A 56,837-nucleotide genomic window follows, 5' to 3' on the forward strand; every position below is an offset into this window, starting at 1 on the left:
AACCTGGCCGTAACGCTCCTTCACGCCCACTCTTCGCATCGGCACAGGGCAGGTTTCCACCAGCACTTCCGCCACCGCTGACCCCAATCCGTTGTGAATACTGTGGTTTTCACAGGTGACGATGCGCCCGGTTTTCTCGGCGTAGTTCTTCACCAGCATGCGGTCGACAGGCTTGAGGGTGAACATGTCGATCACCGCCGCGCTGACGCCCTCCAGCTCAAGCTGCTGAGCTGCTTTTAGCGCTTCTGCAACCATAATCCCGTTGGCTATCAGCGTAATGTCCGTGCCTTCGCGCAGCACGTTGCCTTTGCCGATGGTGAAGGTCGAGCCTTCCTCATAAACGGTAGCCGCCTGCTTACGAATAGTGCGCACCCAGTAGAAACCTTCCAGCGCGATCAGCTGGCGCAGAATGTCCTTAAACATCACCGCGTCGGTCACCTCCAGCACGATGGAGTGCGCCAGCCCACGCACAATGCCCATATCTTCGAACGACATATGGGTACCGCCGTTATGGCAGGCCGTTACCCCGGCGTCAGAAGCGATAACCTTGACGTTATTGCGCTGGTAATCCAGCGACATAAACAGCTGGTCAAAGCAGCGGCGGCTGGCGAAGGCGGTAAAAGTATGAACAAACGGCTTACGTCCGGTCAGCGACAGGCCTGCCGCCACGCCAATCACGTTGGCTTCCATGATGCCGCAGTTAATCACGTGCTGCGGGTTATCTCGCTGTACGCCGTCCATCGCCATCGAACTCATCAGGTCAGCTTCCAGCGCGATAATACCGCTGTCTTCGCTAATCTGCTGCTGAACAAACCCGGCATAGATTTTCCGCATCTCAACGGCGTCCTGGCCGCCGGTCTGGCTTACCTTAATCATGTTCCGCCTCCAGTTGCGCGATGGCCTGCTCCAGCGCCTGTTTTGACTGCTCCGTCAGGCGGAGATGGTGAGAGTTACCCAGCTGTTCAAGATACGGCACGCCTTGCCCCTTCACGCTGTCGAGGATCACCAGCAGAGGGCGCTGCTCGCCGCTGCGCACGGGCTTCACCGCTGCCAGCAAACCGGCGATGTCATCCCCTTTCACCTTCACCACGTCAAAACCGAAGGCGCTAAACTTCTCTGCCAGATCGAATGCGCAGATGATTTCGTCCAGCTCGCCGTCCAGCTGTTGCTTGTTCCAGTCGACAAAAACCGTCAGGTTATTGAGGCGGTGATGAGCAATAAACTGGAAAGCCTCCCAGCACTGCCCCTCGTTCAGCTCGCCGTCGCCGACGATGCTGAATACCCGGTTACGGCGCTGCGCCAGCTTGTGGGACAACGCAATACCGGCGGCGATAGAAATCCCCTGCCCCAGCGAACCGGTGGTGGCGTCCACGCCGCGAGTTTTCAGGCGGTCAGGGTGGCTCGGCAGGCTGGTCCCATTCTCATTCAGAGTAGCCAACTGCTCGACCGGGAAATATCCCTTCAGCGCCAGCGTGCTGTACAGCGCCGGGCCAGCATGCCCCTTCGACAGCACAAAGTAGTCGCGCTCTGCCCAGTCAGGGTCACCCGGATCGATATTCATCACCTCGCCATACAGCACCGCCAGCGTTTCCACCACCGACATGCTGCCGCCGTAGTGACCGAACCCCAGCTGCGTGAGCGCCTTCAGCGTCTCCACCCGGATATCGCGCGCAAACCGCGAGACGTCTGCCAGTTCATTCATTATTTAGCCCCCGTATTATCTTCAGTGTGTACGGCAGGAGTGCCTTTTCCTTTGCCCAGATAGTTGAACCCGACCAGTACCGCAAAGACGGCAACGACCACTGCGGTAATCGCCGCTGGTGACAGGAAGCGCGCCAGGTTGCCGAGGATAATGCCTACCACACCGAAGTCAGCGTCGGAGAACGTGGTGTTGGCGAAGCCAAGCGCCCCCAGCACAGGCAGCAGCAGAACCGGCAGGAAGGTGATCAGCAGGCCGTTGGCGAAAGAGCCCACCATTGCGCCGCGCCGGCCGCCGGTAGCGTTACCAAACACGCCAGCGGTAGCCCCGGTAAAGAAGTGAGGCACCACGCCCGGCAAAATCAGTACCAGCTTCATCTGCCCCAGCAGGAACAGCCCGACAAGACCGCCAAGGAAGCTGAACAGGAAGCCAATCAGCACGGCGTTTGGCGCGTATGGGTAAACCACCGGGCAGTCCAGCGCCGGGCGAGCATTTGGCACCAGCTTCTCGGAGAAACCGGTAAACGCCGGGACGATTTCCGCCAGAATCAAGCGCACGCCCTGCAGGATGATGAACACCCCGGCCGCAAAGGTAATCGCCTGAATAATGGAGTAAACCAGGAAGTTCTGGCCGCCGCTCAGCTTCTCTTCTACATACGTCTGGCCCGCGCAAATCGCGAGGATCATGTAGATGATTATCATGGTCAGGGAGATGGAGATTGAGCTGTCACGCAGGAAGCTCAGGTTCTTCGGCAGGTTCATCTCTTCCGTTGAACGTGAGCCTTTGCCGCACTTGCTGCCGATCCAGCCGGACAAGACGTAGCCCAGCGTGCCGAAGTGGCCAAAACCGATGTCATCTGTGCCGGTGATACGGCGCATATAGCGCTGCGCAATGGCCGGGAAGAACGCCATGATCAGGCCAAGGATCAGCGAGCCGGTAAACACTAGCGGTACGCCTTCAAAGCCCGCCACCGTCAGGATGACGCTGATCATACACGCCATATAGAACGTATGATGGCCGGTCAGGAAGATGTACTTCAGGCGGGTAAAGCGAGCCACAATAATGTTCGCCACCATCCCGAAGGCCATGATCAACGCCGTGGATGCCCCGTATTTTTCCAGCGCGATGGAAACAATCGCTTCATTATTAGGAATAATGCCCTGGATATTAAATGCATGTTCAAACATGCCGCCCAGTGGATTCAAAGACCCCACTAATACGGTGGCACCGCCGCCCAGAACAATAAAGCCCAGAACGGTTTTAATTGAGCCCTTCACCACATCAGAAAATGACTTCTTTTGTGCCACCAGGCCAATTAATGCTATTAGCCCGACGAGAATGGCCGGAACCTTTAGAATATCAACAATAAAATTCAGCGTGCCAAGGATAAACATATCCGCCTCCGCCAATTATGATTAACGACCGGCAAAATAAGCGCTCAGCTTATTTTCCAGCTCATTGATATCGATGATGTTGTTGATAACCACCAGCTGACTGTCCGGCAGGCTTGCGCTGGCGGCAATGTCTTCCGCCATCACAAATACATCAGCCGCTCCCGGCGTGGCGGAGGATAAATCAGAGTGCTCAACTTCCGCTTCAATATTGAGTTTTTTAAGCACCTTTTTAATATTCATTTCGACCATAAAGCTACTGCCCAGGCCGGAACCGCAGATTGCCATTATCTTCATCGTGTTTACCTTATATTTTTTGTAGAGTACGAGCGCATCGCATTTTTCAATGCAACGTAAAAAACCATGGTGTTAAATTAAAAAACTAGAATCGATTAATTATTTTTTGTATTTCCTCCAGGTTATTGGCCTGATGCAGTAATACCATATCTTCGTCGCTGGAAAATAGCTCGGCGAGCGCGGAAATCATTTCAATGTGGCTGTGGCTGTCGGGCGCAGCCAGCATAATAATAACGTCTACCGGGTCGTTGCCTTCGGAATGAAAGCTGACGCCCTGCTTCAGCTTTAACAGAGACAGCCCAAGCCCGGTGGCGCCTTCTTCCGGCCGCGCATGCGGCATCGCCAGGCCCGGCGCCAGCACATAATAAGGCCCCAGCTTTTGATGCTGTTGCATGATGGCCGTCAGGTAATGTGGGGCAATAATTCCCGCATCCAGCAGCGGCTGGGCGCTAATTTCCAGCGCCTGCTGCCAGCTAGCGGCGTTGTCGTGAAGCTGGATAGTCCCCTGATGCAGCCATTGGTTAAGCACGATACCCTCTCGAAATCGACGTTGATGATGGGCAAACTTTATTCAACGGTCTCGGGTTTAACTGTGACTAGCATCACAAAGATAGCGCTACCAATAACTATCACTCGGTTTTGTGATAGCGCTATCAAAATGCAATCATTGTGTTAAATCGCATTAAGACACACGATTTCAGGCGTATACTTGAGCGATATTTCCCCTTCATTTTCAGGGGCCAACGTCAGCCTGGCGTTTTTCAGGTACGAGAATCAGGAATCACAATGTCCATAACCCGAAAGCGGCGTAGTACCGGTAAGGTGACGCTTGCAGATGTGGCTCAGCTCGCGGGAGTCGGTACCATGACCGTCTCGCGAGCGTTAAGAACGCCGGAGCAGGTTTCCGATAAATTACGCGAAAAAATCGAAGCGGCCGTTTCCGAACTGGGTTACATGCCAAACCTTGCGGCAAGCGCGTTGGCGTCAGCCTCTTCGTACACCATTGCGATGGTCGTACCAAGCCTGGCCGAATCAGGCTGCAACGAAATGTTTGCCGGCCTCCAGCAGGTGCTGCAGCCGGCGGGATATCAGATAGTGCTTGCGGAGTCTCAGCATCGGCTGGAGCAGGAGGAAAAGCTGCTGGAAACGCTGCTCGCCTCCAATATCGCGGCGGCGATTTTACTCAGCGTTGAGCACAGTGACACGGTGCGCGGCTGGCTCAGACATGCCAGTATTCCTGTTCTGGAGATAGGTGCCACGCGCGCCGACCCGCTGGACATGAACATCGGCATTGATAACGTCGCGGCAATGTTTGAACTGACGGAAATGCTTATCCACCGTGGCTATCAGAACATCGGCCTGCTGTGCGCCAACCAGGAGCAGTGGATTTTCCAGCAGCACCTTCAGGGTTGGTACAAAGCGATGCTGCGCCACCATATGTCGCCTAACCGGGTGATCAACGCCGCTGCGCCACCGAGCTTTTCCACCGGGGCCGCACAGCTACCCGAGTTTTTGCTGGCCTGGCCGGAGCTGGATGCGCTGGTGTGCGTGTCAGATGAGCTGGCCTGCGGCGCGCTGTACGAATGCCAGCGTCGACGCATCAAAGTCCCTGACGACTTAGCCATCGTCGGGTTTGGTGACAGCGACGTAAGCCGCGTGTGTCAGCCTGCGCTAACAACCATCGCGGTACCGCATCGTAAAATTGGGATTGAGGCAGGACGGGCGCTGCTGGCGAGGATAAACGAAGAAGAGTGGGATCGCAGTCCGACTATCGCGTCTTCGCTATGTATGCGGGACAGCTGCTGATTTCCCCTCACCCTGGTCCCCTCCTTACTTGAAGAGGATCGGGGTGAGGGTAAACAATTACTCGCTCTGTTCGCTTTGAGACTCATTTTTGGCGTTGCGGGTCATCCACAGCGCCAGCGCCTTCAGCGAATCAGGGGTAAATTCGTCGCAGCGCGCGGTGATTTCTTCCGGCGACATCCAGCTGACTTCGCTGACTTCTTCTTCCTGCAGTGCGAAAGGCCCGTGAGAAACGCAGCTAAAGAGCCCGCCCCACACGCGGCAGCTGTTGTCTTCGAAGTAGAACTGACCGTGTTCGGCAAAAGGTACGCCTGCAATACCGAGTTCCTCTTCCGCCTCACGGCGAGCAGACTCCAGCATTTGTTCATCCGCCTGCACGACTCCGCCCGCGGTGGCATCCAGCATGCCCGGCATGAAGTCTTTTATTTCGGTACGACGCTGTACCAGAATTTTGCCCATACCGTCGTGAACCACAATATAGGTCGCGCGATGACGCAGCCGCTGCGCGCGCATTTGCTCGCGGCTAGCCTGTGCGATGACCTCATTGTCTTCATTAACAATATCTACCCATTCCGTGCCGACAAAATGACTCTGTTCCACCATCGGGGAAACCTTATTCAGGGGCGCTCTTACGGCGCGTTATTGGATTAACCTGTCAACGTTACGGGGTAATGCTCACCTGTGCAATAACCCCATTACTCTCCAGCGTGCGAACGGTCAGAACGCCATCATCAAGCATCCCGTAACTGGCCTCAAAACCGCCCTTCGGTATGCTGACAGAGCCTGGATTAAACAAATAGATCTGTTCGTGCTTTTCTGCAACCGGAAGATGCGTATGGCCGAAAATCAGAACATCGCCAGCGGCCAAAGGCGGCAGGTTATCCGGATGATAGAGATGCCCGTGGGTGAGAAATAGCCTCTGCCGGGCCAGCAAAACCTGCTGCCAGGGCGCGGTGATGGGAAACTGAAGCAGCATCTGATCAACTTCGCTGTCGCAATTTCCACGTACCGCAATAATTTTATCGGCGACGCCGTTAAGGCATTGCGCTACCGCCGGGGGATTGTAGCCTTCAGGCAGCGCGTTACGCGGGCCGTGGTTCAGTATATCGCCCAATATCACCAGCCATTTCGCTTCGCTTTGCGCAAAGCGTTCCAGCACTTTTTCCGTGGCGGGTAACGAACCGTGAAGGTCCGAGGCAAACATTAGCTTCATTTATCCCTGGCTCCTGTAATGATAATCAGCCAATGATATCGAATTATCAGCCCGCCATCAGCCTGCGTTTTTCACCGACAGCGCCAGCCAAAGCTGTACCGAAGCGCGCTGCCACTGGAAGCTGGCATACTCTTTCAGCCGTTCCGGCACGTCATCCCCATTCAAAATCAGGCGGTTGAGCATCAATGCCAAATCGGTATCGGCAATCGACCACTCGCCGAATAAATTCTGCTGCCCCTCTGGAAGCAAGCGCTCTGCGGTCGCGATCAGTTTCTCCGCTGCCTGCTGACCGGCTGAACTCAGCGCGGGTTTCTTCTTACCGGCGAAAACCACGTCCGTAGAACGTTCTTCCCGGATCGGCATCAGGTCGCTGCGCAGCCACGCCTGAACCTGGCGCGCGCGGGCACGTTTTTCGATGTCATGAGGATAAATACGCTCCCACGTCGGCGGGGAAAAACGTTCCTCCAGATACTCATCAATAGCGGAGGATTCGCTGAGCACAAAATCCCCAACGGCCAGCACGGGCACGCGACGAGTGAGATCGAAACCCTTCCAGCCCGGTTTCAAATTCTGACCGCTGGCGAGATCAACAGTTTGCAGCGAAAAGGCGAGCCCCTTCTCCTTCAGCGCAACAAAAACTGAAAGCGCATACGGGCTAAAATAGTGGCTATCGGTCCACAACGTCATGGCAGGCTGGCTCATCATATCCTCATTTATTCGCGCGTCAGGTTATTGAACATAGAGCGAAAAAACCGTTTTGTCATCCGCTTAAAACGCACCATTCCGGTGCGGCATGAGCAAAAATGCCTATACTCAAAACGTTTGTTAAAAATGTGCTAACCCCTGGAGTGACCATGATCGATCTTTATTATGCGCCTACCCCAAACGGCCATAAAATCACCCTTTTTCTCGAAGAAGCTGGCCTGGATTACAAAATCCACCGTATCGATATCGGCAAAGGCGACCAGTTCCGCCCGGCTTTCCTGGCTATCTCACCGAATAACAAAATTCCTGCCATCGTCGATAATAAGCCTGCCGACGGCGGCGAGCCTCTGAGCCTCTTTGAGTCCGGCGAAATCCTGCTTTACCTGGCCGATAAAACCGGGCTGCTCCTCAGCAAAGAACTGCGCGTCCGCCACGCCACGCTGCAGTGGCTGTTTTGGCAAGTTGGCGGCTTTGGGCCTATGCTGGGCCAAAACCACCATTTCAACCATTTTGCCCCTCAGCCCGTGCCGTATGCCATAGAGCGCTATCAGGTCGAAACCCAGCGCCTTTATGGCGTACTCAACAAACAACTTGAGAAAGCCCCGTGGCTTGGTGGCCACGATTACAGCATAGCGGACATCGCGACCTGGCCGTGGGTGGTGTCTCATGAACGCCAGCGCGTTGACCTGGCCAATTTCCCGGCGGTCAGAAACTGGTTTGAACGGATACGAACCCGACCTGCCACCGTGAAGGCTTATCAGCAGGCAGAGAAGGCGTAATCCCCGGTTCAGGTTTTTTCCCGCGCTGGTGTATCCTGTGGCGGGAAAAGACTTATAAGGAACCTGCAATGTCATCCATGCAACCAGACGCCATTATTCGCATTAAAAATCTGCGCCTGCGTACCTTTATTGGCATCAAAGAAGAAGAGATTGCCAACCGACAGGACATCGTGATTAACGTCGCGCTCCACTATCCTGCCGGCAAAGCAAGGGCCAGCGAGAACATCAACGATGCGCTGAACTACCGCACCGTGACCAAAGAGATAATTCAGCTGGTCGAGAATAACCGCTTCTCGCTGCTGGAAAAATTAACTCAGGATGTGCTGAATATCGCATGTGCTCATCCCTGGGTGACATATGCTGAAGTGGAGATCGATAAACTTCACGCGCTCCGCTACGCCGACTCGGTATCCATGACCCTGAGCTGGCGGCGATAAGCGCTTTCTGGTGGGAGGTACGTATGGAGATCCTGATTACCGGCGGCAGCGGATTAATTGGCCGCCACCTGATATCTCGCCTGCTTGAGCTTAACCATCAGGTGTCGGTCGTCACCCGCTCGCCGGAAAAGGCCAGCAAGCGGCTGGACAAGCGCGTGGCGCTGCTCAAAGGGCTCGACGGCTTACAAAATCTCGACGCCTTTGACGCGGTCATAAACCTGGCCGGTGAACCGATCGCCGATAAACGCTGGAGCGAGGAACAAAAACAGCTTCTGTGCCAGAGCCGCTGGCAAATTACCGAGCGGCTGGTCGAACTGTTTAAGGCCAGCCAGCAGCCTCCCAAAGCGTTTATTTCCGGCTCCGCCACCGGCTACTATGGCGACCTCGGCGAAGTGGTCGTCACCGAAGATGAACCGCCCCACAACGAATTCACCCACAAGCTTTGCGCCCGCTGGGAGCAAATTGCCTGCGGCGCGCAAAGTGAAAAGACGCGAGTTTGCCTGTTACGCACCGGCGTTGTATTAGCCCCTAAAGGCGGCATTCTGGCCAAAATGCTGCCGCTGTTCCGGCTCGGGCTGGGCGGCCCCATCGGTAATGGCCGCCAGTATCTGGCGTGGATCCACATCGACGATATGGTGAACGGCATTCTCTGGCTGCTGGATAACGACCTGCGCGGGCCGTTTAATATGGTCTCCCCTTACCCCGTTCGCAACGAACAGTTTTCTCACGCCCTGGGCCACGCGCTCAAACGCCCGGCCATTCTTCGCGCCCCGGCCACGGCGATTCGTCTGCTGATGGGGGAATCCTCTGTTTTAGTGCTCGGCGGGCAGCGGGCGCTACCTAAACGTCTGGAAGAGTCAGGCTTTGGCTTCCGCTGGTTCGACTTAGACGAAGCGCTGGGTGATGTGATTCGCTGACAAAAAAAGCCGGGTTTATCCCCGGCTTTTCATTTTACTGCTCCACGGGGCTCATTTCCCCCGCGCCAGCTTTACCCTTCACCCGCTTCGGCTGCGGGACTTTGATAATAAACGTCAGTACGCCCGCAAACAGATACAGCCCGGTATACGCCCAGACCACGCCCACAATGTCGAAGAACGGCAGGATCAGCGAGGCAATAGCCGGTGCCACAAAGTTGCTCATCCCCGCGGACAGGTTATAGATGGAGATGGCCGCTCCGCGATGGTGTGGCTCCAGCGTTGGAAATACCGCCGTCATCGGCACAAACGCCGCGACAAAGGTGCCAAGCATCACAGCCGGGATCAGCGCGACCCAGAAATTATGCCCCACCCACACCGGCAGGTAATAAAACGTCAGGCTGGAAATCGCCATGCCTAAACAGCCGAACCAGCGCACCTGGCGAATCCAACCGATGTACTCCCCCATAATTCCCCAAAAGATATTGGTGAAAATGGTGACAAAGAAGAACACCGCCCAAATCTGTAGCCACTCAGAAATCGTGAAGCCGAGACGATCAACAAACAGCAGCGGCATCACTATCGCGAAGCCAAACAGAGACAGCGTGTTGATAATGCGGATCAGGCAGGCATAAAACACGTCACGGTTGCTGAACAGGATGGTCACCGCCCGCGACATCTCCGTCATTTTCTCGCGCAGCGGCAGATTAATCCGCGAGCGGTCAACCGGCACATTACGCAGGCTGAAGAAGGCGATAAGCCCGCCGCCCGTTACCCAGGCAATGGCCATCCACAGCGTGCCCGTTTCGCCAAATGCCGGGATAGTCAGGCTTGGCAGATAACTCCCCACCACGCCGATACCGATAGAGTACATAGCCCAGAACCAGCCGGTCGCCGCCGCCAGCCTCTCACGCGGTACCACCTGCACCAGCATCAACATGAAGGAGTAGATAAACAGCGGATAGGCCAGGCCGCGAATGCCGTAGAACAGCAGCATCAGCGGGTAGTTACGCATCCCGAGGCCGAGCGTCATAAACAATGCGTGCATCACTACCCAGGTAACAAAACCAATCAGCATCGCTTTTTGCGGGGTGATAAGCTCAGCCACTACGCCGGAAGCCCAGGCCGCCAGGCCTGCCGCAAGACCATACAGGGTAAACACCATCGCCGATTGCGCGGGCGTAAAGCCCATGTCGGTAATATGCTTAGACAAAAACGCCATCTCGAAACCATCGCCGCTCATAAAAATAGCGATGGCGATAAATCCCCACAGCAGATGTTTAGGTAAACCAAACCAGTAGTGTTTAGATTGCATAACACTCTTCCTCGTTCTCGGGTACAGGGTTCCCGGCAGCGGAAAGGCCGCCGGGAGGGCAGTCAGGGCAGCAGCTTACGAGCGGCTTTTTGTTGTTGGTAAAGCAGGTGGAACACGGACAAACGCTGCTGCAGCACGTTCTGCAAGGCTTTGCGCGGCGTGAAGCGCTGCTGAACGGGAGGCTTGCGGCAAACCACCTCTTCCACCCCACCATCGGCCAGCCAGCCAAGACGAGCTGCGCCGAGCGCGCCGGAAGAGCTGGCCGGATGCGTCACAATCGGCACATCCAGCACGTCGGCAATCAGCTGCGCCCAGATAGCGCTGCGCGCCCCTCCGCCGGTCAGGCTGCATTGGGTAATCTGGCTGCGGGACGTCTCCAGCACCGCCATGCCGTCCGCCAGGCCAAAGGTCACGCCCTCAATCACCGAATACCCCAGCAAGGCACGGCTGGTTTCATGGTTTAGCGCAAAGAAACTCCCCATGGCGTGAGCATCGTTGTGCGGCGTGCGCTCCCCTGACAGATAGGGCAGGAAAACAGGCGCATGCTTTTTCTGCTCGTCGCTCAGCCCGGCCATCTCCTCCATGAGCTGGCTTTCAGTGACCGACAGCAAATTGCACACCCAGCGCAGACAGCTGGCGGCGCTGAGCATCACGCTCATCTGGTGCCAGCGCTGAGGTAAAGCGTGGCAAAAGGCATGCACGCCGGACTCAGGACGGGTTTGCAGCTCGTCGTTAACCACGAAGATAACGCCGGACGTGCCGAGCGAAATAAACGCGTCGCCGTTATTCACCGCGCCAACGCCTACTGCCGAGGTAGCGTTATCGCCCCCGCCGCCGGCGATTTTGACGCCGGAGCTAAGCCCCCACTCGGTCGCCAGAGCTGAACGTAAAACAGCGCTGACTTCGCTGCCCTCCACCAGCCTCGGCATCTGGCTGCGGGTTAGCCCGGTAGCCGCCAGCAGTTTGTCTGACCAGTCGCGCTTTGCCACGTCCAGCCACAGCGTTCCGGCGGCGTCTGACGGGTCAGAGACAAACTCACCGCTCAGCCGCCAGCGCAGGTAATCTTTCGGCAGCAGCACCTTATCCACGCGGGAAAAGATTTCCGGTTCATGCTCCGCCACCCAGCGAAGCTTCGGGGCGGTAAAGCCGGGCATCACCAGGTTGCCGCTGATGGTCAGAAATTGCGGATGTTCTTCGGTGAGTCGAGCGCATTCTTCTGCGCTACGCGTGTCGTTCCACAGAATGCAGGGGCGCAGCACTTCTCCCTGGCCGTCCAGCAGCACCGCGCCGTGCATCTGCCCGGACAGGCCAATAGCGCGGATCTGCGCCCAGGCATCTGGTATTTGCTGGCGCAGAGTAGAAACCACCTGCTGCGTCGCCTGCCACCAGGCTTCAGGATCCTGTTCAGCCCAGTGCGGATGCGGGCGCTGAACGGTTAGCGCCGCGTGAGCAGAGCCCAGGATTTCGCCCTGCCCGTCGATGAGCAAAGCCTTTAGTTCAGACGTGCCGATATCGATTCCGAGATACATAGCGCCTCCTTAAGCTGTCGCCAGCGGCTGCTGCACAGAGGCGATCCACGCTTCCAGCCGGGCGACCGTTCGCGCCATCAGCTCATGGAAAGCTGAGGAATGGGCGAGTTCGGCAAACAAGGTTTCATCGCTGACAAAGGCCTTGAGCGGCTCAGGAGAAGTGAATAAGGCGCGAATAGCGTCGTCCTGCATGACGCCGTCCTGGTACTGGTAAGGCAGCTGGCCCTGGGCCCAACGCTGCAGGAACAGGAAGAACAGCGCGGGCAGAACCGCCGTTGCCGCAGGTTCCTCACCTCGCTGGTAGCACTCAATCAACGTTGGCGTGATAAAACCGGGGATCTTGGACAGGCCGTCGGCCGCCACGCGCTGGTTGGTATCTTTGATATACGGATTGCTAAAGCGGGCCAGCACAACGTCACGATACCCGGCCAGATCCAGCGGGCTGGGCGACAGCGAAGGAATGACATCCTCCGTGACGTAGTCCCACGCCATCTGTTTAATCGGCTGCTGCACGGTGCTTTCATCGATGTAGCTAAGGCCGGTAAGCGTGCCGGCCCAGGCAATGCAGCTGTGGCTGGCGTTCAGAATGCGGATTTTTGCCTCTTCATACGGCAGCACGGATTTCACCATTTCGACACCAACGTTCTCTAACGCCGGACGGCCGTTAATAAAATCATCCTCAATAACCCACTGGATAAAGGACTCTCCCATCACCGGCACTTTGTCGTCGAACCCGGTAGCCGCTTTCACCCGCGGGGCAATATCCGCCGTAGGACGCGGCGTAATGCGGTCAACCATGGTGTTAGGCGAAACGGTATGGGTGGTCACCCAGTCGAACAGAGCGCGATCGCCCTTCATCTTCAGGAACGACAGGAAACCGTGGCGGAAGCGTTCGCCGTTGTGGCGCAGGTTATCGCAGTTAAGCAGCGTTACCGGCTCGCCGCCGTTGCTCATGCGATGATGCAAAATGCGGCTCAGCGCGCCGTACAGCGTAGTAATGCCTCCGGCGAGATCGGCTTTGACGTCCGCCTGATTAACGTCCAGCTCATGCTGCGGGGTGAGGTAGTACCCGGCTTCGGTCACGGTGAAGGCAATCACGCGGGTCGACGCTTTGGCGCCATCTTCAACCAGGGCAGTAATCTCTTTATCCCACGGCAGTACTTTGCGGATAGAAGAGATCTTTTCGTAGGCACGCTCGCCTTCCGGGGTAACGGTTTCCAGCACATATTCGCCGTGCTGCGCCGCCAGCTGGCTCAGTAGGTCGCCGGCATCATTCCGGATGTTGCCCAGCGAAATACTCCAGCCGTCATCGCCCTGCTTGATCAGCTGATTGAGATACCACGCCTGATGGGCACGGTGGAAAGAACCTGCGCCAATATGCATCCATACCGATTTCGTCGTCATGATTCACCTCAAATTAAGCATTTGTCATTTTTAAGGGCATTTGCCCGTTTGTTATAGTCTAGTTGCGGCCAGCCCCGACTTTCTGAGATCAAACTCACATCGATAACATTTGCCCATAAAAATGACTTTTGCCCAATTACCAACAAAGCACGCGCGGGGTAGAATGCGCTGCAATAGAGCCATAAGGTGCCGCCATGAGCAGAGAAGAGAAAAAACAAGAACAAGCCGCGCGCGTCGCCTGGATGTATTACGTGGCGGGCATGACGCAGCAGGATATCGCCCGTGAGCTGGGGATTTCTCGCCAGGTCGCCCAGCGGCTGGTTTCTTCCGCACGCGAGCAGGGTATGGTGACGGTGAAAATCGCCCATCCGGTTGCCCGCTGCCTGAAGCTGGCGCAGCGGGTCCGGGAACGTTTCGGTCTGGAAATCTGCCGCGTGGTGCCCTCGGAAGGGCTGGACGATGAGGCCATCCAGCAGATGCTGGCGGTGGAAGGTGCCGAAGTGATGTCGCAGTTTATCGCCGACGAGCAGCCGCAGGTCTTCGGCATTGGCTCCGGCAAAACGCTGCGCTCAATCATCGACGTCCTGCCGTGGGTCGAACGCCCGCAGCACCACTGCGTGTCGATGATTGGGGCGATTGCGCGTGATGACTCGGGGACGCGCTATGACATGCCGCTCAAAATGGCGGAGAAAATGCAGGGTAAATACTTTTTCATCCCCGCCCCGCTGTATGCCGATAGCGAAGAAGACCGCGACATGTGGTGTCGCCACAAAGTATACCAGCGCGTGACCGACCGGGCGCTGGCGGCCAACGTCGCGTTTCTCGGCGTTGGCGAGGTGGACATCGGCTGCCCGCTGAATGCCGAAGGATTTATTACCGATGAGCAGGTCAACATGCTGCACGGCCAGGGCGTTGCCGGTGAAATGCTGGGGCATTTCTTTAACCACGACGGCCAGCGCGTCTACAGCGAGCTGGATGCCCTGCTGACCAGCGTGCCGCTGCAAAGCGACAACCCGCGTAAGATCATCGCTTTTTCCGGCGGAGAGCGTAAGTTTGCTGCCATCAAGGCGGCATTGACCGGCCGCTGGATGTCAGGCCTGGTGACGGATGAGAGTACGGCGGTGAGGTTGTTGGGCGAGGAGTGATGCATTCTTCACCCTCACCCCGACCCTCTCCCGGAGGGAGAGGGGGGAAATTATAAATGCCCTCTCCCTTTGGGAAGGGGGTAACCATTAAATCCCCTCTCCCTTTGGGAAGGGGGTAACCATTAAATGCCCTCTCCCTTTGGGAAGGGGGTAACCATTAAATCCCCTCTCCCTCTGGGAAGGGGGAAACCATTAAATCCCCTCTCCCTCTGGGAGAGGGTTAGGGTGAGGGATTACTTCAGCGATCCGGAAAGGAACTGCTGCAGGCGGGCACTTTTCGGGCTGCCGAACAGCTCGGCCGGCGGGCCTTCTTCTTCAATACGGCCCTGATGCAGGAAGATAACGTGGCTGGACACGTGACGGGCAAAGTCCATCTCGTGCGTCACAACGACCATCGTTTTCCCCTCTTCTGCCAGCTTTTGCATAATGCGCAGCACTTCCCCGACCAGCTCAGGATCTAGCGCCGAGGTAGGCTCATCAAACAGCAGCACTTCTGGCTCCATCGCCAGCGCACGGGCGATAGAAACACGCTGCTGCTGGCCACCGGACAGATGCACCGGGTATTTAACGTACTGGCGTTCGTCGATGCCGACTTTTGCCAGGTACTTAATCGCCCGCTCTTTCGATTCCTGCTTGCTCAGCCCCAGCACCTGAATAGGCGCTTCCATCACGTTTTCCAGCACCGTCATGTGGCTCCACAGGTTAAAGTGCTGGAACACCATCGTCAGCCGGGTGCGCAGCAGTCGCAGCTGGTTTTTATCGGCCACTTTGAGCTGGCCGTCTTTATCCCGCACCAGATTGATGTTCTGGTTGCTGACGACAATCGTGCCTTCGCTCGGTTTTTCGAGAAAGTTAATGCAGCGCAAAAAGGTACTTTTGCCCGAGCCAGACGAACCGATGATGCTGATGACATCTCCGGCGTTAGCCTTCAGTGACACCCCTTTGAGCACTTCATGTTCGCCGTAGCGTTTGTGCAGATCCGTTACGTTTAATTTATTTTCAGCCATCAGAAGTCACTCAGTGCGAAGCGGGTTTAACGTGCTGCAGCCAGCGTTTTTCCGCTTTACGGAACAGGCTTATCAACACATAAGAGATAATCAAATACAGCACGGCCGCGATGCCAAACGCGGTAAACGGCTGGTAGGTTGCGGAGTTAATATCGCGGGCAATCTTGAGCAGATCCGGCACCGTGGCGGTAAACGCCAGCGCCGTGGAGTGCAGCATCAGGATCACTTCGTTGCTGTACGCCGGCAGCGCGATGCGCAGCGCCGAAGGCAGAATAATACAGCGATACATTTTCACTTTTGAAAAGCCGTAGGCGCGCGCCGCTTCAATGTCGCCATGAGGCACCGAGCGAATGGCTCCGGCAAAAATCTCCGTGGTATAAGCACAGGTGTTCAGCGTCAACGCCAGCACGGTACAGTTGAGGCCGCTACGGAAGAAGGCATTCAGCAGTTCAGTGCCTTTGACTATCTCCAGCGTGTACATCCCCGAGTAGAACACCAGCAGCTGCACGTAGAGCGGCGTACCGCGAAAAATGTAGGTAAAGAGCCAGATGGGGAACGAGATAAATTTGTTGCTGGAGACGCGTCCGATGGCAAGGAACAGCGCCAGAATCCCGCCCATCACCACCGACAAAATAAGCAGCCATAGCGTGATCGCCACGCCCGTATAGCGATAACCGTCGGTCCACAGCAGGGACTGCCAGTAATCGTGAATAATATCAATCATAGCTCCGCCCTCTTCACGCCAACGGAATAGCGACGTTCAAGCCAGAGCAGCACCCCGTTTGAAACCGTAGTAAAGACCAGATAGATAATCCCGGCGACAATGGCGAAGTAGAACGGCTGCCAGGTGCTTTTCCCGGCGAGCTGCGTGGCCTTCACCACATCTTCGAGGCCGAGCAGGGAAACCAGCGCGGTTGCCTTGAGAATAACCTGCCAGTTGTTACCGATCCCCGGCAGCGCGTAGCGCATCATGGCCGGGAACAGAATACGGCGGAAGGTTTGGGAGCCGGTAAAGCCAAACGCGGTTGCAGCTTCAATGTGGCCTTTTGGCACTGCCAGAAATGCGCCACGGAAGGTTTCGGTAAAATAAGCGCCGTAGATAAAGCCGAGGGTGATAATACCCGCCACCATCGGGTCGATATCAAACTGCGCCATGCCCAGCGCATCGGTAATGCTGTTGAGCAGCATCTGCAGCCCGTAGAAAATTAACAGCATCAGCACCAGGTCCGGCACCCCGCGAATCAGCGTGGTGTAGCCCTCAAACAGTAATGCGAGCGGACGATTTTTGGACAGTTTTGCGCCAGCACCGGCAAGCCCAATCAGCACGGAAAGGACAACCGAGGCGAGCGCCAGCTCAAGCGTAACCAGAGCCCCTTTAAAAATTACTTCAGAAAAGCCATACAACATGGTGCGTATCCTGTCGTCAGTGTTTGCTGCTGCTTAATGGGCCCCGTCTGACGCGGGGCCTTTATCACCGGTAAGGGTTATTCACCATACACATTAAAATCAAAGTACGGCTTCGCTAACTTCTCATACGTGCCGTCTTTACGCATCTCCGCAAAGGCCTTGTTCAGCGCCTCACGCAGCTCGTTATCTTCTTTACGCAGGCCCATGCCGGTGCCGACGCCAAACAGCTTGTCGTCTTTAATAGACGGGCCGCCGAACTGGTAATCTTTGCCGACAGGCTGTTTCAGGAAGCCTTCGCTGGCGGCCACTTCATCCTGGAATGCGGCGTCGATACGCCCGGCGGCCAGGTCAGCGTAAATCGAGTCCTGCCCCTGATAGGAAACAATCTCGATACCTTTTGGCGCCCAGTGTTCATTGCCGTAAGTTTCTTGCGTGGTGCCCTGCAGCACGCCCACGCGCTTGCCTTTCAGCGACTCAAGAGTTGGCTGAATAGGAGAACCTTTGGCTACCACCAGGCGAGAGTCAGCCGCGTACAGCTTGTCGGTGAACGCGATTTCCTGCTGGCGCTTCTCGGTGATAGACAGGGAAGACATGATGGCGTCGATCTTCTTCGCCTTCAGCGACGGGATCAGCGCATCTAATGGGTTTTCAACGAAGGTGCATTTGGTGTTAATGCGCTTACAGAGTTCTTTCGCCAGATCGATATCAAAACCGACCAGCTCGCCCTGAGCATTTTTAGATTCGAATGGTGCATAGGTTGGGTCAGTGCCGATCCGCAGGTTTTTCGGAATAGCGGCGAAGGCTGTGGTCACGCTGGAAAATGCCAGCACCAGAGAAAGAGACAAAACCAACTTTTTCATAATTATCCTCAATAGACTGTCCGTTACTTAAGGCTCACACCCACTACAAACAGGGAAAACTTACGCAACACGTTGCGAATACAACGTTTTCGCACCATAAAGGTGCAGCCGGAACGTGACTGCACCACTGCATAGTTATCCTGCCCGGTTAAGAATATATTCATAACCGGGCTACAGACTAAGGGATAAACTTATTCGCCGTAAACATTAAAGTCGAAGTACTTTTTCGCTAATTTGTCGTAAGTGCCGTCTTTGCGTATTTCGCCCAGCGCTTTGTCGAATGCGGCCTTCAGCTCGGTGTCATCTTTACGCAGGCCGATGCCTGTCCCGTCACCAAAGTACTTCTTGTCCTTCACGGAAGAGCCCGCAAAGGCATAGTCTTTCCCGGCAGGCTGCTTCAGGAAACCTTCGCTCCCGGCCACTTCGTCCTGGAATGCAGCATCCAGGCGCCCTGCAGCCAGGTCAGAGTAGATCAAATCCTGGTTGGCATAAGCCACCACATCAACCCCTTTCGGGCGCCATTCGGCGTTGCCGTAGGTCTCCTGGATAGAGCCCTGCAGCACCCCAACGTGCTTGCCTTTCAGCGATTCGAGCGTCGGCTGAATCGGAGAGCCTTTGGCCGCGATCAGGCGAGAGTCCGCCGCATACAGCTTGTCGGAGAAGAGGATTTCCTGCTGGCGTTTTTCGGTTATCGACAGCGATGAGATAATGGCGTCGATTTTCTTCGCTTTCAGCGACGGGATCAGGGAGTCAAAGTCGCTGCCAACCCACGTACACTTGGTCTGAATGCGTTTGCAAAGTTCGTTCCCCAAATCGATATCAAACCCAACAAAATCCCCCTTAGCATCTTTCGAGGAGAATGGCGCGTAGGTCGCGTCGGTACCAATACGGACGGTTTGCGGAATTGCTGCAAACACGCTGGCTGCGCTGGACAGGCCGAGCAGTAAAGACAGTGCAAGAACCGACTTCTTCATACGATACCCTCAAGTTTGGCTTTCTTATTTGTGATGTCTTGTTGTGTGGTAATGCCTTGGCAAACGAAGAGTTGCAGTTCTCATGCCACTTTTTCCTGCGTGGGAAAAAGCCGCTGATTTATGTTAATAAAACGTTGCAACTTCGCGCTAGTTTGAAAGATAGCAGTTCTGGGAAGCGGGACTAGAGGGGGAAGGGATTTTCGCGGATTAAATCTTCTAAAAGCGATCGGCGTTGCAGAATTGCCCCATTATGAGGCAATCATTTTGTGACGCACCGCATCAGTGCATTACTTGTGCTCGCCCCAGCGAACGAACAGGTCTTCAGGCAGCTCAAGATCAAACTGATCCAGCACCCGGTTCACCGTCTGGTCAACGATATCCTGCAGCGTTTGCGGCCGATGATAAAACGCGGGCACCGGCGGCATAATCACCGCGCCCAGCTCGGAGGCCTGAGTCATCAGCCTCAGGTGGCCAAGGTGCAGCGGCGTTTCACGAATGCAAAGCACCAGCGGGCGGCGCTCTTTCAACACCACGTCCGCTGCGCGGGTCAACAACCCGTCCGTATAGCTGTGTACGATGCCGGACAGCGTTTTAATCGAGCACGGCAGCACCGCCATGCCCATGGTCTTAAACGAGCCGGAGGAAATGCTGGCGGCAATATCACGAGCGTCATGCACGACGTCCGCCAGCGCCTGAACGTCGCGCAGCGAGTAATCGGTTTCCAGCGCCAGCGTCTGGCGAGCTGCGTTGCTCATTACCAGGTGGCTTTCTACCTCCGGCAACTGCTGCAGGATTTGCAGTAAACGCACCCCATAAATAGCGCCGCTGGCTCCGGAAATACCGACGATCAGTCGTTTCATTGAATTTGCCCATAGAGAATATCTGGGCTGACTTTGCCGCAAGATGAGGTGGGATGCAAGGCTGGCGGAACCGGGAGGGGAAGAACGAGCCTCTCCCCTTTGCAGGAGAGAGGCCAAGGCCGATTAGCCTTCGTTGTGCATCTCTAAGTTTTCCACTTCGTTCTGACGCGCCAGTGCCTGGGAGTCGTCGTTACGCAGGGATTCGAGATACTGCAGGTATTTGTGGTCAACGTCTTTTGTCACGTAGATGCCGTTGAACACCGAACATTCAAACTGGGTGATGTCCGGGTTTTCCACGCGCACCGCTTCGATAAGGTCGTCCAGGTCCTGGAAAATCAGGCCGTCAGCGCCGATTATCTGGCGAATTTCGTCCACTTCACGGCCGTGAGCAATCAGCTCGTTGGCGCTTGGCATGTCGATGCCATAGACGTTAGGGAAGCGAATTTCCGGTGCGGCTGAAGCCAGGTAAACCTTTTTGGCTCCGGCTTCACGCGCCATCTCGATAATCTGCTCGGACGTAGTCCCGCGCACGATGGAGTCATCCACCAGCAGCACGTTTTTATCACGGAACTCGGCGCGGTTGGCGTTCAGCTTACGGCGCACGGACTTACGGCGCAGCTGCTGGCCCGGCATGATAAACGTGCGGCCCACGTAGCGGTTTTTCACAAACCCCTGGCGGTACGGTTTATCCAGAATACGGGCAATTTCCAGCGCGATGTCACAGGAAGTTTCGGGAATAGGAATGACCACGTCGATATCCAGGTCTTCCCATTCGCGGGCAATCTTCTCGCCAAGCTTTTTCCCCATCTCAACGCGCGCGCTGTAAACGGAGATCTTGTCGATAAACGAGTCCGGACGAGCAAAATAGACGTACTCGAACAGGCACGGATTGCTGACCGGGTTATCGGCGCATTGACGAGTAAACAGCTGGCCTTTCTCGGTGATGTAGACCGCTTCGCCCGGCGCGATATCACGCAGGAACTCAAAGCCCAGGGTGTCCAGCGCCACGCTCTCGGAGGCCACCATGTATTCGGTGCGGCCGTCGCCCAGGTCACGCTTGCCGATAACCAGCGGGCGAATGCCGTTCGGATCGCGGAAGGCAACCATGCCGTGACCGATAATCATCGCTACGCAGGCATAAGCGCCGCGAATCTGGCGGTTAGTGGCGGCGATGGCGGCAAAAATGTTGTCGGCCTCCAGCGGATAATGGCGGAAGTTATCCAGCTCGCTGGCAAAGACATTCAGCAGGATTTCAGAATCAGAGGTGGTGTTAATGTGGCGGCGTTTTTCTTCAAACAGCTTTTTACGCAGCTCGTGGGCATTGGTCAGGTTACCGTTATGCGCCAGGGTTATCCCGTAAGGAGAGTTAACGTAGAAAGGCTGGGCTTCTGAAGCGCTGGAACTGCCTGCGGTTGGGTAACGCACGTGGCCGATGCCCATATTCCCCTGCAGACGCTGCATGTGGCGGGCTTCAAACACATCGCTCACCAGGCCATTCGCTTTACGCAGACGGAAGCAATTTAAAGCGTCGATGGTGACGATGCCTGCGGCATCCTGGCCACGGTGCTGAAGCACCGTTAACGCATCATAAATCGACTGGTTTACCGGCATGAAACCGGCGATACCGACAATACCGCACATGTTGTCTTTTCCTCATTAAGCCACACCCCCCGCTACGATTAGCGGGGCAAGAAACTTGACGAGCTTTGCAGATAGTCAAAGAACCATCTGATGATGAAACTGAATTGCGGGATAAGCTGCGACTTTTGCCAGTCATCGCTTTTTGAAAAACCGGTAAAGGTATCCAGGAAGAACAGAATGGCGGAGACGATCAGTACGCCACGCAAGGCGCCAAAGCAGATCCCCAACACCCTGTCTGTACCCGACAGGCCGGTTTTTTGCACCAGCGCGCTAATCACATAATTGACTATCGCACCGACAATCAGCGTCGCGATAAACAGCACCGCGATAGCTATCCCATTACGTACCAGTTCGTCTTCAAAGCCAGTGAACCAGACTGACAGATAAGTGTAGTAATGACTGGCGACAAAGAAAGCACATCCCCAGGTCACAAGCGATAACGCTTCCTTCACAAACCCACGTATTACGCTTACCAGACAAGAAAAACCGATAACCGCAATGATGGCGTAATCTATCCAGATCATGAAAAAATCTCGTGACAAATTGCCCTGACGTCCAGTTCGGGGCGAATTCTAACAGAAAAAGAAAACGTTTGCGTAGGGATTTCCTTCCCGCGCGTAAATAAATAATGGCGTTGAAAAAAGCATCAACGCCATTAAAAAAGTGCCTGTTTTCCCCTCACCTTTTAGAGGCGAAGTGACGGTATGGCGTCGTTTTTCCCCTCACCCTAACCCTCTCCCCAGAGGGGCGAGGGAACCGTTCGGTGTAATGGCCTTCCCACTCTCCCTTCCAGGGAGAGGGCCGGGGTGAGGGTCACAAACCGCTACCGTGGCGAGTAGTTCATCACCACGCCGTTCAGGCCAGAAAGAGAATTCAGCTCGCCCAGCGAGGACTTCAGCTTATCTTTCGACGCGTCAGGCCCAACCAGAATACGGGTGATTTTCCCCTGCACAGGCGTTGTCGGTGAGGTATAAACCTTGAATCCGGCACCGCGCAGTTTACCAACAATTTCATTCACTTTGTCCGCATTTTTCAATGCGCCAAGCTGCACCACATACGCCTGTCCGGTCGGTGCTTTGTCGGCTGGTTTTTCCGTCTTCGCTGGCTGCTCGGTCTGGTTATCAACCACAGGTTTAGGCTGCGGTTTCTCCACCGGCTTCGGTTTTGGTTTTTCCTGCACCGGCTGTGGCTTAGGCTGCTCACGTGCCGCAGGCACTTCGTCAGCGCCCGCAGAACCTTCGTTTGGAATAGCGCCGTTATTCAGCCCCGGCGGCACGGCGGCCCCGGCTCTCACCTCTTCTGCGGCCCCTTCCGGTGGCTGCGAAGGCAGCGCCTGGGTGGCCGAAGGCAGCATATCAGGCTCGTCGCTGTCCCCTGGTTTTGGCACCAAAGGAATGGCTGCGAACTCGTCCTGATAATGTTTTTTCTGCCCGTCCAGCAGACCCGGCAGCACAATAACGCCCAGCGCGACCAGAATAATGGTTCCGACTAATCTGTTTTGAAACTTACTCGCCACCTGCTCTCCCCGCGTCCAGTACTTCCATTACATGGGCCACCGTGTGGAACGAGCCACACACCAGCACGGTATCATCAGCCGTCGCTTCTGCCATCGCCGCGTGCCAGGCGTCCGCTACGCTTGCAAACGTCCTGCCGTGACCAAGATGGGCGATCAGCTGCTCAGCGCTTGCGCCTCGTGGCCCCTCCAGCGGAGCACAATACCAGCTATCGACCTGAGGCGACAAACAGGCAAGCGTTCCGGCAATGTCTTTATCATGAAGCATACCCATCACCGCCAGCACGCGTCCCTGTTTTGGTAACGCCGCCAGGCGACCGGCAAGGTAAGCCGCCGCATGTGGATTATGGGCAACATCAAGAATAACGCGAGGCGCCTGAGAAACTATCTGGAAACGCCCAGGCAGCGTGGCATGCTCAATGCCATAACGTATCGCGTTTTCACTCACGTTAAGTTTACTTGCGCGCAAAGCGGCGAGTGCCGTAGCGGCATTTGGCTGTGGAACCAGCGGCAGCGGCAGATCGCATAGCTCGCCCTGAGCATCACGGAACGTCCAGCCCGTGGCGTTCACCTCGTAATCCCAGTCAACGCCGCGACGCAGCAGCAGCGCGCCCTTCTCCTGAGCAACATCGGCAATCGTATGCGGCATAGCCGGCTCGCCCACAACCGCCGGGTTATCTCTGCGGAAGACACCGGCTTTTTCACGGCCAATACTCTCGCGATCCGGGCCAAGCCAGTCGGTGTGATCGAGCGCGATGCTGGTGACCACGGCCACATCAGAGTCCACGACGTTGGTAGCATCAAGACGGCCGCCAAGGCCCACTTCAAGAATAACCACGTCCACAGCCTGCTGCTTAAACAATAGCAACGCGGACAGCGTTCCGTATTCAAAATAGGTTAAGGAAATATCTCCGCGCGCGGCCTCTATTTCAGCAAAGGAGGCGGTATGCAGGGCTTCGGGTAATTCTTCACCCTGAATACGCACTCGCTCGGTGTAACGCACCAGGTGCGGCGAGCTGTAAACTCCTACGCGATAGCCGTCCGCCATCAGCACGGTTTCAAGCGTGCGGCAGGTGGTGCCCTTCCCGTTAGTGCCGGCCACGGTAAACACCGTTGGCGCAGGTTTCAGCACGTCCAGCTTAAGCGCAACTTTGCTGACGCGCTCAAGGCCCATATCTATGGTGGAGGAGTGAAGGTTTTCAAGATAGCAAAGCCACGTGGCCAGGGGCGACGTGGCTTGAGGGATAAGATCTTTTTCCATGATGCCCACTTAACATGCACATAAAGAAAAAGGGCAGAACCTGCTGGCCTGCCCTTAGTTACGAATCAGGCCTCTTGACCCTGTTCCGGCGCCGGCGGAACCACAATCGGCTCACGCGGGGCTTCCGGGTTTGGTGCCGGCAGATTCATAAACTTCGCCAGGACGCTCGCCAGCTTCAGGCGCATTTCCGGGCGACGGACGATCATGTCGATCGCCCCTTTTTCAATCAGGAACTCACTGCGCTGGAAGCCCGGCGGCAGTTTTTCACGAACGGTTTGCTCGATAACGCGCGGGCCGGCAAAACCGATCAGCGCCTTCGGCTCGGCGATGTTCAGGTCACCCAGCATTGCAAAGCTTGCAGAAACGCCGCCCATGGTTGGGTCAGTCAGCACGGAGATGTACGGCAGACCGCGCTCCTGCATTTTTGCCAGCGCTGCGCTGGTTTTCGCCATCTGCATCAGCGACATCAGCGCTTCTTGCATACGCGCCCCGCCGGAAGCGGAGAAACACACCATCGGGCAATTGTCTTCCAGCGCCTGTTCAACGGCACGGACAAAACGCGCGCCGACCACAGACCCCATCGAACCGCCCATAAAAGCGAACTCAAAGGCCGCAGCAACGACAGGCATACCGTGCAGGGTGCCTTTCATGACAACCAGGGCGTCTTTTTCGCCGGTCTCTTTCTGCGCGCTAACCAGACGATCTTTGTATTTCTTGGAGTCACGGAACTTCAGCAAATCTTTTGGCTCAAGCTCGCTCCCCAATTCCACCATTGTGCCTTCATCTAACAGGCTATGCAGGCGATCGCGGGCCGACATACGCATGTGGTGATCGCACTTAGGGCAGACGCCAAGATTGCGTTCCAGCTCGGCGCGGTACAGGACCTGGCCGCAGCTGTCGCACTTGGTCCACACCCCTTCAGGGATGCTCGCCTTACGGGTGGGAGTAATATTGCTCTTATTGAGAATTCGTTCAATCCAGCTCATTGATGACCTTTCTGCTTGAACCTGGTCGATACCAGCTTTTCTGTGGCAGTTTTCCCTGCCCCAGACCATAAATGGTGCTCATTAAAACACAACGGCCCGCGACTTTGGATAAAAAAGTGGTCGAACCGCTGCCCACGTATTATTTTGACTGCCGCGACGCCGCGCGTTTGTGGCGAATAACTTCCACCACGCCAGGCAGTATCGATACCACGATAATTGCCACAATCAGCAGCTTCAGGTTTTCCTGTACCACCGGCAGGTTACCGAACAGGTAGCCCGCGTAGGTGAACAGCAAGACCCACAGCAGTGCGCCGACAACGTTATAAATCGCAAAATGGCGATAGGACATATGCCCCATCCCGGCAACAAACGGTGCGAAGGTTCGCACAATCGGCACGAAGCGCGCGAGGATAATCGTTTTTCCGCCGTGACGCTCGTAAAAAGCATGAGTTTTATCAAGATAACTGCGGCGGAAGATTTTTGAATTCGGATTACTGAACAACTTCTCGCCAAACAGCCGCCCGATAGTGTAGTTCACCGCATCACCGATGATGGCGGCAATCACCATCAAAATGACCATGTAATGCACGTTCAGGTCGTTAGTTTCCAGCGAGGCCAGCGCGCCCGCCACAAACAGCAGCGAATCACCCGGTAAAAACGGCGTCACCACCAGCCCGGTTTCGCAGAACAAAATCAGGAACAAAATCGCGTAAACCCAGACGCCGTATTGTGCCACCAGCTCGGCCAAATGCACGTCGATATGCAAAATGAAGTCAATGATAAAACGGATGAAATCCATCAAAGTTTCCTTTCTTAAGCAGCAATCAGTCGGCTAAAAAAAGCGGCCCCATCGGGAGACGCGGCAGTGCAAAATGGTCAGGGTAATCCACCGACACAAGGTACAGTCCTTCCGCTTTCGCGGTGGCCGCGGCCTTAGTGCGGTCCTTCATTGCCAGCAGGTCAGCCATCCAGTTTTCAGCCTGGTTACCGCAGCCCACTTCCATCAGGCTGCCAACGATATTGCGCACCATATGGTGAACAAACGCGTTGGCCTTAATGTCCACCACGATGTAAGCGCCGTAGCGGTTTACCGTAATGTGCATCATATTGCGCCACGGGGTGCGCGACTGGCACTGCACCGCACGGAAAGAGGTAAAATCATTTTCCCCCAGCAGGCTCTGGGCGGCACGGTGCATTTTGTCCGCATCCAGAGGCAGGTGAAAATGGGTCACGCCCTGCTGCAAAACGGCCGGACGCAGGCGATGATTATAAATCACGTAGCGGTAACGCCGAGCCGTGGCGCTAAACCGGGCATGAAACTCGGCCGGCACATCTTTTACCCAACGAACGGCGATGTCACCAGGCAAATTCGTATTTACGCCCATTGTCCAGGCTGCATCTTTGCGCAAGGCGCTGGTTTCAAAATGCACCACCTGACCTGTGGCGTGAACGCCCGCATCGGTGCGCCCCGCGCAAAACACGTTAATCGGCTCATTAGCCACCTGAGACAGCGCTTTTTCCAGTTTTTCCTGCACGCTGCGCACTTCGTTCTGGCGCTGCCAGCCGTAATATTTACTGCCGTCGTACTCAATGCCGAGCGCGATTTTATGAAGCGGGGTTTCGCTTAGCACTTCGGACATCAGTACATATACTCCTGCACCAGTTTCTCAGCGGTTTTTATCGCCATCAGCGCACCGCCAAAGCGAACGTTATCGGCGACCGACCAGAACTGAATTTGCTCCGGCATGCCGTAATCGTTTTGCACGCAGCCAATAGAAAGATGGCCGCTGCCGGACGCATCCGCAACCTGAGTCGGGAATTCGCCTTCTTCAGACAGCTCGATATCTTCCGCCTGGGTAAACGCATCCCGGGCCTCTTCAGCCGCCAGAGGACGCAGTGCTTCGAAATTAACGATTTGCGCGTGGCCGTAGAATACCGGCGACTGCACGAGGCTGGCAGAGATCATCAGACCGTCGTCCTGCAGCACTTTACGCGCTTCATTCACCAGGCGACGCTCTTCGCGCACGCTGCCTTCAGCATCCGGCACCAGCGGCAGCATGTTGAACGCCAGCTGGCGGCCAAACAAGTCCTCTTCATCGATAGGAATGCCGTTCAGCAGGCGTGCGCTCTGCCCGGCCAGCGCGTCAACGGCAGCTTTGCCGCGCGCGGAAGCAGACAGCAGGCTGGTGACCTGAATACGCGACAGGCCGCCCTGCTCGATAAGCGGTTTTAACGCGCTCAACAGCTGGCAGGTCAGGCTGTCCGCCACGGCAACCAGGTTACGGTTGCGGTAATCGCTCAGCACAAACGGGTTCACGTCCGGCACTACCAGCGGCACGTCCGGCTCCATAGCAAAAAGACCGCTGGAGTCGATAACCAGGCAGCCAGAATTGGTTGCTTCTTCCACGTATTGTGCGGACGCTTCCACGCCCCCGACGAAGAACGCAAGCTGGGCCTGAGTCCAGTCGAACTCTGCTGCGTCCTGCACCATGATGGTTTTGCCTTCATAACGCAGGTTTTCACCGGCGCTCTCGCTACGCGCCAGGGCATACAATTCACCAACCGGGAACTGACGTTCAGCAAGCAGTTCAAACAAAGCTGAGCCCACGGCACCGGTGGCGCCTAAAACGGCAATATTCCAGCCTTCAGACATGTTGGTTTACTCCAGAAAATAAAACAGATGCTCCCCGAGACAGCGCCTCAGGGAGCCAGAAGATAAAACTTAGCTCAGCGGATGATGAATCGCGCTAAAACCCAGTTTTTGCAGCATGTTCGCTGCAGTTGCGTCATCGCACTGTACGTAAAGCGATGACCACTCGCGGCGCTCGAGGTAGTTTTTACGCAGCTTGTCGAATTCGCCAGGCTGACCGGCTACCTTTCGCAGTGGGGCATCGTCGCGGCGCACATCATACACCAGATGCACCAGTCTTTTGAGCGTCGGTTGATCGAGCGGACCCGCCAGAGTGATACGGCCAAACTCCGGCGCGGGCAGCAGCGAATCCAGCGCGACCTGCTGCGACTGACCGATGAAATCGCTAAAGGCTTCAAAGACCTGCGTGGTCCCCCGAGCCTTGCCCTCAAGCGTGTAGCCCGCAATATGTGAGGTGCCGATGTCCACCTTGCTCAGCAGCTCGACGTTGAGATCCGGCTCCGGTTCCCAGACGTCCAGCACGACGCTCAGCTCCTGCCCTGCCTTTAAGCATTTCAGCAGCGCAGCGTTGTCCACCACCGGGCCACGGCAGGCATTAATCAGAATAGCGCCAGGCTTCAGGCGGCTAATCAGCGCCTCATCGGCCAGGTGCAGCGTTTTGTAATCACCGGATTTAAACAGCGGCGTATGGAAGGTAATGATATCGGCATCCTGCACCAGCGCTTCCAGCGCCACGAAGTCGCCTTCGTCACCGCGATCGGCACGTGGCGGATCGCACAGCAGGGTACGCACGCCCCAGGCTTCAAGACGTGCCTGCAGGCGGGAACCGACGTTACCCACGCCAACGATACCGACGGTCCTGTCTTTCAGCTCAAAACCGTCGCGCTCGGCCAACATCAATAAGGAGGAGAACACATACTCAACAACGGCAATCGCGTTACACCCGGGTGCTGCGGAGAATGCCACCCCGGCGCTTTGCAAATACGCTTCATCAACGTGATCGGTCCCGGCCGTTGCCGTCCCGACAAATTTAATCCCTTTACCGGCCAGCAGTTCGGCATTCACTTTCGTGACCGAACGCACCATCAGCGCGTCAGCATCCGTTAACGCTTCAACCGGAATCGGACGCCCCGGCACGGCAGTCACCTCGCCCAGGCGGCTGAAAAGTTCGCGGGCATAGGGCATATTTTCATCAACGAGGATTTTCACCTGAGTACCTGTCTGTTAATCGTCGAGATAAGGCCGGATAGTGTGCCATAATCTGACGTCCGGGCATAACGAACTACTTGCGAATGTTTTGTCGTACTTAAGGATCATTTAATAATGCAACCCATTCAGGGCGCCACGCCGCGTCCTCCGGGGGAACCAGCCTCCGCACCTTCTGCCGCTGGCGAACAGCCACTTTCCACCCAGCAACGTACCGTGCTGGAGCGTTTGATCACCCGGATCATTGCGCTCAGCCAGCAGCAGAGCGCTGAAGTGTGGGCCGGCCTGAAACACGATCTGGGGCTGAAAAACGAGACCCCGCTGCTGTCTCGTCATTTCCCGGCCGCCGAGCAAAACCTGAACCAACGCCTGACCAGCGCGCAAACCACGCTGGCGACGCGTCAGATCATTCAGCAACTGAGCGATTTGCTGCCGCAGGGCAATAACCGCCAGGCGGTGAGCGACTTTATTCGCCAGCAGTTTGGCCAGACGGCGCTGAGCCAGCTCACGCCGGAGCAGCTAAAAACCGTGCTGACGCTGCTGCAAAACAACCAGCTCGCTATTCCTCAGCCGCAGCAGCGCCCGGCAACCGACCGCCCGCTGCTGCCCGCCGAGCACAACAGCCTGAACCAGCTCGTCACCAGGCTTGCGGCGGCTACGGGCGAGTCAGGGAAACAAATCTGGCAGTCGATGCTTGAGCTTTCGGGCGTGAAAACCGGCGAATTAATCCCGGCTAAGCATTTTGCCTTGCTGACCACCTGGCTACAGGCGAGGCAAACGCTGAACCATCAGCCTGCGCCAACGCTGCACAGCGTGCAGGCCGCACTTAAGCAGCCGCTTGAGCCGCAGGAGTGGAAAGAAATGGTGGATTACAGCCAGCAGCGCTTCCAGGCCACGCCGCAAAGCGTGCTGACGGCCGCGCAGGTGCAGGACATTCTTAATCAGGTGTTTTTAAAACGCGCCGAGCGCCAGTCAGGAACAGCCGAAGTGCGGGATATTCAACCCATCTACAACCCGATGTTCAGCGCCATTATCGAACCGATAAAAGCGCTGAGCGCAAGGCCCGGACTGACGCTGATTGCACTGGTGGTGGTGATGATTTTGCTCTGGTTGGTGATATAACGCTCTCAAGGCTGGCTTTTAGTCAGATTTCCGTTCAACTTTCCCGAGAGATATCTTTCGCTCCGCCGCTGAAGCGGTAAACCCACCGGCTATCACCCAAACAGTCGGGGTCGTAACCGGGGGCGATGAGAGCCGGGAACAAGGGCGTGGCTGTAAGTCTTGAAACGACTGTGACTTTCAGAATTGCTGCGGGTTTAAAGCGAGGCTCGGTTCCGGCTTAAATCGCCTCCGTTTTCTCTCCGACTGGCCAGGGTCCGGACGTCGGGAACGGCCGGAGGCTGAGAGCGTCTGGAACGCATCTCAGCCGACCCAGGACTGGGAGATAAAACGGAGGTCTGCCGCTTCAGCGGTCGATTTATTTGGCCGGGAGTCCGGGGTCTCGGGGAAGTGACGGTGACTTCCCCGAGTCGTTCACCGTTGCGGTGGCTGCATATAAAACAGAACTGGAAGTGAACGGAATTTTAGCCAGCATCACATAATCGTGGATATTTGTGACGATGGCAGGACTAAACCAACCTACTTCCTGAACGCCACCAGCGTCACGGCAATCCCCAGAACCGCAGAAATCGCCCCCGCCATAAACACCGACGAATAGCCCATGGAAGTGGCCAGAATGCCCGTCAGTGGCCCGGTGACACCGTATGAAATATCCTGGAACGCCGCATAGCCGCCCAGGGCCGTGCCACGAACCTGAGGCGGAACGCGCTTAACCACTTCCACGCCCAGCGCCGGGAAAATCAGCGAGCAGCCGCAGCCCGTCAGCGCTGCACCCAGCAACGCGGTCCAGGCACCTGGCGCATGCCAAAGAAGCAGCAAGCCCACCGTTTCAACGGCCAGGGAGAACAGTGCCACGCGCACGCCGCCGTAGCGGTCAGGCATCCAGCCAAACAGCACGCGCACCAGAACAAACGCGCCGCCGAAAGCCGTTAGGGTGAAGCCTGCATGAGCCCAGCCGTTTGCGGCAAAATAGAGCGAAACAAAAGTACCAATAACCGCGAAACCAACGCCCTGCAGCGCCAGCCCGAGCCCCGGCTGCCAGATAAGCCCGACAACGGTAAACAACGAAGGCCGCTCGCCTTTATGGGCCGGAACAGGCTGCACGGTACTATTAAACAGCAGGCCAATCAGCGGCAGAGCAATGGTCGTCACGCCCAATGCCACAAAACCCCACTGGGCGTTGAGCATCAGGCCAAGCGGCGCCCCGGCGGCCAGCGCACCGTAAATCGCCATCCCGTTCCAGGACATCACCTTGCCGGAACGTCCCGGCCCAACCAGGCCTAACCCCCAGGTCAGGTTCCCGGTCAGCAGTTGGCTTTCACCAAAGCCGAGGATCAGCCGCCCCACGATCAGCAGGCCAAACTTTACGGCCGCATCGACAGGCAGCAGCGCGGCGAGCAAGTAGGCTACGCCCGCCAGCCCACAGGCAAACATCCCCTGCAGGACGGAGCGTTTGGCACCCATCTGGTCAGCCAGCCGTCCGGCATAGCCTCGGGTTAATACGGTGGCAAGAAACTGAATGCCCACCGCCACGCCAACCATCATGTTGCCGTAGCCAAGCTGCTGGTGAACAAAAAGCGGGATAACGGGCAGCGGCAGGCCAACCGTCATATAGGTAAGAAATACCGCAAAGGTAATTCTGAATAGCGATGTATTCGCCGACTTCGACGTTTTAAGGGTGGTCTCAGGTACCGCAGACATACTGCTTACTCCATAAATTCAGAGCAAGGCGCAACTCAACCCGCGCCCTTTCCTCTGAGTGTTCAGATTATAGGGTGCGTTGGTTAACGTTAAACGCTTACGCATTATCAAAATGATAATGGAGGGGAATGCATAGTGCCTGCCGGCTAACCGGCTGTCAATGCAGAGGAATAGACAAAAAAATAGGGCACCCGAAGGCACCCCATTCTGAATCAATCGCTTTGATTAAGCGTTCAGCTTGCGCATGACCAGCGTGGCGTTAGTACCGCCGAAGCCGAAGCTGTTGGACATCACCGTGGTCAGCTTCGCATCGGTAGGTTTGGTAACGATGTTCAGGCCAGCAGCCTGCTCGTCCAGCTCTTCCACGTTAATGCTTGGCGCGATGAAGCCATGCTCCAGCATCAGCAGAGAATAGATAGCTTCCTGCACGCCCGCAGCACCCAGAGAGTGACCGGTCATTGCTTTGGTCGCGGAAATGGCCGGGCTATGGTCAGCAAACACTTCACGAATCGCACCCAGCTCTTTCACGTCGCCTACCGGAGTAGAAGTCCCGTGGGAGTTCAGGTAGTCGATTGGGGTATCAACGCCATGCATCGCCATCTTCATGCAGCGCACCGCGCCTTCACCTGATGGAGCAACCATGTCTGCGCCATCGGACGTTGCGCCGTAGCCAACGATTTCAGCGTAGATATGTGCGCCACGTGCCAGAGCGTGCTCCAGCTCTTCAACCACAACCATGCCGCCGCCGCCAGCGATGATGAAGCCGTCACGGTGCGTGTCATAGGTACGGGAAGCTTTTTCCGGGGTTTCGTTGTATTTGGTGGACAGCGCGCCCATCGCATCGAACTCACAGGCCATTTCCCAGCCCAGCTCTTCGCCGCCGCCGGCAAAAACGATGTCCTGTTTGCCCAGTTGGATTTGCTCTACCGCGTTGCCGATACAGTGTGCGGAAGTCGCACAGGCAGAGCTGATAGAGTAGTTCACGCCGTGGATTTTGAACGGTGTGGCGAGGCAGGCGGAAACCGCGGAGCCCATCGCTTTGGTCACAACGTACGGACCCACCGCTTTCAGGCCACGTGGGCTACGCATGGCGTCAGCACCAAAGACCTGCGCTTTAGAAGAACCGCCGGAGCCTGCAATCAGGCCAACGCGTGGGTTATTCTGATAAACCTCTTCGCTCAGGCCAGCATCAGCGATGGCCTCACGCATAGAAAGATAGGCATAGATAGAGGCATCGTTCATGAAACGAACCACTTTACGGTCAATCAACCCGGTGGTATCCAGCTTGACGTTACCCCAAATGTGGCTCCGCATTCCCGCTTCTTTAAACTCTTCCGAGAAAGTGATCCCGGAGCGTCCTTCTCGCAGAGATGCCAGGACTTCCTGCTGGTTATTACCAATGCTGGATACAATGCCCAGGCCAGTAATCACTGCACGTTTCATTCAAATACCTCGTTCACTGCACTATGTAGGATTTCGTGTGGCACAATAGCGTACAGTTGTACGCCGAACAAGTCCGATCAGCCAAATTATGCGGAAATTTGCGCCGCTCCGCTCGCCCCGTTATGATCGAGCCACTGCCTGTCACACGAGCAACTTACGTGAAACATTCCCCTATACAATCCGCCAACCTCGGTTTCAACGAAGAAGGTACACCTGTATCCCGAGATTTTGACGACGTTTACTTCTCTAACGATAACGGGCTGGAAGAGACGCGTTACGTCTTCCTCGGCGGAAACCACCTTCCCGAACGCTTTGCAACCCACGAAAGACCGCTTTTTGTGGTCGCGGAAAGTGGTTTTGGTACCGGCCTTAACTTTTTGACTTTATGGCAAGCGTTCGATGAATTTTGTGTGAAACGTGAGGGTGCCTGCTTAAAACGGCTGCATTTTATCAGTTTTGAAAAATTCCCCCTCACCGCCCCCGATCTCGCGCTAGCCCATCAGCACTGGCCGGAACTGAGCCGCTTCGCCGCCGAGCTTCAGCAACAGTGGCCGCAGCCTGTGCCCGGCTGCCACCGCCTGCTGCTGGACAACGGGCGCATTACGCTGGACCTGTGGTTGGGGGATATTAACGAGCTGATATCTCAGTTGGATGACACGCTGAATCAGCAGGTAGATGCCTGGTTCCTTGACGGCTTCGCGCCCTCGAAAAACCCGGATATGTGGACGCCTCAGCTCTTCCAGGCCATGGTTCGCATGGCTCGCCCCGGCGGCACGCTGGCGACCTTTACCTCCGCCGGCTTTGTTCGTCGGGGGCTGATAGAAGCAGGCTTTACCGTGACACGAAGCAAAGGGTTTGGCCGCAAACGCGAGATGCTCGTCGGGTCGCTGCAAGAACCGGTTGAAACCCCAGCTCGCACACCGTGGTACTCCCGCCCCGGCACGCCCGAACGCGAAACCGCCATTATCGGCGGCGGAATAGCCAGCGCGCTGCTCTCTCTTGCGCTGCTGCGTCGAGGCTGGCAGGTGACGCTGTATTGTGAAGACGAGGCACCGGCTCAGGGAGCTTCCGGCAACCGCCAGGGCGCACTTTACCCTCTGCTTACCGCACATGATGCCGCGCTGACGACCTTTTTCCCGGCGGCATTCACCTTTGCACGACGCCTGTATGACGCCCTTCCGGTAGCGTTTGACCATGACTGGTGTGGCGTAACCCAGCTCGCCTGGGACGAAAAAAGTGCCCATAAAATCGAGCAAATGCTCAGCCTTGGCCTGCCCGAGCTACTGGCCACGGCGGTAGACGCCGAAACCGTGGAGAAAACCTGTGGCGTGGACACGCAGTGCGGCGGGATTAGCTATCCGCTGGGCGGCTGGCTCTACCCGGCGCAGCTTACGGCCGGGGCGCTGGAACTGGCCGGGCAGCAGGGATTGAAAATCCGCTATGGACATCAGGCTACCGGCTTAACGCCCGATAACGGCGGCTGGAAGATAGAGTTTGCTCAGCAGGAAGCGGTTCAACACGGCTCGGTGGTGCTGGCCAACGGCCATCAAATCAGCCGGTTTACGCAAACGCAAAATCTGCCGGTTTATTCAGTGGGCGGCCAGGTCAGCCATATTCCAACCACGCCGGGGTTAAGCCAGCTTCGCCAGGTCCTGTGCTATGACGGTTATCTGACGCCGGTTAATCCACAGAACCAGCATCACTGCATCGGTGCCAGCTATCATCGCGGCCGGGAAGAGATGACCTGGAACGAAGAAGATCAGCAACATAATCGCCAGCGCCTGCTGGACTGTTTGCCGCATGCCGAATGGGCAAAAGAAGTGGACGTTTCAGCGAACGAAGCCCGCTGTGGCGTGCGCTGTGCTTCACGCGATCATCTACCAATGGTAGGCAGCGTTCCGGATTATGAAGCCACACTGGAGCAATATGCAGGGCTTGCCGGGGATCGTGAAAATGCGGCACCGTCTCCGGTGTACAACAACCTTTATATGCTGGGAGCACTGGGTTCGCGCGGGCTGTGCAGCGCGCCGCTGGCCTCAGAGATTCTGGCGGCACAGATGAGCGAAGAACCTATTCCGCTCGATGCCGTCACGCTCGCGGCCTTGAACCCTAACCGGCTTTGGGTGAGGAAATTGTTGAAAGGCAAAGCGGTGAAATGATTTTCCCCTCATAAGCCCCTCTGTGAAGCTTTTATCCCCTCTCCCTTTTGGGGAGAGGGTCTGGGGAAGGCGCAGTCTTAGAACTTAGCCTTCTCGAAAAGAGTATCCCACATGCCCAGCACCAGCGCCTGATCGCGCGGCGAAAGCTCACCCGCCTGAATTGCCTTTTGCAGGCTGTCGGTCACTACGACGTGCAGCGCTTCTGGCTTATGCTCGTCACCGTTTTCCAGTTCGGCCACGGCCAGAGTAAGGTGCCCACGCAGATAACCGCTGGCAAACAGGTCGTCGTCACTGGCGTGCTCCACCATCTCGTCAATCAACGCCAAAATACGTGACTCAAATTCCGCGATCATCATACATCCTCTTCATACAGGTGATTTTTAGTTTAGGTCTTCTGGCCAGGCAAACTGCCCGGCATCAAGCGCAGGGGTGCCATAATACGCCCTTAGCGCGTCAATCAGACGTGCCGGACGCTCAGGGATCCCCTCTTTCAGATAAGTCATAACCTGAGCATGAACCCGACGCTGGAAAGCAATACGGTCAGGCTCAAAATCGCCGCTCAGGTTGTCGCAGCTGACGTTAAACGGGAAGCCCGCGGCGGTGCTGAGCATCCATTCCAGCGCCTGCGGCTTCACTTCCACGTCTTCAAACTTGCCCTGGGTCTCAGCGTCTCGCCCGTCCGGGCAATACCAGTAGCCGAAGTCCACCAGCTTGCGGCGCTCTTTACCGGCCACGCACCAGTGAGAAATTTCATGCATTCCGCTGGCGTAGTAGCCGTGCGCAAAGACGATACGGTTATACGGCAGTTCGTCGTCCGCGGGCAGATAGATGGGCTCGTCGTCGCCCTTAATCAGGCGGGTATTAAACTCGACCAGGAAGCAGCTATCGAACACGTCGATCAGCTCCTGATAATGGTGCTGTTTGCTCATTGTTACGTTATTCATTTCAGGCTATCCCTAACCAGTGGAGGATTTCCGGTCCGTGGCTGTCATACAGCAGCCTGGCGCTCATCACCGCCGAAACCACGACGATCATCGGGCGAATCAGCTGCTGCCCTTTACTCAATACGAGGCGTGAACCCACCCTCGCCCCTAAAAATTGCCCGGCCATCATCACAAGGCCGGTCCCCCAAATCACCTTGCCGCCAATAATAAACAGCAGCAGCCCACCGAGGTTTGACGTGGCGTTAAGCACTTTGGCGTGGGCGGTAGATTTGGCGAGGTTGAAGCCACACAGCGTCACGAAGGCGAGTGCGTAAAACGACCCGGCGCCGGGGCCGAAGAAGCCGTCATAAAAACCTACGCAGCCGCCGGCGACTAACGCAAACGGCAGGCCATACAGGCGGCGCTGGCGGTCTTCTTCACCCAGCTTTGGCATCAGCAGAAAATAAAGCCCGATGCCGATAATCAGCAGCGGCAGGATCTGACGCAGGATATCGGACTTCACGTGCTGCACCAGCAGCGCACCGCAGGTGGAGCCGATAAAGGTCATCAGAATATTGAGTTTCTGATCGGCAAGGCTGACCACCTTACGCCGAATGAAATAGAGCGAGGCAGAAACCGACCCGCCGCAGGCCTGAAGTTTGTTGGTCGCCAGCGCCTGCGCCGGGGACATCCCCGCAGCCAGCAAGGCCGGGACCGTCAGCAGCCCACCGCCGCCTGCAAGAGCATCAATAAACCCGGCGAGCATGGCGACAAAAAACAGCGCCACCAGCAGCGACGGGGAAACCATAAACCATTCCATTTAGAGAACGTGCTCATCCAGTAATGCCTGACAGGAGGCGGGTAGCGGCGGTGGCGTTGTCTTTTTCGGTGGCGTGCTGCCCGGTGCAGGCGGCGCGAACCAGCTTTGCAGCTCGGCACCGCAGCCGTCTCCCGGAGGAGGCAGAGGCTGATCTTCACACTCAAGGCTGTTAGCCGGGCAGCGCAAACGTACGTGCATATGGGCGCGGTGGGCAAACCACGGACGTACCTTACGCAGCCAGTCCCGGTCAGCCCCGGCATCTTCGCAAAGCCGCTGCTTGATGGCAGGGTTCACAAAGATACGCGTGACCTCATTATCTTTGGCCGCAAGCTTAATCAGGCTGTCGATTTCCGGCTTCCACAGCGACGGCACTACGCGCTTGCCGTCGGCGGCGACCAGGTCCAATGCCTGCGGGCGCAGCAGCTGCGCCGACGTCCAGCGAGCTTTTGGCAGTTGCAGGAAAATATCGACATCAAGCCCGGTCTGGTGGCTGGCGTGCCCGGAGCTAAAACGCCCGCCCGCCGCCATGCCCATATCACCTATCAGCACCGTGCCAAGGCCAAGCTGATTCACCTGATTACTCAGGCGCTGAATAAACATCACCAGATCGGGGTGCCCAAAATAGCGACGCTGATCCGGCCGCATCACCTGATAGCGAGCGTCCTCAAGCGGCAAAGCGTGCGCCCCCACGATACAGCCGTTGGAAAACGCGCCGATAGACTGTGCGCTACCGGCAATCGGATGGTCGATTTTTTGCCACGGCGTAGCCGCTAAAGCCTGAGCGCTGGCGGCCAGCGCCAGCATCCCGATCAGGAGTTTTTTCATCGTCTTACCAGCGAGGCAGCGGGGAAGAAACGTCAGCGTTCTGGGCGCGCTGGCGCAGCAGGTGATCCATCAGCACGATGGCCAGCATCGCCTCGGCGATCGGCACGGCGCGGATCCCCACGCACGGATCGTGACGACCACGGGTGATCATTTCCACTTCTTCGCCTTCGCGATTAATCGTTTTGCCCGGCACGGTAATGCTGGAAGTCGGCTTCAGGGCCATATTCGCCACAATCTGCTGGCCGCTGCTGATACCGCCCAGAATGCCGCCCGCGTGGTTGCTCTGGAAACCCTGTTGAGTAATTTCGTCCCGGTTCTGGCTGCCACGCAGGTTCACCACGCCGAAGCCTTCGCCAATCTCCACGCCTTTCACCGCGTTGATGCTCATCAGCGCGTGGGCAATGTCCGCGTCCAGACGGTCAAAGACCGGCTCGCCGAGGCCCGGCGGCACGTTGTCGGCAACAACCGTTATCTTCGCGCCGATAGAGTCACCCTCTTTTTTCAGGCCACGCATCAGCTCGTCCAGCGCTTCAATTTTATCCGGATCCGGGCAGAAGAACGGGTTCTGCTCTACCTGATCCCAGTCTTTGATTTCCAGCGGAATATCGCCCATCTGCGTCATGCAGCCGCGAATTTTAATGCCGAATTTCTGCTCAAGGTATTTCTTGGCAATCGCGCCCGCTGCCACACGCATGGCGGTTTCACGCGCGGAAGAACGGCCGCCACCGCGATAGTCGCGCAGGCCATATTTTTGTTCGTAGGTGTAATCCGCGTGCCCCGGACGGAACACGTCTTTGATGGCGCTGTAATCCTGGGAGCGCTGATCGGTGTTTTCGATAAGCAGGCCGATACTTGTACCGGTCGTTACGCCTTCAAACACGCCGGAGAGAATTTTTACCTGGTCAGGCTCACGGCGCTGGGTGGTGTAACGAGAGGTGCCCGGGCGGCGGCGATCGAGATCGTGCTGCAGGTCGGCTTCGGTCAGCGGGATGCCCGGCGGAACGCCGTCAACAATGCAGCCCAGCGCGATGCCGTGGGATTCACCAAATGTCGTTACGCGAAAAACCTGTCCAATACTGTTACCAGCCATCACGGCTCCTTACTGAATCACCGTTGTCGTTGTTGTGTTGTGCGCGGGAAGTAAAACGAGCCCGAAGACTCGTTTACGTGCGGCAATTAATCTTTGTAGATGCTGAAGTGCTCGCGAGCCTCGATCAACTGCGCTTTGGTCAGCATAAACACGCCGTCGCCGCCGTTATCGAACTCAAGCCAGGTGAACGGCACCTCTGGATATTGATCCATCAGGTGCACCATGCTGTTCCCTACTTCACAAATCAGGATCCCGCCGTCGGCCAGGTAGTCCGGCGCGCAGGCCAGGATGCGGCGAGCCAGCTTCAGGCCATCGCTTCCGGCCGCCAGCCCCAGCTCTGGTTCAAAGTGATATTCACCCGGCAGGTCGGCCATATCTTCTTCATCAACGTACGGCGGGTTTGTCACAATCACGTCGTACTGCACTTTAGGCAGGTCACGGAACAGATCAGAGCGAATCGGCGTGACGTTGTGGTCCATGCCATGCTCGGAAATGTTCTGCTCGGCCACGGCGATAGCGTCAGGGGAAATATCAACGATATCCACTTCCGCATTCGGGAATTCATAGGCGCAGGCGATGCCGATACAGCCGCTGCCGGTGCACATATCAAGAATATGCTGCGGCTCGTGATCGATCATCCCGGCAAAGCGGTTATTGATCAGCTCACCAATTGGGGAACGCGGGACCAGAACGCGTTCGTCAACGTAGAACTCGTGGCCGCAGAACCAGGCTTTATTCGTCAGATAAGCAACCGGAATACGCTCGTTTACGCGGCGAATCACACGCTCAACGATGCGGTGACGCTCGCTTGGCGTCAGGCGCGCGGTACGCATATCTTCAGGAATATCAAGCGGCAGGTAAAGGCTTGGCAGAACCAGCTGAACGGCTTCATCCCATGGATTGTCGGTGCCGTGCCCATACCAGATGTTGGCGGCGCTAAAGCGGCTGACCGACCAGCGCAGCATATCCTGAATGGTATGCAGCTCGTTTACTGCCTCATCGACGAAAATTTTATCCACGTGCCCTCCGCAGGCGACTCACGCTAGTTCAATAATAATCGGCTAGTTTGCCATGAAGGAGGCGACAAATCAGCACCCATCGACGCCGGGAGGCGGTGAAATTTGCGTTTTCTTTATTGCCGATGGGGAAAGCGGGTAAACTGGCGACAAAGCGAATGCGAGATGAGATATACATGAAAAAGAAATCACCGCTCAGTTCCGAAGACGAGGCGCTTTTTCGCGGCCTGATGAGCGGCACCAAAAAACTGGCTCAGGATACGATTGTTCACCGCCCGGTACGTAAAAAAATAACGGAAGTCCCGGTAAAACGCCTGCTACAGGAACAGGCCGATGCCAGCCACTATTTTTCGGATGAGTTTCAGCCTCGCCTGGCGACCGAAGGGCCAATGCGCTATGTGCGCGAAGGCGTGAGCCATTTTGAGCTGAAGAAACTGCGCCGCGGTGACTATTCCCCGGAGTTGTTTCTTGATTTGCACGGTCTGACGCAGCTTCAGGCAAAACAGGAGCTGGGGGCGCTGATTGCCGCCTGTCGCCGTGAACATGTATTTTGCGCCTGCGTCATGCACGGCCACGGTAAACACGTTCTCAAGCAACAAACGCCGCTGTGGCTGGCGCAGCATCCGCATATTGTCGCGTTTCACCAGGCACCGAAAGAGTACGGCGGTGATGCCGCACTGCTGGTGCTAATAGAAATTGAAGAGTGGCAGCCGCCGGAGCTGCCGTAAATTCGGCGTGAAAGATTCTCCTCGCCCCTTTGGGGAGAGGGTTAGGGTGAGGGGAAAAATTCTCAATACTTAAAACGCAAAAAGAGCCGCTTTCGCGACTCTTTTTTTCATGCTCACAGCAATCAGATAGCCTTAGCCACCTTGAAATTGCAGGGGCTCATCTGCCAGTTAAATACGCCTTTACCCGATTCCGGATCCAGCGTGACGTTGGCAATTGCCGAAGTGGTAAACATCGGCGGGGCCTCTTCCGGGCAAAGCTCGGAAACCAGGTAACCGACCAGCGGCAGGTGGGAAACCACCAGCGCGGATTCAACGCCTTCGTTTGCCAGCGCCAGCAGGTAATCCCCCACCAGGCCCACATCACCGCAGGGCCGCAGCTCAGGCAGGATGTCTTCTTTTTCCGGGAGGTTCAGCGCTTCCCGCACCACGTCCAGGGTCTGTTCAGCTCGCAGGTAAGGGCTCACCAGAACACGTTCGATACTTGTCACCTGACCTGTTAACCAGGTCGCCATCAGACGGGACTCATCACACCCACATTGGGTAAGGGGACGAACCGAGTCGCTGGCAGCATCGAGTGCTGCGTCGCCGTGACGCATGATAAAAACTTGCATATTGCACCGCTTTTGTTAACCAGGAACGCCTGAACCCGCACGCTGAAAAAGTGGGGTTCACGGCAGCCGGGCATTGTGCCTTATCCGTACATCGAATGAAACGCTGTCTTTTACCTCAATGCTGCAAGTATAGTCAATATCTGTTTACAAAATGACCTTGCAGCGTACATTTACCGGTTTTAGCTCAGCGCTTCGTCATGCTCAGTCACCGGCTGCGGCTTCAACGCCGGCCAGAAACTAAGCTGTTGTTCAGCCATCATAATCAGCCTTTCGCAGGGGGTGAAACGTTCCCCGTACTGACCCGCTAAACGCTGTAATTTTGCCACAACGTCCGCGGCACTCAGGCTGTCCATATACCTGAACGGCCCGCCCAGGAACGGCGGAAAACCGATGCCGAACACGCCGCCAATATCACCATCCCGTGCGCTTCTGACCACGCCCTCATCGAGGCAGCGTGCGGCTTCGTTGAGCATCATCATCACGCAGCGTTCGGCGATTTGCTCCGGGGTCTGACGCCCGTTTGGCGTCACGCCTAACAGCTTGTAAATCGCTGTATCCGGCTGTTTCTTGCTTTTACGCCCTTTCGCCGGATAAAGATAGAAACCGCGACCATTTTTTCTTCCTTTGCGATCGTCCTTCAAGATTGCATCGACGCTTTCAGGCGCGGCGAAGCGATCGCCGAAGGCCTGCTGCAAAATCGGAATAATTTTAGTGCCGACGTCTATCCCAACTTCGTCCAACAGCTGCACGGGCCCTACCGGGAAACCAAACTTAACCAGCGCTTCGTCGATACGTTCGATAGGCTCACCTTCCGTCAGGCAGCGCAGCGCTTCGTTAATGTAAGGTGCAAGAATACGGTTGACGTAAAAGCCAGCGCTGTCGCCGACAACGATCGGCGTTTTGCCCTGTTTTTTCGCCAGCTGTACGGTGGTGGAAATGGTTTCCGCACTGGTGCCTGCGTGAGGGATCACCTCAACCAGCGGCATCTTGTCGACCGGGCTGAAAAAGTGCAGGCCGATAACCTGCTGCGGGCGCGCAGCTTGAGCGGCTATGTCAGCAATCGGCAGCGACGAGGTGTTTGAGGCAAAAACAGTATGCGGCGCGGCGTACTGCTCCACTTCGGCCACCATTTTCTGCTTCAGGGCCAAATCTTCAAACACGGCTTCCACCACGATATCGCGCTGGCTGAACCCGTGATAATCGGTTCCCCCTGAGATGCGGGCCAGCTCGCGCTGCCGTTCGGCCGGCTTCATATGGCGGCGGCGAACTTTTTTGTCCAGCAGATCCCAGCTGTATTTCAGCGCGTGGTTAATCCCTTCGTTATTAATGTCTTTAATGCGCACCGGCAGCTTGCCTTTAGTGGCCGTCACATAGGCAATACCGCCGCCCATTAGCCCGCCGCCAAGGATACCGACCGCATTCAGTTTGCCGGGTTTTGCATCCCCGCCGTACTCTTTCTTTAACTCAGTGCTGGCAAAGAACAGGCCGCGCAGCGCGGCAGATTCCGCAGACATCGCCAGCTCGCCAAACGCTTTAGCTTCGGCCTCATAGCCGCTTTTGCTCCCCTGCTCCAGCCCGGTACGAATAACGTCGATGATGCGGCGAGTTGCCGGGTAGTTACCCTGGGTTTTTGCCTCAGTCTTCTTGCTGACCAGGCTGAACAGCAGAGAGCGCCCCAGCGGCCCGGCAAGCACTCGCTCTTTTACCGGCAGCTCACGCGAAGGTTTTCTTCCTTTAAGCGCCAGCTCAACGGCGGTTTCCAGCAGAATGGACTCTGGCACCACGTCATCCACCAGCCCCAGCTTCAGCGCTTGGCGAGGGCGCAGCTGCTTGCCGGTCAAAATCATGTCTAACGCGTTACTGACGCCTATCAGGCGTGGCAAACGCTGAGTGCCGCCCGAGCCCGGCAGCAGGCCCAGCTGAACTTCCGGCAGGCCAAGCTGCGTTTTGGGCGAGTCAGTGCAAATTCGGGCATGGCAGGCAAGCGCCATTTCCAGCCCGCCGCCCAGACAGGCGCCGTGGATAGCGGCCACAACCGGCATCGGCAGCGCGGCGATTTCCGCCATGATCTGCTGCCCCTGCCGCGCCAGCTCCTGCGCTTCCCCGGCCGTTTTACAGCCAGCAATCATGTTGATATCGGCCCCGGCAATAAAGTTGTCAGGTTTGCCGGAGATAAACACCAGCCCCTGCACGCTCGGGTTGTCGCGCAGCTTTTTAATAATGCCGTGTACCTGAGCGCCAAACTCGGCCTTCAGGGTATTCATCTTCTCGCCAGGCACGTCGATGGTGACCACGGCAACGTTATCCAGACGGATGTGTAAATCGAATGCGCCTTTCTGCTCCATTACTCCACCTCCAGAACCATTGCCGCACCGAGGCCGCCGGCGGCACACGCCGTAACAAGGCCAAAACCGCCGCCACGGCGACGCAGCTCGTGCAGCGTTTGGGTGATCATCCTTGCGCCAGTGGCCGCAAACGGGTGTCCGTAGGCAATCGACCCACCCAGCACGTTAAATTTAGCGTCATCCACTTCACCGGTGGCGTGAGCCCGGCCCAGCACGTTGCGGGCGAAGTTTTCGCTGGAAAGCATTTTCAAATTGGCTAACGTCTGCGCGGCAAAAGCTTCGTGCATATCAAACAGCGTCAAATCATTCAGGGTGATCCCGGCGCGCTCAAGCGCCAGTGGCGTAGCCCATGCCGGGCCAAGCAGCATATCCTGCCAGACATCAATGGCGGTAAACGCGTAGCTGCGCAGGTAGCCGAGCGGCTTGAGGCCAAGCTCTTTCGCGCGGGATTCCGTCATCAGGATAACGGCCGCCGCGCCGTCCGTCAGCGGCGTACTGTTCGCGGCGGTAACGGTGCCGTGCTTGCGGTCAAACGCCGGGCGCAGTTTTGCATAATCAGCCAGGCTGGAGCCTTTACGCACGTTGTTATCTTCAGCAAACGGCTGGCGGTATGGCGGAATAAACGCCGTCATAACCTCATCGGCAAGTTTACCTTCCTGCCAGGCCTGCGCGGCACGCTCGTGGGAACGATGAGCCAGCGCATCCTGCATTTCGCGGCTGATGCCGTGGGTTTTCGCCATCTGCTCGGCGGTGTCGCCCATCCGCAGGCCGGTTGAGTATTCCGCCACCGCAGGGGGAACCGGTAATAAATCGCGAGGACGTAATTTGGAAAACAGTTTCAGGCGCTGCCCGAGCGTGCGCGCTTTATTCACATCCACCAACGTGCGGCCCAGCTTTTTGCTCACGCCAATAGGCAGCACGGAAGAGGAATCTGCGCCCCCGGCAATACCGGCTCGGATAGTCCCGGCCATCAGGCTTTCGGCCACGTTTGCAACGGCCTGGAAACTGGTGGCGCAGGCACGGCTCACGCTATACGCGTCGGTATGTACGCTCATACCGGTACCAAGTACGATTTCGCGGGCAATGTTTGGGGCTTCTGGCATCTGTACAACCTGGCCGAAAACCAGCTGTTCGATAGCTTCGGGCGGCACTTCGCTGCGCGCCATCAGCTCGCTCACCACCATATTGCCGAGATCGATGGCGGGAATACCATGGAAAGCCGTGGCCTGGCGGGCAAACGGCGTACGTAAACCACTGACAATGGCAATACGATCGCCCTGGCGGGTAATCAACGGCAGTGCCTGACTCATAACGCTCCCCTGCTAAAAAAAGTGAATACAGACAAAAAGTGGTCTGACCTGATCACAGTCTTAACTAAAAATTCACATCCAGCCAACCGGCGGGCGAGAAAAATGGGAGAAGCGACACGAATTATTACATAACGAAATGAAACACCCCGCACAATGCAGGGTGTTTGGCAGAGGGGATTAACGCAGGCCGAGCTGGAAGATCATGGTTTCAGCCTGGCAGCTGAACACGAAGTCGATATCCAACTGCACGCCATCAGCCACTTCGGTATAACGCGGGGTAATCTGGCAAGGCTCGGATTCTACTTCGCGGGCTTTGGCCGTTAAGGCTGCCAGAACCTCATCAGCCTGTGCTTTATCAGCAAATACGCGGCTGTAGGAAGCGATGCAATCTGTGTTGTCGATAATGGAACCGACATCAATGCAGCAGCAAACTGGGGTTTCATCGGCGGTATTTTTACTCATCACGCTTTCCTCTGTAATGCGGCCTAAAAAGGGAGATTGGTTAATACAATTGTGGGCATTTTACGCCCACGGTTGTTTCTGCTCCAGTTGATAATCCTCACAAAACCGACAAGTGACGGAAATCACACTTAAAAATGATCTAAAACAAATAACATCCGCCGTTTGCCGGGAAGTTCCCCCGGATTTTGCCAAGCAGATCCCGTTTTTAAGATCAAACTTGAAAAACTTTAGAAACAAACTTGCAACATCCTCGCTGGTCGGACCTATACTCTCGCCACTGGTCTGATTTCTCTGTACCCGATCAGTCCCTACTATTCGCGCTCCTGTTACGGTATGTAACATTGTTTGCATAAAAATAAATCAATGAGGTTTTGGTCATGAGCCAGAAAAACCTGTTTGCAAAGTCAGCCCTCGCGGTTGCAGTGGCAATAGTCTCTTCCCAGGCGTATGCCGCCGGCTTTCAATTAAACGAGTTCTCTTCCTCTGGCCTTGGCCGAGCGTATTCGGGGGAAGGTGCAGTCGCGGATAATGCGGGTTCAGCAAGCCGCAACCCCGCCACCATCATGATGTTTGACCGCCCTTCTTTCTCCGCGGGCGCCATCTTCGTTGACCCGGACGTAGATATCTCCGGTACCTCAAAAACCGGCAAAAGCACCGATGCAAAAAACATCGCGCCGACCGCATGGGTGCCTAACCTGCACTTTGTCGCGCCGATTAACGACCAGTTCGGCTGGGGTGCATCCGTCACCTCTAACTACGGCCTGGCCACCGAATATAATGACAGCTATACCGCCGGTTCCATGGGTGGCACGACCGACCTGACCACCCTGAACCTGAACCTGAGCGGTGCCTACCGCCTGAACAGCAACTGGAGCTTCGGTCTGGGCTTTGATGCTGTCTACGCGAAAGCGAAGATTGAGCGCTATGCGGGTGACCTGCCGCAGCTGATTGCGGGTAACCCGTCTTCCCCGCTGACCCCGGCTCAGCGCCAGGCTATCGGCACATTACCGGCCAATACTCAGATTGCGCACCTCAAGGGTGACAAATGGGGCTTTGGCTGGAACGCCGGTATTCTTTATGAAATCAACAAAGATAACCGCTACGGCTTTACCTATCGTTCTGAAGTGAAAGTTGACTTCGACGGCGACTATAAGAGCAGCCTGCCGGCGGCCTATAACCCGCTGCTGTCTAACTTTGGTCTGCCTTCAGGCACCAATGGCCAAACCGTACCGGGTTCTCTGAGCCTGCACCTGCCAGAAATGTGGGAACTGTCCGGTTATAACAAAGTGGCGCCGAAGTGGGCCGTGCACTATAGCCTGACCTACACCAGCTGGAGCCAGTTCCAGGAGCTGAAAGCGACCGGCAACAACGGCCAGACGCTGTTCTATAAAGACGAAGGCTTCAAGGATGCTTACCGCATCGCGCTGGGCACCACCTACTTCATGGACGATAACTGGACGTTCCGTACCGGTATCGCCTTTGATGACAGCCCGGTTCCGGCCGACAAGCGTTCTATCTCCATTCCGGATCAGGACCGCCTGTGGCTGAGCGCCGGTACCACTTATGCGTTTAACAAAGACGCTTCTGTGGACGTAGGTGTTTCCTACATGCACGGCCAGAAAGTCACCATCGAAGAAGGCCCATACACCTTCAAATCTGAAGGTAAAGCCTGGCTGTACGGCGCGAACTTCAACTACGCGTTCTAAGTTACCGCCCCGAAAAGCAAACCGCCTTCATCACGAAGGCGGTTTTTTTATTTCTGCTCGCTCAGCTTTTCTTCAAACCTTAATAGCCGGCCGGCATTGCCCAGCACCAGCAGCGTGCTGAGATTATGCAGCAGCGCGGCGACAACTGCGCCCGATGCCCCCAGCCAGCCAAAAGCCGCCATCGCGACAATCGCCAGCGTCCAGCCGAGCCCGATAAATACGTTGACCTGCAAAGTACGGCGGCAGCGGCGGCTTAAGCGCACGCAGGTGCCCAGCCGACGAAGATCGCTGCCTATCAGTACAATATCCGCCGACGACATCGCAATATCAGAGCCTCCGGCCCCCATCGCCACGCCGACCACTCCTGCCTTGAGCGCCAGCGAATCGTTGATGCCGTCGCCGATAACCATTGGCCGGTAACCGCTGTCGATTTGCAGCTTCACCTGCTCCAGCTTATCCGCGGGAAGCGCGCCAGCCACCACGTCGACAATACCCACCTGCTGCGCAATGCGGTCGGCAACCGACTGGCGATCGCCGGTCAGTAAAAGCTGACGGTTCAGCCCAAGCTCGCGCAGCTCGGCCATCGCCGTTGCCGCCTCACTTCGCAGACTATCGGCCAGCAGCAGCCAGCCAAGAAAACGCCCATCCAGCGCCAGCCCGACAATCGGGCCGTCATGCTCCGGGGCATCCGGTAAGTCAGCAAGCGTTGTGGCCAACAGCTCGCGCCTGCCGAGCACGGCTTCGCCCTGTGGGGTAGAAGCAGAAACGCCTAATCCCTGATGTTCGCGCACGTTATCGAGCGGGAGCCAGGCCTCACGTGAAACAATCTCGCTCAGCGCACGGCTAACCGGATGGTTGCTCGTCGCCCCGAGGCTGGCCGCCAGGGTTTTCAGCATATCAGGATCGGTATTGCCAAAAGGTCCCACAGCCTGCAGGTGCAGCTTGCCGTGCGTCAGAGTCCCTGTCTTGTCGACCACCACGGCGTTGATCTCCGCCAGTTCCTCAAGAAAAGCTGCGCCACGAATTAAAATGCCGTGGCGGGCGGCAACCGTCAGCCCGGCAATAGAGGAAGCTGGCGCGGAGAGCACAAGCGCACACGGGCAGGCGGCCACCAATACCGCCAGCATCGCCTGGGCATCCTGCGTCAGGAACCAGGTGCTGGCGGCAATCATCAACACCAGCAACAGATAGCGAGCCGCATGGCGCTCCAGCAGCCGGGTTATCGGCGGACTTGCCTGCTCGGCGCTTTGCATCAGAGCGATGACTCGCCCCAACGTCGACGTTTCCCCGGTACGCGTGACCCGGATGCGCAGCAGGCCATCAAGGTTTATCGCCCCACCAAAAACTTCGGCACCGGGCTCAACTTCCTGCGGTACCGACTCACCGGTGATCGGCGCCGTATCCAGGCTTGCTTTGCCCTCCAGCACCAGGCCATCAGCGGGAATATGATCCCCGGCACGCACCTCAACCACATCACCAGGTTCAAGATCGTGGTTGTCGATATCCTGCAACTGACCGTCAGCGCCAACGCGTCTGGCGCGGCTGCGCGTGAGCTTGCTCAGCGCTTCGATAGCTTCCTGAGAGCCGATCACGCTGCGCTCTTCAAGAATATGCCCGACAATCATGATCAGCGGCAGCAGCGCGGCCGTCAGAAGATCGCCCGTCGCCCACGCGCCCAGCAAAGCCAGCGCAATGAGCTGGTCTGTCAGCCCGTGCAGGCTGGGGTAACGCAGGCTGTGCAGCGCATGCCGCAGCACCGGTACCGCCACAACGAGGGATGCCGCGCCCAGCAGTAAATCGCCGACGGCAACCTGCTGAGGCGCTAGCCAGCGCCAGAGCAGGCCGAGAATAAGCGCCCCGCTGGCAATCAGCGCCAGCAGCAGCTGGCGAGTAATATGTTTCTGTTCCTGACGGGTCAGCGCCCCGCCGGCCTGGACTGAAGAAGTCATGGTTTAGCCGCCTCTTTTTGCGCCACGCCCTGCAAAATCAGATGAGCGTCATCCTGCGGCGACACGGTAATCACCGATCCGGCCCGGGACAAAATCTCGGCTATCCGCTGACGGTAAATTCGCCCCAGCAAGTCTGGGTCGTCATGGTTGCTGGCCAGATGGGCGATAGTCGCGGTATCCGACTGCGCTTTAGCCACGCTTTCCTGCGCGTTTGCCTGGGCGGTTTGCAGCATCTGATCGGCCTGCTGCACCGCCTTCTGGCGCGTTAACGAAGCGTCACTTTGCGCGGTCGCCACCGCTTTCGACGCCTGCTGGCTGGCAGTTAATACCGCATTGAACGCCGTCACGGTTGCCAGGGGTAAGGCGGACTGAACGGTCACTCGCTCAAGCGTTATACCCGCGTCGCTTCCCGACTGCTGAAGCCGCAGCAGGTTTTGCTCAATGTTACGCTGCACGTCACTGCGCAGCTGTTCGCGCTGCTGGGCAACGTTCATGTCGTTGCCAGGCATTTCGGGGCGGGCGACCAGAATAGTATCCAGATCGCGTGAAGCACAGACCGCCACCGCCGCGCGTTCAACCAGCCTGTCGAGCAGCGGCAACACATGTTTGCCCTGGAGCACATAGGCTGTCGGCGTTCTGACCCGGTAGAACACGCTGATATCCAGCTGTACCACGCCCGCATCACCGGTCAGCAGGAAGCCGGAACCCGAAACAGCGTCGTTCCCAGGACCGCCGTTAATATCCAGACTTTGCGCCTCGGGCGAACGCAGCAGGGCGGTCACCCGGTGCTCAATCACCCGATCCGCCCCCGGCACCATCACCACTTCATTCACCGGCGCGGGCCAGGCAAGCAACAGCCCCGGCTCGGCGACACGTTGCTCTGCGCCAAAACGCAGCACTACCGCCCTGCTTCCCGCCGGGATTTGCCGGACGTTTGACAGCAGCCAGGCTCCGGCGGCAAACAGCGTCAGCACAAAGATGGCGATAAACGCCAGCCGGATCGACTGCGTCCACGGCCCGCCGGGCTCAAGTTTTTGCCGTTCGGTCATGGTTTTTTATCCGCAGCTTTATCCATCTGTGGCCCGTCAACCAGCAGGCTGAACGGTTTGGCATCGGTACGCAGCACCAGCCGGGTTTGCGCATTGACCATGCCGCTGAGGGCATCAATCTGACGCAGCAGGCTGTAAAGCTGTGGCGCGCTGGCATAGGCTTTGCCGTAAATAGAGGCCGTTTGCACCTGAGCCTGAGCCTCAATATCCGCCGCTTTCACCGAAGCCTGCGCCTCGGTAATACGGGCATCGCGATCCGCTGCGGAGCGAATTTCTGCCGCTGCGCGTTTACCTTCCGCCGTACGTTCAATGGCGATGGTTTCACGCTCGGCGCGCATACGGTCAACGGTGGCATTAAGCGTGACGGCAGGTAGCGTCAGGCGCTCGGTGCCCATTTGTACCAGCCGGATGCCGTAGCTTTGCAGCAGCGGCTGGCTGATTTGCTGCTGAAGATGCGATTCAAACTGCGCCAGCTGCACCTGCTTGCCGTCGGTATTCACCAGTTGAGAAAGCGTGAAGCCGCTGGCGGTGGTTTCCAGCGCTGAACCTAAATAAGTACGGATCTGGCGCGCCGCTTCATCCGGCTGATTCTGCACCGCCCGCATAAAGCGCTGCACGTGCTCAGGCGTGTTGTCTACTTCCCACACCGCATAGGACTGAACGATGATCCTCAGACCATCGCGAGTGCCTACATCCTGCAGCCCGCTTGATGTCGTCCGCAGGCGCAGATCCACCACCGTTGCGGTTTCAAAAGGCGCCGGAATTCGCCAGGCAAGCCCCGGCTCAAGCAGCACCCGAACGGGTTTACCAAAGCGAGTGATCACCAGCGATTCGCCGGATCGCACCTGTACCAGGCTCGCGGCAGCAAGCAGGATAAGCACCAGCACAGCGGCGGCGGTAATACGCTTCCAGATCCCTTTTTTACCGCCTTCCGGGGCAGAAGAACGATCGTGGCCACAGCCGTGACCATGATGATGGTGATGATGTCCATGAGAGTGCGAGTGGCTCACCGGGAAAGCTCCTGTGCGGGTTTAGCTGGCGCATCGCGGCGCGCTGCATCGGTCGAAGTGGGGAAATCACGCAGGTCAAGCGTCGGCGGAGAATCGGCCCCGATCCGCTGGTCGATAACCAGCAAAGGACGGCCGCTGAGCGCCAGCTGAAGCTGCTTAAACCAAAGCTCGTCAATAAAGACCTGCCCGGCCTGCTGGTACGCATTTTTCTGCGCGGCAAAGCGGGTCGCCGTGGCCTGAGCCAGGCTTAACGCTTCGGTGGCGTTGATTTGCGCCGTGTTCTGGCGCACCGCCGCATTAGTTGCGGCCAGCGCGGCTTTTTCTGCCGCACTGCCACGCTCCCGGAGGATCAGCGACTGGGCCGCAATTTGCGCGGCCTGCACGCCGTGAAACGCGTCGGCTGCTCCGGCAGGGGGATGAATTGCCTCAACGACGGTAGAAAGAATCTCCACGCCGCTGTTCAGGTTATCCAGCTGCTGCTGCACGGCGCGGTTAATCTGCAGGGCAAGGTCGTCACGCCGCTCGCTGAGTACGTCGTCCAGCGTTAAAGAGGAAAACTGATGCACCAGCACCTGGTTCGCGGTGCTACGCACCAGCTCCTGAAGATTCACTGCGCGGTAGGTTGCCGCCAGCGCGGCTTTATCGCTCAGCCCGATGCGCCACATAAAGCGCACGTCGCTGTTCACGATTTGCAGGCTTTGTTGGTCCCCGCTTTGGCTGGCGATGATTTGCGCTTTGTCGAAGTTATGGGTGGCATCCCACAGGCGGTCAGCGCTGGCGGGCGCAGGCCCTTCGGCGTCAGCACGTTTTAGCGGCGGCTGATTCGCAGGATCTTCCCCGGCGGCCAGCTCATGTACCTGACCGTTTTCCGTCAGCCAAACCCGGCCAAACGGCCACGGCATGCCCAGATGCAGGCCCGGCTCAAGCACCGCGACCGAACGCCCAAAGCGCTCATAGACGCCGCGCTCGGTGGCCGAAATTTGCTGCAGCCCGGTTAGCAGCCAGCCGCAAAGCAGCATAATGGCTAGCATAGGAATAAAGGCGCGTTTTAAGACGGTAAACGCCCAGACCTGACGCAGGTCTATGCCAAAACGCTGATGCAGTTCCTGCTGCAAAAAGCTGAACGGCCGCGGCGGCCAGGTGAGCTGCGCTGCCAGCTGGCTTTTAGGGATCAGAACAGGTTCTGCGGTGCCGTCGCCGGGCGGGGCAAACAGAGAGAACAGGCCGCGCAGCATAAATTCTGCTGAAACCAGCAGCACCAGCACGGCGGGCAGATTTATCACCAGCGGGCTGTTAAGCTGCGGCCAGATAAGCCCAGGCAGAGTCAGCAGCTGCACCGCCATCACCAGGCGTAACAGCGGAGCTACCGGCCCGGCCTCGGGCGAAGCCTCTTTAGGCACAGCGCTAAGATGGCGCTCGGCCACCAGCAGGACAAAAAGCGAGGCTATCAGGCAGGCAACGGCTATCCAGCGGTTATTGTTCTCCGCCAGCGGAACAAAGCTGGTGTTCCAGCCGGAAAGAGCAATATAGAACGCCAGCGCGCCAAGTGCGCCGGACCAAATTCCCTCAGCCTTAAAAAAGGCTTCAATGCGGGCAAAATTCAGCGGCACAGCGCCTGTAAACCAGCGGGCAATACTGCCCTTTGGGGCTTCTTCCGGCTGAGCCTGAGATTCTGCCTGAGGCGTAACTTTACCGCTGCGCCACTGGCAAATACGCTGGGCGGCATGCAGTGAAATCGCCAGTAACAATAACGCAGCGGCGTTACTGCACAGCAGTGACACCCAGCGCGAGGCGGGCTCCAGAATACTGACGGTCAGCGCCAGCAGGAGCATCATAAATAGCGAGAAGGTTAAGACGAACACCGTTCGCGCAGCGAGTCGGGCCTGCGCGGCGGCCAGCGAATAACGAGCGGGCAGCGCCTGAGGCAGCAGTTCAGCTTCGGGTAACCGGGTAGGTGGCATGATGTTTTAAAGGTGAGGCGCGCAAGGTTTGCGCAGCATTTTACAATTGTTATCTTATAACATACCAATACAAAATGCTGATGGGTAAAGATGTGTCAATTTATGTCATTATGATGACAATAAAAAAGCGAGCTCGAACGCTCGCTTTCTGTCTTCAGATCCCCTGGTTACTGGGAGTCGATATCTTTCAGGTCATCCTGAATCGCCGCCGCGTTCGGGTTCGCTTCCGGCTTCAGCTGGCCGCCGTTGGCCAGGAAGTCATGCCGCTGGAAGTAAGCCTCACGCACCGTGACATACGGGTCAGCAGACTGGCGCAGTAGGCCGTCAGAGTCCAGCAGCTGGGCACGCGTTTCTATCCCTTCCACCGTCCATTTCCCGATAGACATCGGCCAGGTCAGCCAGGAAAGCACCGGATACAGCGTATCGGCAAAGTCACCACCGTCTTCACGCAGCGTGAAGCTGCCGTAGCCAGGCAGCATGACGTAAGGACCGTAGCCCGCACCATAATGGCCCAGCGTGCTGCCGAAGCGGTGAGGCTCGACGCGCTGCAGTTTAGGGTTCGCCATTCCGGCAACGTCGATGAAGCCGCCCATCCCCAGCAGGGTGTTCAGGAAGAAGCGCGTAAAGTGCACCATCCCCTGATACGGGTCGCCCTGCACGAAGTAGTTCACCATGGTGGCCGGCTCTTCGAGGTTGCTGGTGAAGTTGCTCAGGCCGTTACGCGCCGGCACCGGCACATAGTCACGCCACGCCACAGCCACCGGACGCAGCACATACGGGTCCAGCACGTTGTAGTTGAAGTTGAACATTGAACGGTTGAAGCCTTCCAGCGGATCCGAACGTCCCTGAGGCTCCTGGCTGCCGGAACTGGCACATCCCACTAATACCGTTGTTGCCAGAGCAAGTCCGGTCAGGCGGAAATTCATTAGCGTTTCCCTCTTATTGTTTATCTGCGCTTTCAGTGGTGCCCGGTTCAGTTTGGGCCCTCGCCTGATCGATGCTGCGCTCAATGACGGCGCGGCGCTGGTCGTTAGCCGGTAAAACTTTCAGCATGATTTCCCACGCGCCAATCGCCTCACGGTAGTTCTGCCGCTCGAAGGCATTGAACGCCAGCAGGCTGAGCACGCGAATATTCGTGTGGTCATCTTTTAGCATTTCGCGGAGCAGGAGGCCACCCAGCTGGTTGTCCTGCGCGTCGGCGGAGCGGGTCAATACTTCAGCATAGCCCAGCTTTGCCTCGCCGTTTGCGGGCGCAAGTTTATACGCATGAGCAAAAGCTTGTGTAGCCGTCGTTGCGTTATTTAGCACCATGCCAATGCGCCCTAGCATCATCCAGCCTTCAAGATTATCAGGCTGTTGCTGCAATCGCGTGCGTAATCCTAACCCAAGACGCGCCATCTCTTCCATAGTCAGGGGCGCGGCCTGCGGGTCGAGAACACGTTTTAACAACGCTGGCGTCTCGGCGGTCGCCTGCCGCCAGGCCTGTAGCTGGCCCAGCCCGGAGGTTTTCAGATAACTGCCAGCGCTGACCGCCACGAGGATCAGCGCCCCGGGTAAAAAGACCCACAGCGAGATTTTTCCCCTGGCTACCGCCCCAGACTGCGCCGAATAATCCTCCGCCAGAGAAATTTTTTGCCGCCTGCGGCTGCGCAGCACGATAACGCCGATACCGCCGACCACAAACAGCGCGGGCAGCGCCCAGAGGATAACCGTCGCAGGCGTCAACGGCGGCTCGTAGGTGACGAAATGCCCGTAGCGCTCCACCATGTAATCGACGATCTGCGGCTTGCTTTTGCCCTGCTGCATCAGCTCATAAACCTTGAGCTTCATGTCGGAGGCTATCATCGCGTTTGAATCCGCAATGCTGTTGTTCTGGCACTTAGGGCAGCGCAGCTCTTCGGTCAGCTGGCGGAACTGTTGCTCCTGCGCTTCATCCTTAAAAGTGAAGGTATCGATGGCCGCCGCCGCGTGAAGGCTGAACAGCATGCCGATAAGCAAGGAAACTGCACGCATCACGATCCCGCCTCCTGGCTGTATTTCTCCCACAGCGGTTTTAACTCCTGCTGCCAGACGCGATCGTTCAGATCGCCCGCATGGCGATAGCGAATGAACCCTTTCCCGTCGATCAGGAATGTTTCCGGCGCGCCGTACACGCCGAGATCCAGCCCCAGCATGCCGTTGCCGTCAAACAGGCTTAACATGTACGGGTTCCCGAGATCGCGCAGCCAGTTAATCGCTTTGTGGCGGTCGTCTTTATAGTTCATACCCACCACACGCACGCCCTGCGCGGCCAGCCCGTTCAGAAACTTATGCTCGGCTCGGCAGGTTGGGCACCAGGTCGCCCAGACGTTCAGCAGCAGCGGCTTGCCGTCCGCAAGGACTTCGCGGCCCCACTCTTTGCCGGGCTCATCGAGCGATTCCAGGCGAAACACCGGCACCGGTTTGCCAATCAGCGCCGACTCCAGATCGGTGGGCGCTTCGCCCTGCGCGTTACGCGCCAGCTGCCAGAGCAGCAACGAGGCCAGCAGCAGAAACAGCGCCAGCGGAATAAACAGATAGGGGCGCTTCATGCTGCGGCCTCCGGCTTAACTTTACGGCTGCGGTAACGTGGATCGCACAGGCAGAAGAGCCCGCCGAACGCCATCAGCAGCCCGCCCGCCCAAATCCAGCGCACGAAAGGTTTGTAATAAAGGCGCACCGCCCAGCTGCCGTCGGCCAGCTCTTCTCCCAGCGCGGCATAGAGGTCACGGGTGAAACCGCCGTCGATGGCCGCCTCGGTCATCATCGCCCGGTTACTGTTATAAAAACGTTTTTCAGCGTGCAGCGTGGCTTCCGGCCTGCCGTTACGGGTGACGTCGATAACGCCCACGCCGCCGCGATAGTTAGGGCCGGTGATGTCCCGCACTTCGCGGAACACGAAGTGATACTGATGAATATCAATGCTGTCGCCGGACTTCATGCGCACGTCTCGTTCCACGCTGTAGCTCTGGCTAAAGGCGATACCGACCACGGTCACCGCCAGGCCAAGATGCGCGGAAACCATGCCCCAGTGGCTGGCTGGAATTTTGCGTAATCCATCCCAGAAACCGTGGCGGTGCGTGGCGCGCTGATAAACCTCCATCAGCGCCAGCACAAAGACCCAGATAGCCATCAGCAGGCCAACCACCGTCATCGCTTCAACGCGATCCTGCATCAGCCACGGCAGCAGCAGCGACAGAACCAGCGTCACGACCACAGCCGCCAGCAGATGCCTGCGCAGCTTGCCCGGCTCGTCGCGCCGCCAGCGAACCAGCGGCCCGATGCCGAGCATCAGCGCAAACGGCGCCATCAGCGCGGTAAACATCGTATTAAAGAACGGTTCGCCGATTGAAATGCTGCCCAGCCCAAGCTGCTTATGCACCAGCGGCAGCAGCGTGCCCAGCAAAACTACCAGCATGGCGGCAATCAGCAAGACGTTGTTGCCGAGCAGGAAAGACTCGCGCGACCAGAGATCGTTGCTCACGCGGGAGCGCACCTTGCTGCCTTTGACCGCATACAGCAGCAGCGAGCCGCCGATAACGATAACCAGGAAGGCCAGAATAAACATGCCGCGCGCCGGGTCGGAGGCAAAAGAG

At 57.1% G+C, this 56,837-nt stretch carries 55 protein-coding genes (2 of these 55 cut by a window edge); 9 read left to right on the top strand and 46 right to left on the bottom strand.

What is annotated here, in order from left to right:
• The 5 genes from ACE38U_RS03355 to ACE38U_RS03375 all read right to left on the bottom strand — a co-directional run.
• Positions 1-876 carry the 5' portion of a transketolase family protein gene (locus ACE38U_RS03355; RefSeq protein WP_038480835.1) on the bottom strand. It extends 78 nt beyond the left edge of the window, so 876 of the gene's 954 nt are visible here — the first part of the coding sequence; its start codon is at positions 874-876; the stop codon falls past the left edge of the window.
• The gene (locus ACE38U_RS03360) at positions 869-1,702 is read right to left on the bottom strand and encodes a transketolase (protein WP_375529167.1); all 834 of its coding nucleotides are present in this window, start codon (positions 1,700-1,702) and stop codon (positions 869-871) included. Before ACE38U_RS03360 ends, ACE38U_RS03355 begins: the two co-directional genes overlap by 8 nt.
• Positions 1,702-3,093 (bottom strand): PTS ascorbate transporter subunit IIC, encoded by a 1,392-nt coding sequence (locus ACE38U_RS03365; protein ID WP_038480828.1) that lies wholly within the window; start codon positions 3,091-3,093, stop codon positions 1,702-1,704. The genes ACE38U_RS03360 and ACE38U_RS03365 overlap by 1 nt, the downstream gene beginning before the upstream one ends.
• 21 nt (positions 3,094-3,114) lie before the next feature.
• Positions 3,115-3,387 (bottom strand): PTS sugar transporter subunit IIB, encoded by a 273-nt coding sequence (locus ACE38U_RS03370; protein WP_375529168.1) that lies wholly within the window; start codon positions 3,385-3,387, stop codon positions 3,115-3,117.
• Between the two features lie 85 nt (positions 3,388-3,472).
• Positions 3,473-3,916 (bottom strand): PTS sugar transporter subunit IIA, encoded by a 444-nt coding sequence (locus ACE38U_RS03375; protein ID WP_375529169.1) that lies wholly within the window; start codon positions 3,914-3,916, stop codon positions 3,473-3,475.
• 257 nt (positions 3,917-4,173) lie between these two features.
• On the opposite strand from ACE38U_RS03375, the gene ACE38U_RS03380 reads away from it, so the two are divergent.
• Complete coding sequence (locus ACE38U_RS03380; protein WP_375529170.1) at positions 4,174-5,193, top strand: LacI family DNA-binding transcriptional regulator; 1,020 nt, start codon at positions 4,174-4,176, stop codon at positions 5,191-5,193.
• Positions 5,194-5,250: 57 nt separating this feature from the next.
• Here the strand turns inward: ACE38U_RS03380 and yfcD are convergent, their stop codons facing one another.
• From yfcD to yfcF, 3 genes are read right to left on the bottom strand one after another with little or no spacing between them, the layout of a single operon-like run.
• Complete coding sequence (gene yfcD, locus ACE38U_RS03385; RefSeq protein WP_038480816.1) at positions 5,251-5,793, bottom strand: NUDIX hydrolase YfcD; 543 nt, start codon at positions 5,791-5,793, stop codon at positions 5,251-5,253.
• Positions 5,794-5,851: 58 nt separating this feature from the next.
• The gene (gene yfcE / locus ACE38U_RS03390) at positions 5,852-6,403 is read right to left on the bottom strand and encodes a phosphodiesterase (protein ID WP_038480813.1); all 552 of its coding nucleotides are present in this window, start codon (positions 6,401-6,403) and stop codon (positions 5,852-5,854) included.
• 57 nt (positions 6,404-6,460) lie between these two features.
• Positions 6,461-7,105 (bottom strand): glutathione transferase, encoded by a 645-nt coding sequence (gene yfcF, locus ACE38U_RS03395; RefSeq protein WP_176982331.1) that lies wholly within the window; start codon positions 7,103-7,105, stop codon positions 6,461-6,463.
• 152 nt (positions 7,106-7,257) lie between these two features.
• On the opposite strand from yfcF, the gene yfcG reads away from it, so the two are divergent.
• The 3 genes from yfcG (at position 7,258) to ACE38U_RS03410 (ending at position 9,241) form a co-directional block, all read left to right on the top strand.
• On the top strand, positions 7,258-7,887 hold the full coding sequence (yfcG, locus tag ACE38U_RS03400; protein WP_176982324.1) for a GSH-dependent disulfide bond oxidoreductase: 630 nt from the start codon (positions 7,258-7,260) through the stop codon (positions 7,885-7,887).
• 77 nt (positions 7,888-7,964) lie between these two features.
• Positions 7,965-8,324, top strand: a complete 360-nt coding sequence (gene folX / locus ACE38U_RS03405) for a dihydroneopterin triphosphate 2'-epimerase (RefSeq protein ID WP_176982330.1) — start codon at positions 7,965-7,967, stop codon at positions 8,322-8,324.
• Positions 8,325-8,347: 23 nt separating this feature from the next.
• On the top strand, positions 8,348-9,241 hold the full coding sequence (locus tag ACE38U_RS03410) for a TIGR01777 family oxidoreductase (RefSeq protein ID WP_038480801.1): 894 nt from the start codon (positions 8,348-8,350) through the stop codon (positions 9,239-9,241).
• Positions 9,242-9,275: 34 nt separating this feature from the next.
• Here ACE38U_RS03410 and ACE38U_RS03415 read toward each other — a convergent pair whose 3' ends face one another.
• The 3 genes from ACE38U_RS03415 to dalD form a co-directional block, all read right to left on the bottom strand.
• Positions 9,276-10,553, bottom strand: coding sequence for an MFS transporter (locus tag ACE38U_RS03415; RefSeq protein ID WP_176982323.1), 1,278 nt, complete (start codon positions 10,551-10,553; stop codon positions 9,276-9,278).
• Between the two features lie 62 nt (positions 10,554-10,615).
• Entirely contained in the window at positions 10,616-12,082 is a 1,467-nt protein-coding gene (gene xylB, locus ACE38U_RS03420) for a xylulokinase (protein ID WP_375529171.1), read from the bottom strand.
• A 9-nt stretch (positions 12,083-12,091) separates the two neighbouring features.
• Positions 12,092-13,486 carry a D-arabinitol 4-dehydrogenase gene (dalD, locus tag ACE38U_RS03425; RefSeq protein WP_375529172.1) on the bottom strand — a complete coding sequence of 465 codons (1,395 nt, stop codon included), beginning with the start codon at positions 13,484-13,486 and terminating at the stop codon, positions 12,092-12,094.
• A gap of 194 nt (positions 13,487-13,680) precedes the next feature.
• Between dalD and ACE38U_RS03430 the strand changes: the two genes are divergently transcribed.
• Positions 13,681-14,631, top strand: coding sequence for a sugar-binding transcriptional regulator (locus tag ACE38U_RS03430; RefSeq protein ID WP_375529173.1), 951 nt, complete (start codon positions 13,681-13,683; stop codon positions 14,629-14,631).
• 233 nt (positions 14,632-14,864) lie between these two features.
• On the opposite strand, the gene hisP is transcribed toward ACE38U_RS03430, so the two are convergent.
• From hisP to pdxB, 15 genes are all read right to left on the bottom strand, one after another.
• A complete protein-coding gene (hisP, locus tag ACE38U_RS03435) occupies positions 14,865-15,638 on the bottom strand; it encodes a histidine ABC transporter ATP-binding protein HisP (RefSeq protein ID WP_038480786.1) in 774 nt (257 codons plus the stop codon).
• 10 nt (positions 15,639-15,648) lie between these two features.
• The gene (locus ACE38U_RS03440) at positions 15,649-16,362 is read right to left on the bottom strand and encodes an ABC transporter permease (RefSeq protein ID WP_061274919.1); all 714 of its coding nucleotides are present in this window, start codon (positions 16,360-16,362) and stop codon (positions 15,649-15,651) included.
• Positions 16,359-17,045, bottom strand: coding sequence for a histidine ABC transporter permease HisQ (locus tag ACE38U_RS03445; protein ID WP_038480779.1), 687 nt, complete (start codon positions 17,043-17,045; stop codon positions 16,359-16,361). Before ACE38U_RS03445 ends, ACE38U_RS03440 begins: the two co-directional genes overlap by 4 nt.
• Positions 17,046-17,122: 77 nt before the next feature.
• A complete protein-coding gene (hisJ, locus tag ACE38U_RS03450) occupies positions 17,123-17,905 on the bottom strand; it encodes a histidine ABC transporter substrate-binding protein HisJ (RefSeq protein WP_038480776.1) in 783 nt (260 codons plus the stop codon).
• 191 nt (positions 17,906-18,096) lie between these two features.
• Entirely contained in the window at positions 18,097-18,879 is a 783-nt protein-coding gene (gene argT, locus ACE38U_RS03455) for a lysine/arginine/ornithine ABC transporter substrate-binding protein ArgT (protein WP_038480773.1), read from the bottom strand.
• A gap of 287 nt (positions 18,880-19,166) precedes the next feature.
• Positions 19,167-19,739, bottom strand: a complete 573-nt coding sequence (locus ACE38U_RS03460) for a UbiX family flavin prenyltransferase (RefSeq protein ID WP_038480770.1) — start codon at positions 19,737-19,739, stop codon at positions 19,167-19,169.
• 123 nt (positions 19,740-19,862) lie between these two features.
• Entirely contained in the window at positions 19,863-21,380 is a 1,518-nt protein-coding gene (gene purF, locus ACE38U_RS03465; protein WP_038480767.1) for an amidophosphoribosyltransferase, read from the bottom strand.
• 38 nt (positions 21,381-21,418) lie between these two features.
• Positions 21,419-21,904: a colicin V production protein gene (gene cvpA, locus ACE38U_RS03470; protein ID WP_008459721.1), complete on the bottom strand. Its 486-nt coding sequence runs from the start codon at positions 21,902-21,904 to the stop codon at positions 21,419-21,421.
• A 299-nt stretch (positions 21,905-22,203) separates the two neighbouring features.
• Positions 22,204-22,896, bottom strand: a complete 693-nt coding sequence (dedD, locus tag ACE38U_RS03475; protein ID WP_038480764.1) for a cell division protein DedD — start codon at positions 22,894-22,896, stop codon at positions 22,204-22,206.
• Positions 22,886-24,154 (bottom strand): bifunctional tetrahydrofolate synthase/dihydrofolate synthase, encoded by a 1,269-nt coding sequence (folC, locus tag ACE38U_RS03480; protein ID WP_375529174.1) that lies wholly within the window; start codon positions 24,152-24,154, stop codon positions 22,886-22,888. Before folC ends, dedD begins: the two co-directional genes overlap by 11 nt.
• A gap of 65 nt (positions 24,155-24,219) precedes the next feature.
• Entirely contained in the window at positions 24,220-25,140 is a 921-nt protein-coding gene (gene accD / locus ACE38U_RS03485; protein WP_038480761.1) for an acetyl-CoA carboxylase, carboxyltransferase subunit beta, read from the bottom strand.
• Between the two features lie 139 nt (positions 25,141-25,279).
• Positions 25,280-25,939 carry a DedA family protein gene (locus ACE38U_RS03490; RefSeq protein WP_039295583.1) on the bottom strand — a complete coding sequence of 220 codons (660 nt, stop codon included), beginning with the start codon at positions 25,937-25,939 and terminating at the stop codon, positions 25,280-25,282.
• 25 nt (positions 25,940-25,964) lie between these two features.
• The gene (gene truA / locus ACE38U_RS03495; protein ID WP_375529175.1) at positions 25,965-26,780 is read right to left on the bottom strand and encodes a tRNA pseudouridine(38-40) synthase TruA; all 816 of its coding nucleotides are present in this window, start codon (positions 26,778-26,780) and stop codon (positions 25,965-25,967) included.
• A complete protein-coding gene (locus ACE38U_RS03500) occupies positions 26,780-27,793 on the bottom strand; it encodes an aspartate-semialdehyde dehydrogenase (RefSeq protein WP_038480751.1) in 1,014 nt (337 codons plus the stop codon). Before ACE38U_RS03500 ends, truA begins: the two co-directional genes overlap by 1 nt.
• A gap of 69 nt (positions 27,794-27,862) precedes the next feature.
• Complete coding sequence (pdxB, locus tag ACE38U_RS03505) at positions 27,863-28,999, bottom strand: 4-phosphoerythronate dehydrogenase PdxB (protein WP_038480747.1); 1,137 nt, start codon at positions 28,997-28,999, stop codon at positions 27,863-27,865.
• A gap of 114 nt (positions 29,000-29,113) precedes the next feature.
• Here pdxB and flk point away from each other — a divergent pair, with 114 nt between their 5' ends.
• Entirely contained in the window at positions 29,114-30,118 is a 1,005-nt protein-coding gene (gene flk, locus ACE38U_RS03510) for a flagella biosynthesis regulator Flk (RefSeq protein ID WP_375529176.1), read from the top strand.
• 516 nt (positions 30,119-30,634) lie between these two features.
• Here the strand turns inward: flk and ACE38U_RS03515 are convergent.
• Both ACE38U_RS03515 and fabB read right to left on the bottom strand, forming a co-directional pair.
• Positions 30,635-31,816 carry an MFS transporter gene (locus tag ACE38U_RS03515; RefSeq protein WP_375529177.1) on the bottom strand — a complete coding sequence of 394 codons (1,182 nt, stop codon included), beginning with the start codon at positions 31,814-31,816 and terminating at the stop codon, positions 30,635-30,637.
• Positions 31,817-32,041: 225 nt separating this feature from the next.
• Positions 32,042-33,259 carry a beta-ketoacyl-ACP synthase I gene (fabB, locus tag ACE38U_RS03520; RefSeq protein WP_038480738.1) on the bottom strand — a complete coding sequence of 406 codons (1,218 nt, stop codon included), beginning with the start codon at positions 33,257-33,259 and terminating at the stop codon, positions 32,042-32,044.
• Between the two features lie 158 nt (positions 33,260-33,417).
• Here fabB and mnmC point away from each other — a divergent pair, with 158 nt between their 5' ends.
• A complete protein-coding gene (gene mnmC / locus ACE38U_RS03525; RefSeq protein ID WP_375529178.1) occupies positions 33,418-35,418 on the top strand; it encodes a bifunctional tRNA (5-methylaminomethyl-2-thiouridine)(34)-methyltransferase MnmC2/FAD-dependent 5-carboxymethylaminomethyl-2-thiouridine(34) oxidoreductase MnmC1 in 2,001 nt (666 codons plus the stop codon).
• Positions 35,419-35,495: 77 nt separating this feature from the next.
• Here mnmC and ACE38U_RS03530 read toward each other — a convergent pair whose 3' ends face one another.
• From ACE38U_RS03530 to prmB, 6 genes are all read right to left on the bottom strand, one after another.
• Positions 35,496-35,771 carry a YfcL family protein gene (locus ACE38U_RS03530; RefSeq protein WP_038480733.1) on the bottom strand — a complete coding sequence of 92 codons (276 nt, stop codon included), beginning with the start codon at positions 35,769-35,771 and terminating at the stop codon, positions 35,496-35,498.
• A 27-nt stretch (positions 35,772-35,798) separates the two neighbouring features.
• Entirely contained in the window at positions 35,799-36,347 is a 549-nt protein-coding gene (locus ACE38U_RS03535; protein ID WP_375529303.1) for an elongation factor P hydroxylase, read from the bottom strand.
• Between the two features lie 16 nt (positions 36,348-36,363).
• A complete protein-coding gene (locus ACE38U_RS03540) occupies positions 36,364-37,161 on the bottom strand; it encodes a sulfite exporter TauE/SafE family protein (protein WP_038480730.1) in 798 nt (265 codons plus the stop codon).
• Positions 37,162-37,986, bottom strand: a complete 825-nt coding sequence (gene mepA, locus ACE38U_RS03545; RefSeq protein ID WP_375529179.1) for a penicillin-insensitive murein endopeptidase — start codon at positions 37,984-37,986, stop codon at positions 37,162-37,164.
• 4 nt (positions 37,987-37,990) lie between these two features.
• Positions 37,991-39,076, bottom strand: a complete 1,086-nt coding sequence (aroC, locus tag ACE38U_RS03550) for a chorismate synthase (protein WP_038480724.1) — start codon at positions 39,074-39,076, stop codon at positions 37,991-37,993.
• 86 nt (positions 39,077-39,162) lie between these two features.
• Complete coding sequence (prmB, locus tag ACE38U_RS03555; protein WP_038480721.1) at positions 39,163-40,095, bottom strand: 50S ribosomal protein L3 N(5)-glutamine methyltransferase; 933 nt, start codon at positions 40,093-40,095, stop codon at positions 39,163-39,165.
• Positions 40,096-40,268: 173 nt separating this feature from the next.
• Here prmB and smrB point away from each other — a divergent pair, with 173 nt between their 5' ends.
• A complete protein-coding gene (gene smrB, locus ACE38U_RS03560; RefSeq protein ID WP_038480719.1) occupies positions 40,269-40,820 on the top strand; it encodes an endonuclease SmrB in 552 nt (183 codons plus the stop codon).
• Between the two features lie 122 nt (positions 40,821-40,942).
• Here the strand turns inward: smrB and sixA are convergent, their stop codons facing one another.
• From sixA to ACE38U_RS03580, 4 genes are all read right to left on the bottom strand, one after another.
• Positions 40,943-41,431, bottom strand: coding sequence for a phosphohistidine phosphatase SixA (gene sixA, locus ACE38U_RS03565; protein ID WP_154188776.1), 489 nt, complete (start codon positions 41,429-41,431; stop codon positions 40,943-40,945).
• Between the two features lie 179 nt (positions 41,432-41,610).
• The gene (fadJ, locus tag ACE38U_RS03570; RefSeq protein WP_375529180.1) at positions 41,611-43,776 is read right to left on the bottom strand and encodes a fatty acid oxidation complex subunit alpha FadJ; all 2,166 of its coding nucleotides are present in this window, start codon (positions 43,774-43,776) and stop codon (positions 41,611-41,613) included.
• Complete coding sequence (gene fadI, locus ACE38U_RS03575) at positions 43,776-45,086, bottom strand: acetyl-CoA C-acyltransferase FadI (RefSeq protein ID WP_375529181.1); 1,311 nt, start codon at positions 45,084-45,086, stop codon at positions 43,776-43,778. The genes fadJ and fadI overlap by 1 nt, the downstream gene beginning before the upstream one ends.
• 177 nt (positions 45,087-45,263) lie before the next feature.
• Entirely contained in the window at positions 45,264-45,548 is a 285-nt protein-coding gene (locus ACE38U_RS03580; RefSeq protein ID WP_038480707.1) for a YfcZ/YiiS family protein, read from the bottom strand.
• A 377-nt stretch (positions 45,549-45,925) separates the two neighbouring features.
• Here ACE38U_RS03580 and fadL point away from each other — a divergent pair, with 377 nt between their 5' ends.
• On the top strand, positions 45,926-47,254 hold the full coding sequence (gene fadL, locus ACE38U_RS03585; RefSeq protein ID WP_038480704.1) for a long-chain fatty acid transporter FadL: 1,329 nt from the start codon (positions 45,926-45,928) through the stop codon (positions 47,252-47,254).
• 47 nt (positions 47,255-47,301) lie between these two features.
• Here the strand turns inward: fadL and ACE38U_RS03590 are convergent, their stop codons facing one another.
• The 8 genes from ACE38U_RS03590 to ACE38U_RS03625 all read right to left on the bottom strand — a co-directional run.
• Positions 47,302-49,203 carry a heavy metal translocating P-type ATPase gene (locus ACE38U_RS03590; RefSeq protein ID WP_375529182.1) on the bottom strand — a complete coding sequence of 634 codons (1,902 nt, stop codon included), beginning with the start codon at positions 49,201-49,203 and terminating at the stop codon, positions 47,302-47,304.
• Positions 49,200-50,252: a protease modulator HflK gene (gene hflK, locus ACE38U_RS03595; RefSeq protein WP_038480698.1), complete on the bottom strand. Its 1,053-nt coding sequence runs from the start codon at positions 50,250-50,252 to the stop codon at positions 49,200-49,202. Before hflK (ACE38U_RS03595) ends, ACE38U_RS03590 begins: the two co-directional genes overlap by 4 nt.
• A complete protein-coding gene (hflC, locus tag ACE38U_RS03600) occupies positions 50,249-51,262 on the bottom strand; it encodes a protease modulator HflC (RefSeq protein ID WP_038480695.1) in 1,014 nt (337 codons plus the stop codon). Before hflC ends, hflK (ACE38U_RS03595) begins: the two co-directional genes overlap by 4 nt.
• The gene (hflK, locus tag ACE38U_RS03605; protein WP_375529183.1) at positions 51,259-53,223 is read right to left on the bottom strand and encodes a protease modulator HflK; all 1,965 of its coding nucleotides are present in this window, start codon (positions 53,221-53,223) and stop codon (positions 51,259-51,261) included. Before hflK (ACE38U_RS03605) ends, hflC begins: the two co-directional genes overlap by 4 nt.
• 167 nt (positions 53,224-53,390) lie before the next feature.
• The gene (mlaA, locus tag ACE38U_RS03610) at positions 53,391-54,149 is read right to left on the bottom strand and encodes a phospholipid-binding lipoprotein MlaA (RefSeq protein WP_038480689.1); all 759 of its coding nucleotides are present in this window, start codon (positions 54,147-54,149) and stop codon (positions 53,391-53,393) included.
• 13 nt (positions 54,150-54,162) lie between these two features.
• Positions 54,163-55,236, bottom strand: coding sequence for a cytochrome c-type biogenesis protein CcmH (locus ACE38U_RS03615; protein ID WP_052049078.1), 1,074 nt, complete (start codon positions 55,234-55,236; stop codon positions 54,163-54,165).
• Entirely contained in the window at positions 55,236-55,793 is a 558-nt protein-coding gene (locus ACE38U_RS03620) for a DsbE family thiol:disulfide interchange protein (protein ID WP_375529184.1), read from the bottom strand. Before ACE38U_RS03620 ends, ACE38U_RS03615 begins: the two co-directional genes overlap by 1 nt.
• On the bottom strand, positions 55,790-56,837 hold the 3' portion of the coding sequence (locus ACE38U_RS03625; protein ID WP_375529185.1) for a heme lyase CcmF/NrfE family subunit. Its footprint extends 908 nt past the window's final position; the window shows 1,048 of its 1,956 coding nt (coding positions 909-1,956); its start codon lies off the right edge, out of view; its stop codon occupies positions 55,790-55,792. Before ACE38U_RS03625 ends, ACE38U_RS03620 begins: the two co-directional genes overlap by 4 nt.

This window comes from Cedecea selenatireducens, from assembly GCF_042138895.1.
Taxonomy (GTDB): domain Bacteria; phylum Pseudomonadota; class Gammaproteobacteria; order Enterobacterales; family Enterobacteriaceae; genus Cedecea; species Cedecea selenatireducens.

What these genes read in the sequence shown, in the direction of transcription:
- mlaA (WP_038480689.1), bottom strand. Translation starts at nt 54,149, where the DNA reads ATGAATTTCCGCCTGACCGGACTTGCTCTGGCAACAACGGTATTAGTG.
- ACE38U_RS03620 (WP_375529184.1), bottom strand. Translation starts at nt 55,793, where the DNA reads ATGAAGCGCCCCTATCTGTTTATTCCGCTGGCGCTGTTTCTGCTGCTG.
- ACE38U_RS03380 (WP_375529170.1), top strand. Translation starts at nt 4,174, where the DNA reads ATGTCCATAACCCGAAAGCGGCGTAGTACCGGTAAGGTGACGCTTGCA.
- ACE38U_RS03360 (WP_375529167.1), bottom strand. Translation starts at nt 1,702, where the DNA reads ATGAATGAACTGGCAGACGTCTCGCGGTTTGCGCGCGATATCCGGGTG.
- xylB (WP_375529171.1), bottom strand. Translation starts at nt 12,082, where the DNA reads ATGTATCTCGGAATCGATATCGGCACGTCTGAACTAAAGGCTTTGCTC.
- yfcE (WP_038480813.1), bottom strand. Translation starts at nt 6,403, where the DNA reads ATGAAGCTAATGTTTGCCTCGGACCTTCACGGTTCGTTACCCGCCACG.
- fadJ (WP_375529180.1), bottom strand. Translation starts at nt 43,776, where the DNA reads ATGGAGCAGAAAGGCGCATTCGATTTACACATCCGTCTGGATAACGTT.
- fabB (WP_038480738.1), bottom strand. Translation starts at nt 33,259, where the DNA reads ATGAAACGTGCAGTGATTACTGGCCTGGGCATTGTATCCAGCATTGGT.
- ACE38U_RS03415 (WP_176982323.1), bottom strand. Translation starts at nt 10,553, where the DNA reads ATGCAATCTAAACACTACTGGTTTGGTTTACCTAAACATCTGCTGTGG.
- yfcF (WP_176982331.1), bottom strand. Translation starts at nt 7,105, where the DNA reads ATGAGCCAGCCTGCCATGACGTTGTGGACCGATAGCCACTATTTTAGC.
- ACE38U_RS03590 (WP_375529182.1), bottom strand. Translation starts at nt 49,203, where the DNA reads ATGACTTCTTCAGTCCAGGCCGGCGGGGCGCTGACCCGTCAGGAACAG.
- argT (WP_038480773.1), bottom strand. Translation starts at nt 18,879, where the DNA reads ATGAAGAAGTCGGTTCTTGCACTGTCTTTACTGCTCGGCCTGTCCAGC.
- flk (WP_375529176.1), top strand. Translation starts at nt 29,114, where the DNA reads ATGCAACCCATTCAGGGCGCCACGCCGCGTCCTCCGGGGGAACCAGCC.
- ACE38U_RS03410 (WP_038480801.1), top strand. Translation starts at nt 8,348, where the DNA reads ATGGAGATCCTGATTACCGGCGGCAGCGGATTAATTGGCCGCCACCTG.
- ACE38U_RS03500 (WP_038480751.1), bottom strand. Translation starts at nt 27,793, where the DNA reads ATGTCTGAAGGCTGGAATATTGCCGTTTTAGGCGCCACCGGTGCCGTG.
- ACE38U_RS03530 (WP_038480733.1), bottom strand. Translation starts at nt 35,771, where the DNA reads ATGATCGCGGAATTTGAGTCACGTATTTTGGCGTTGATTGACGAGATG.
- dalD (WP_375529172.1), bottom strand. Translation starts at nt 13,486, where the DNA reads ATGACGACGAAATCGGTATGGATGCATATTGGCGCAGGTTCTTTCCAC.
- purF (WP_038480767.1), bottom strand. Translation starts at nt 21,380, where the DNA reads ATGTGCGGTATTGTCGGTATCGCCGGTTTCATGCCGGTAAACCAGTCG.
- folC (WP_375529174.1), bottom strand. Translation starts at nt 24,154, where the DNA reads ATGGAAAAAGATCTTATCCCTCAAGCCACGTCGCCCCTGGCCACGTGG.
- ACE38U_RS03460 (WP_038480770.1), bottom strand. Translation starts at nt 19,739, where the DNA reads ATGAAACGACTGATCGTCGGTATTTCCGGAGCCAGCGGCGCTATTTAT.
- ACE38U_RS03540 (WP_038480730.1), bottom strand. Translation starts at nt 37,161, where the DNA reads ATGGAATGGTTTATGGTTTCCCCGTCGCTGCTGGTGGCGCTGTTTTTT.
- sixA (WP_154188776.1), bottom strand. Translation starts at nt 41,431, where the DNA reads ATGCAAGTTTTTATCATGCGTCACGGCGACGCAGCACTCGATGCTGCC.
- yfcG (WP_176982324.1), top strand. Translation starts at nt 7,258, where the DNA reads ATGATCGATCTTTATTATGCGCCTACCCCAAACGGCCATAAAATCACC.
- ACE38U_RS03430 (WP_375529173.1), top strand. Translation starts at nt 13,681, where the DNA reads ATGAGCAGAGAAGAGAAAAAACAAGAACAAGCCGCGCGCGTCGCCTGG.
- hisP (WP_038480786.1), bottom strand. Translation starts at nt 15,638, where the DNA reads ATGGCTGAAAATAAATTAAACGTAACGGATCTGCACAAACGCTACGGC.
- ACE38U_RS03445 (WP_038480779.1), bottom strand. Translation starts at nt 17,045, where the DNA reads ATGTTGTATGGCTTTTCTGAAGTAATTTTTAAAGGGGCTCTGGTTACG.
- ACE38U_RS03535 (WP_375529303.1), bottom strand. Translation starts at nt 36,347, where the DNA reads ATGAGCAAACAGCACCATTATCAGGAGCTGATCGACGTGTTCGATAGC.
- hisJ (WP_038480776.1), bottom strand. Translation starts at nt 17,905, where the DNA reads ATGAAAAAGTTGGTTTTGTCTCTTTCTCTGGTGCTGGCATTTTCCAGC.
- hflK (WP_038480698.1), bottom strand. Translation starts at nt 50,252, where the DNA reads ATGACCGAACGGCAAAAACTTGAGCCCGGCGGGCCGTGGACGCAGTCG.
- cvpA (WP_008459721.1), bottom strand. Translation starts at nt 21,904, where the DNA reads ATGATCTGGATAGATTACGCCATCATTGCGGTTATCGGTTTTTCTTGT.
- truA (WP_375529175.1), bottom strand. Translation starts at nt 26,780, where the DNA reads ATGTCCGAAGTGCTAAGCGAAACCCCGCTTCATAAAATCGCGCTCGGC.
- hflK (WP_375529183.1), bottom strand. Translation starts at nt 53,223, where the DNA reads ATGCCACCTACCCGGTTACCCGAAGCTGAACTGCTGCCTCAGGCGCTG.
- ACE38U_RS03440 (WP_061274919.1), bottom strand. Translation starts at nt 16,362, where the DNA reads ATGATTGATATTATTCACGATTACTGGCAGTCCCTGCTGTGGACCGAC.
- aroC (WP_038480724.1), bottom strand. Translation starts at nt 39,076, where the DNA reads ATGGCTGGTAACAGTATTGGACAGGTTTTTCGCGTAACGACATTTGGT.
- accD (WP_038480761.1), bottom strand. Translation starts at nt 25,140, where the DNA reads ATGAGCTGGATTGAACGAATTCTCAATAAGAGCAATATTACTCCCACC.
- ACE38U_RS03370 (WP_375529168.1), bottom strand. Translation starts at nt 3,387, where the DNA reads ATGAAGATAATGGCAATCTGCGGTTCCGGCCTGGGCAGTAGCTTTATG.
- smrB (WP_038480719.1), top strand. Translation starts at nt 40,269, where the DNA reads ATGAAAAAGAAATCACCGCTCAGTTCCGAAGACGAGGCGCTTTTTCGC.
- folX (WP_176982330.1), top strand. Translation starts at nt 7,965, where the DNA reads ATGCAACCAGACGCCATTATTCGCATTAAAAATCTGCGCCTGCGTACC.
- fadI (WP_375529181.1), bottom strand. Translation starts at nt 45,086, where the DNA reads ATGAGTCAGGCACTGCCGTTGATTACCCGCCAGGGCGATCGTATTGCC.
- ACE38U_RS03515 (WP_375529177.1), bottom strand. Translation starts at nt 31,816, where the DNA reads ATGTCTGCGGTACCTGAGACCACCCTTAAAACGTCGAAGTCGGCGAAT.
- ACE38U_RS03490 (WP_039295583.1), bottom strand. Translation starts at nt 25,939, where the DNA reads ATGGATTTCATCCGTTTTATCATTGACTTCATTTTGCATATCGACGTG.
- fadL (WP_038480704.1), top strand. Translation starts at nt 45,926, where the DNA reads ATGAGCCAGAAAAACCTGTTTGCAAAGTCAGCCCTCGCGGTTGCAGTG.
- mepA (WP_375529179.1), bottom strand. Translation starts at nt 37,986, where the DNA reads ATGAAAAAACTCCTGATCGGGATGCTGGCGCTGGCCGCCAGCGCTCAG.
- ACE38U_RS03615 (WP_052049078.1), bottom strand. Translation starts at nt 55,236, where the DNA reads ATGCGTGCAGTTTCCTTGCTTATCGGCATGCTGTTCAGCCTTCACGCG.
- ACE38U_RS03365 (WP_038480828.1), bottom strand. Translation starts at nt 3,093, where the DNA reads ATGTTTATCCTTGGCACGCTGAATTTTATTGTTGATATTCTAAAGGTT.
- ACE38U_RS03580 (WP_038480707.1), bottom strand. Translation starts at nt 45,548, where the DNA reads ATGAGTAAAAATACCGCCGATGAAACCCCAGTTTGCTGCTGCATTGAT.
- yfcD (WP_038480816.1), bottom strand. Translation starts at nt 5,793, where the DNA reads ATGGTGGAACAGAGTCATTTTGTCGGCACGGAATGGGTAGATATTGTT.